Origin of the sequence: Streptosporangium canum (genome assembly GCF_900113865.1) — a bacterium.
GTDB classification, from domain to species: domain Bacteria; phylum Actinomycetota; class Actinomycetes; order Streptosporangiales; family Streptosporangiaceae; genus Streptosporangium; species Streptosporangium canum.
Map to the genome: position 1 here is coordinate 1 of NZ_FOQY01000002.1, position 57,538 is coordinate 57,538.

48 protein-coding genes and 2 pseudogenes (1 of these 50 cut by a window edge) are annotated in these 57,538 nt (G+C 73.0%); 29 read left to right on the forward strand and 21 right to left on the reverse strand.

What is annotated here, in order from left to right; genetic code table 11:
* A partial coding sequence (locus tag BM085_RS02320; RefSeq protein ID WP_245789072.1) for a transposase occupies positions 1–315 on the forward strand: 315 nt, incomplete at its 5' end.
* 136 nt (positions 316–451) lie between these two features.
* The gene (locus BM085_RS02325; protein WP_093885378.1) at positions 452–1,051 is read left to right on the forward strand and encodes a TetR/AcrR family transcriptional regulator; all 600 of its coding nucleotides are present in this window, start codon (positions 452–454) and stop codon (positions 1,049–1,051) included.
* Positions 1,052–1,187: 136 nt separating this feature from the next.
* Here the strand turns inward: BM085_RS02325 and BM085_RS02330 are convergent, their stop codons facing one another.
* Positions 1,188–1,847, reverse strand: coding sequence for a class I SAM-dependent methyltransferase (locus tag BM085_RS02330; RefSeq protein ID WP_093885379.1), 660 nt, complete (start codon positions 1,845–1,847; stop codon positions 1,188–1,190).
* Between the two features lie 73 nt (positions 1,848–1,920).
* Between BM085_RS02330 and BM085_RS02335 the strand changes: the two genes are divergently transcribed.
* Positions 1,921–2,121, forward strand: a complete 201-nt coding sequence (locus BM085_RS02335; protein ID WP_093885380.1) for a hypothetical protein — start codon at positions 1,921–1,923, stop codon at positions 2,119–2,121.
* Between the two features lie 36 nt (positions 2,122–2,157).
* Here the strand turns inward: BM085_RS02335 and BM085_RS02340 are convergent, their stop codons facing one another.
* Complete coding sequence (locus BM085_RS02340; RefSeq protein ID WP_093885381.1) at positions 2,158–2,817, reverse strand: DUF998 domain-containing protein; 660 nt, start codon at positions 2,815–2,817, stop codon at positions 2,158–2,160.
* 251 nt (positions 2,818–3,068) lie between these two features.
* On the opposite strand from BM085_RS02340, the gene BM085_RS02345 reads away from it, so the two are divergent.
* Complete coding sequence (locus tag BM085_RS02345; RefSeq protein ID WP_342742852.1) at positions 3,069–3,329, forward strand: SbtR family transcriptional regulator; 261 nt, start codon at positions 3,069–3,071, stop codon at positions 3,327–3,329.
* A gap of 17 nt (positions 3,330–3,346) precedes the next feature.
* Here BM085_RS02345 and BM085_RS02350 read toward each other — a convergent pair whose 3' ends face one another.
* Positions 3,347–3,964: a hypothetical protein gene (locus BM085_RS02350; RefSeq protein ID WP_218158573.1), complete on the reverse strand. Its 618-nt coding sequence runs from the start codon at positions 3,962–3,964 to the stop codon at positions 3,347–3,349.
* Positions 3,965–4,123: 159 nt separating this feature from the next.
* On the reverse strand, positions 4,124–4,978 hold the full coding sequence (locus BM085_RS02355) for a MarR family winged helix-turn-helix transcriptional regulator (RefSeq protein WP_245789073.1): 855 nt from the start codon (positions 4,976–4,978) through the stop codon (positions 4,124–4,126).
* A gap of 93 nt (positions 4,979–5,071) precedes the next feature.
* Between BM085_RS02355 and BM085_RS02360 the strand changes: the two genes are divergently transcribed.
* The 3 genes from BM085_RS02360 to BM085_RS02370 all read left to right on the forward strand — a co-directional run bounded on the left by BM085_RS02360 (position 5,072) and on the right by BM085_RS02370 (position 9,200).
* On the forward strand, positions 5,072–6,007 hold the full coding sequence (locus BM085_RS02360; RefSeq protein WP_342742841.1) for a haloalkane dehalogenase: 936 nt from the start codon (positions 5,072–5,074) through the stop codon (positions 6,005–6,007).
* A gap of 178 nt (positions 6,008–6,185) precedes the next feature.
* A complete protein-coding gene (locus BM085_RS02365; protein ID WP_425443253.1) occupies positions 6,186–7,316 on the forward strand; it encodes an epoxide hydrolase family protein in 1,131 nt (376 codons plus the stop codon).
* A 183-nt stretch (positions 7,317–7,499) separates the two neighbouring features.
* On the forward strand, positions 7,500–9,200 hold the full coding sequence (locus tag BM085_RS02370; RefSeq protein WP_093885386.1) for a hypothetical protein: 1,701 nt from the start codon (positions 7,500–7,502) through the stop codon (positions 9,198–9,200).
* Between the two features lie 131 nt (positions 9,201–9,331).
* Here the strand turns inward: BM085_RS02370 and BM085_RS02375 are convergent, their stop codons facing one another.
* A complete protein-coding gene (locus tag BM085_RS02375; protein WP_093885387.1) occupies positions 9,332–9,934 on the reverse strand; it encodes a response regulator transcription factor in 603 nt (200 codons plus the stop codon).
* Positions 9,931–11,313 (reverse strand): sensor histidine kinase, encoded by a 1,383-nt coding sequence (locus BM085_RS02380; RefSeq protein ID WP_093885388.1) that lies wholly within the window; start codon positions 11,311–11,313, stop codon positions 9,931–9,933. The genes BM085_RS02375 and BM085_RS02380 overlap by 4 nt, the downstream gene beginning before the upstream one ends.
* 172 nt (positions 11,314–11,485) lie before the next feature.
* Between BM085_RS02380 and BM085_RS02385 the strand changes: the two genes are divergently transcribed.
* The 5 genes from BM085_RS02385 (at position 11,486) to BM085_RS02405 (ending at position 15,026) form a co-directional block, all read left to right on the forward strand.
* A complete protein-coding gene (locus BM085_RS02385; protein WP_093885389.1) occupies positions 11,486–11,899 on the forward strand; it encodes a hypothetical protein in 414 nt (137 codons plus the stop codon).
* Between the two features lie 10 nt (positions 11,900–11,909).
* Positions 11,910–12,494: a hypothetical protein gene (locus tag BM085_RS02390; RefSeq protein WP_245789074.1), complete on the forward strand. Its 585-nt coding sequence runs from the start codon at positions 11,910–11,912 to the stop codon at positions 12,492–12,494.
* Between the two features lie 129 nt (positions 12,495–12,623).
* Complete coding sequence (locus BM085_RS02395; RefSeq protein ID WP_093885391.1) at positions 12,624–13,229, forward strand: helix-turn-helix domain-containing protein; 606 nt, start codon at positions 12,624–12,626, stop codon at positions 13,227–13,229.
* Complete coding sequence (locus BM085_RS02400) at positions 13,226–14,545, forward strand: MFS transporter (RefSeq protein ID WP_093885392.1); 1,320 nt, start codon at positions 13,226–13,228, stop codon at positions 14,543–14,545. The genes BM085_RS02395 and BM085_RS02400 overlap by 4 nt, the downstream gene beginning before the upstream one ends.
* 94 nt (positions 14,546–14,639) lie before the next feature.
* On the forward strand, positions 14,640–15,026 hold the full coding sequence (locus BM085_RS02405; protein WP_093885745.1) for a VOC family protein: 387 nt from the start codon (positions 14,640–14,642) through the stop codon (positions 15,024–15,026).
* A gap of 153 nt (positions 15,027–15,179) precedes the next feature.
* On the opposite strand, the gene BM085_RS02410 is transcribed toward BM085_RS02405, so the two are convergent.
* Positions 15,180–17,192: a HelD family protein gene (locus BM085_RS02410; protein WP_093885393.1), complete on the reverse strand. Its 2,013-nt coding sequence runs from the start codon at positions 17,190–17,192 to the stop codon at positions 15,180–15,182.
* A gap of 66 nt (positions 17,193–17,258) precedes the next feature.
* Between BM085_RS02410 and BM085_RS02415 the strand changes: the two genes are divergently transcribed.
* Positions 17,259–17,900 (forward strand): TetR family transcriptional regulator, encoded by a 642-nt coding sequence (locus BM085_RS02415; protein ID WP_093885394.1) that lies wholly within the window; start codon positions 17,259–17,261, stop codon positions 17,898–17,900.
* A gap of 114 nt (positions 17,901–18,014) precedes the next feature.
* Here BM085_RS02415 and BM085_RS02420 read toward each other — a convergent pair whose 3' ends face one another.
* The gene (locus BM085_RS02420; protein WP_093885395.1) at positions 18,015–19,184 is read right to left on the reverse strand and encodes a winged helix DNA-binding domain-containing protein; all 1,170 of its coding nucleotides are present in this window, start codon (positions 19,182–19,184) and stop codon (positions 18,015–18,017) included.
* 168 nt (positions 19,185–19,352) lie between these two features.
* On the opposite strand from BM085_RS02420, the gene BM085_RS02425 reads away from it, so the two are divergent.
* Positions 19,353–20,372 carry a helix-turn-helix transcriptional regulator gene (locus BM085_RS02425; protein ID WP_093885396.1) on the forward strand — a complete coding sequence of 340 codons (1,020 nt, stop codon included), beginning with the start codon at positions 19,353–19,355 and terminating at the stop codon, positions 20,370–20,372.
* 107 nt (positions 20,373–20,479) lie between these two features.
* Here the strand turns inward: BM085_RS02425 and BM085_RS02430 are convergent, their stop codons facing one another.
* Both BM085_RS02430 and BM085_RS02435 read right to left on the reverse strand, forming a co-directional pair.
* Positions 20,480–20,878, reverse strand: coding sequence for an alpha/beta hydrolase (locus tag BM085_RS02430; protein WP_245789075.1), 399 nt, complete (start codon positions 20,876–20,878; stop codon positions 20,480–20,482).
* 124 nt (positions 20,879–21,002) lie between these two features.
* Positions 21,003–21,581 (reverse strand): dihydrofolate reductase family protein, encoded by a 579-nt coding sequence (locus tag BM085_RS02435; protein WP_093885397.1) that lies wholly within the window; start codon positions 21,579–21,581, stop codon positions 21,003–21,005.
* A 70-nt stretch (positions 21,582–21,651) separates the two neighbouring features.
* Between BM085_RS02435 and BM085_RS02440 the strand changes: the two genes are divergently transcribed.
* The gene (locus BM085_RS02440; protein WP_093885398.1) at positions 21,652–22,275 is read left to right on the forward strand and encodes a TetR/AcrR family transcriptional regulator; all 624 of its coding nucleotides are present in this window, start codon (positions 21,652–21,654) and stop codon (positions 22,273–22,275) included.
* Here the strand turns inward: BM085_RS02440 and BM085_RS02445 are convergent.
* A complete protein-coding gene (locus BM085_RS02445) occupies positions 22,220–23,179 on the reverse strand; it encodes a DUF5996 family protein (RefSeq protein ID WP_093885399.1) in 960 nt (319 codons plus the stop codon). The genes BM085_RS02440 and BM085_RS02445 overlap by 56 nt on opposite strands.
* A 331-nt stretch (positions 23,180–23,510) precedes the next feature.
* Here BM085_RS02445 and BM085_RS02450 point away from each other — a divergent pair, with 331 nt between their 5' ends.
* Positions 23,511–25,556, forward strand: a complete 2,046-nt coding sequence (locus BM085_RS02450) for a right-handed parallel beta-helix repeat-containing protein (protein WP_093885400.1) — start codon at positions 23,511–23,513, stop codon at positions 25,554–25,556.
* Positions 25,557–25,626: 70 nt separating this feature from the next.
* On the opposite strand, the gene BM085_RS02455 is transcribed toward BM085_RS02450, so the two are convergent.
* A complete protein-coding gene (locus BM085_RS02455) occupies positions 25,627–26,103 on the reverse strand; it encodes a universal stress protein (RefSeq protein WP_093885401.1) in 477 nt (158 codons plus the stop codon).
* 429 nt (positions 26,104–26,532) lie between these two features.
* Here BM085_RS02455 and BM085_RS02460 point away from each other — a divergent pair, with 429 nt between their 5' ends.
* Positions 26,533–27,111, forward strand: coding sequence for an Rv1733c family protein (locus BM085_RS02460; protein ID WP_143120771.1), 579 nt, complete (start codon positions 26,533–26,535; stop codon positions 27,109–27,111).
* A 67-nt stretch (positions 27,112–27,178) separates the two neighbouring features.
* Positions 27,179–27,412 (forward strand): DUF1918 domain-containing protein, encoded by a 234-nt coding sequence (locus tag BM085_RS02465; protein ID WP_093885403.1) that lies wholly within the window; start codon positions 27,179–27,181, stop codon positions 27,410–27,412.
* Positions 27,413–27,427: 15 nt separating this feature from the next.
* On the opposite strand, the gene BM085_RS02470 is transcribed toward BM085_RS02465, so the two are convergent.
* Positions 27,428–28,426 carry a zinc-dependent alcohol dehydrogenase family protein gene (locus BM085_RS02470; RefSeq protein ID WP_093885746.1) on the reverse strand — a complete coding sequence of 333 codons (999 nt, stop codon included), beginning with the start codon at positions 28,424–28,426 and terminating at the stop codon, positions 27,428–27,430.
* A gap of 283 nt (positions 28,427–28,709) precedes the next feature.
* Positions 28,710–29,117: a pyridoxamine 5'-phosphate oxidase family protein gene (locus BM085_RS02475; protein ID WP_093885404.1), complete on the reverse strand. Its 408-nt coding sequence runs from the start codon at positions 29,115–29,117 to the stop codon at positions 28,710–28,712.
* A 317-nt stretch (positions 29,118–29,434) separates the two neighbouring features.
* Here BM085_RS02475 and BM085_RS02480 point away from each other — a divergent pair, with 317 nt between their 5' ends.
* The 3 genes from BM085_RS02480 (at position 29,435) to BM085_RS02490 (ending at position 33,021) form a co-directional block, all read left to right on the forward strand.
* On the forward strand, positions 29,435–30,190 hold the full coding sequence (locus BM085_RS02480; protein WP_093885405.1) for an rRNA methyltransferase: 756 nt from the start codon (positions 29,435–29,437) through the stop codon (positions 30,188–30,190).
* Between the two features lie 237 nt (positions 30,191–30,427).
* Positions 30,428–32,080 (forward strand): TlrC/CarA/OleB/SrmB family ABC-F type ribosomal protection protein, encoded by a 1,653-nt coding sequence (locus BM085_RS02485; protein ID WP_093885406.1) that lies wholly within the window; start codon positions 30,428–30,430, stop codon positions 32,078–32,080.
* A 290-nt stretch (positions 32,081–32,370) separates the two neighbouring features.
* Positions 32,371–33,021, forward strand: coding sequence for a PepSY domain-containing protein (locus tag BM085_RS02490; RefSeq protein WP_143120772.1), 651 nt, complete (start codon positions 32,371–32,373; stop codon positions 33,019–33,021).
* Positions 33,022–33,239: 218 nt separating this feature from the next.
* Here the strand turns inward: BM085_RS02490 and BM085_RS02495 are convergent, their stop codons facing one another.
* On the reverse strand, positions 33,240–33,932 hold the full coding sequence (locus BM085_RS02495; protein ID WP_093885408.1) for a hypothetical protein: 693 nt from the start codon (positions 33,930–33,932) through the stop codon (positions 33,240–33,242).
* Positions 33,933–34,408: 476 nt separating this feature from the next.
* Here BM085_RS02495 and BM085_RS02505 point away from each other — a divergent pair, with 476 nt between their 5' ends.
* On the forward strand, positions 34,409–35,962 hold the full coding sequence (locus tag BM085_RS02505; protein WP_143120773.1) for an MptA/MptB family glycosyltransferase: 1,554 nt from the start codon (positions 34,409–34,411) through the stop codon (positions 35,960–35,962).
* Between the two features lie 227 nt (positions 35,963–36,189).
* Here BM085_RS02505 and BM085_RS02510 read toward each other — a convergent pair whose 3' ends face one another.
* The 6 genes and pseudogenes from BM085_RS02510 to BM085_RS02525 form a co-directional block, all read right to left on the reverse strand.
* Positions 36,190–37,095: a slipin family protein gene (locus tag BM085_RS02510; RefSeq protein WP_093885411.1), complete on the reverse strand. Its 906-nt coding sequence runs from the start codon at positions 37,093–37,095 to the stop codon at positions 36,190–36,192.
* 220 nt (positions 37,096–37,315) lie between these two features.
* Positions 37,316–38,275 carry a threonine ammonia-lyase gene (locus BM085_RS02515; protein WP_093885412.1) on the reverse strand — a complete coding sequence of 320 codons (960 nt, stop codon included), beginning with the start codon at positions 38,273–38,275 and terminating at the stop codon, positions 37,316–37,318.
* Positions 38,272–43,698: an amino acid adenylation domain-containing protein gene (locus BM085_RS02520; protein ID WP_425443257.1), complete on the reverse strand. Its 5,427-nt coding sequence runs from the start codon at positions 43,696–43,698 to the stop codon at positions 38,272–38,274. Before BM085_RS02520 ends, BM085_RS02515 begins: the two co-directional genes overlap by 4 nt.
* A 12-nt stretch (positions 43,699–43,710) precedes the next feature.
* Positions 43,711–45,123, reverse strand: a pseudogene (locus tag BM085_RS47300) (amino acid adenylation domain-containing protein); the annotation flags it as partial.
* Positions 45,106–46,434: pseudogene (locus tag BM085_RS47305) on the reverse strand (condensation domain-containing protein); the annotation flags it as partial. The pseudogenes BM085_RS47300 and BM085_RS47305, both read right to left, overlap by 18 nt.
* Positions 46,431–51,182: a non-ribosomal peptide synthetase gene (locus tag BM085_RS02525; protein WP_143120774.1), complete on the reverse strand. Its 4,752-nt coding sequence runs from the start codon at positions 51,180–51,182 to the stop codon at positions 46,431–46,433. The gene BM085_RS02525 and the pseudogene BM085_RS47305, both read right to left, overlap by 4 nt.
* Positions 51,183–51,440: 258 nt before the next feature.
* On the opposite strand from BM085_RS02525, the gene BM085_RS02530 reads away from it, so the two are divergent.
* The 7 genes from BM085_RS02530 to BM085_RS02560 all read left to right on the forward strand — a co-directional run.
* A complete protein-coding gene (locus BM085_RS02530) occupies positions 51,441–51,968 on the forward strand; it encodes a MarR family winged helix-turn-helix transcriptional regulator (protein ID WP_093885415.1) in 528 nt (175 codons plus the stop codon).
* Positions 51,969–52,356: 388 nt separating this feature from the next.
* Positions 52,357–53,526 carry a globin domain-containing protein gene (locus BM085_RS02535; RefSeq protein ID WP_093885416.1) on the forward strand — a complete coding sequence of 390 codons (1,170 nt, stop codon included), beginning with the start codon at positions 52,357–52,359 and terminating at the stop codon, positions 53,524–53,526.
* A gap of 413 nt (positions 53,527–53,939) precedes the next feature.
* Positions 53,940–54,086, forward strand: coding sequence for an SPASM domain-containing protein (locus BM085_RS44150; protein ID WP_177244924.1), 147 nt, complete (start codon positions 53,940–53,942; stop codon positions 54,084–54,086).
* Between the two features lie 152 nt (positions 54,087–54,238).
* On the forward strand, positions 54,239–54,451 hold the full coding sequence (locus BM085_RS02545) for a hypothetical protein (RefSeq protein WP_218158575.1): 213 nt from the start codon (positions 54,239–54,241) through the stop codon (positions 54,449–54,451).
* A 240-nt stretch (positions 54,452–54,691) separates the two neighbouring features.
* Positions 54,692–55,129, forward strand: coding sequence for a hypothetical protein (locus tag BM085_RS02550; protein ID WP_093885417.1), 438 nt, complete (start codon positions 54,692–54,694; stop codon positions 55,127–55,129).
* Between the two features lie 154 nt (positions 55,130–55,283).
* The gene (locus BM085_RS02555) at positions 55,284–56,315 is read left to right on the forward strand and encodes an Acg family FMN-binding oxidoreductase (protein WP_245789076.1); all 1,032 of its coding nucleotides are present in this window, start codon (positions 55,284–55,286) and stop codon (positions 56,313–56,315) included.
* Positions 56,316–56,562: 247 nt separating this feature from the next.
* Positions 56,563–57,538, forward strand: partial view of a multicopper oxidase domain-containing protein gene (locus BM085_RS02560; protein ID WP_093885418.1) — the 5' end (the start) only. Its footprint extends 1,673 nt past the window's final position; the window shows 976 of its 2,649 coding nt (coding positions 1–976); it begins with the start codon at positions 56,563–56,565; the stop codon falls past the right edge of the window.

The following is a 57,538-nucleotide window of genomic DNA, read 5'->3' on the forward strand; positions in this document are numbered from 1 at the left end:
GACCTCCAGGGCATCCGCGAGCGGGTACGGCTCCGCAAGCCCCAGCGGGTCACGCTGCATTCGTGGAGCTTCGCCCAACTGGGCGGCTTCATCGCCTACAAGGCCCGACGGGCCGGGATCGCCGTTATCCATGTCGATCCGGCCTACACCAGCCGGCAATGCTCGGCCTGCGGGCATACCGATCGGGCCAACCGGCCGGAGCAGGCCGTCTTTTCCTGTACGTCGTGCGGTTTCGCTGAGCATGCCGACGTCAACGCAGCCCGTAACATCGCCGCGCGCGGTGTAGCGGGCTGGGCAGTGAGTCACGCTGCCTGACGCGGACCAGACCGTCGAAGCCATCGACGGCGAGGAACTGCAAGCTCGGTCGTTTACGGCCGAGAAGTTGACGGCATGGGTTTCCGTTGAAACTCGCCGGCCTTCCAGCGGGGGAGGCCGGTGTTACGGTTCGATCATGAGCAGCACCGCAACGCCCGAGCCCGGGGCTCGGGGCCGCACGCGCCGCGCCATCCTGAGCGCGGCCGCCTCAGTGCTCGCCCGTGACCGCACCGCGACGCTCACGGACATCGCCGAGGCCGCGGGCGTCGGCCGTGCGGTCCTGGACGATTGCTTCTCCGACCGCGAGGAGCTCGTCAGAGCGGTCGTCGAAGACTCCTTCGAGGCGGTCGACCGGTCGCTGAACGGTGCGGCGCTCGACCAGGGCCCACCGCTGGAGGCCATGCGCAGGCTCGTCGCCGCGCTGGTGGACGTCGGCGACCGGCTGCGATTCCTGCACGGCGATCCGCACATCCCGCCGGGGTTCCAGACGGACGGCGGGCCGGTCTCCACGGGCCGGCCGGTGATCGACCTCATCGAGCGGGGACAGGCCGAGGGGGTGTTCGACCCGGAGGTCGGTGCCGCCTGGATCGAGCACGTGATGTGGGCGCTGGTCTACACCGGATGCGAGGAGGCCGCCAGGGGGAGGCGGCCACGCCACGGCGTCGCCTCTGCCGTGTTCCGCACGCTGGAGAACGGCATCCGTCTCCGGCGGTCGCCCGCTCTCCAGACGTATTGACCACGAGCGTCGTCGGCGGTGAAGCCGCCGGGGACGGCCTGGCGTAGCGGGGGCGGTCCGACGATCAGCCGCCGGCGGCCAGTAGGACACTAGCAGGTCGTAGAGGTAGGTGGGGGCCGGCATGAGAAGCAGATCGCTACGTGAAGGCGACGACGGCATATCGCTCATCCTGGATGGGGCGCCCCCATAAAGCGGGATCGAGAAGTGGCTCGACATGCAAGGTCTTCACCAGCGGTCGCAGTGCCTGGGCAAGCCGCTCGGCCTCGACCCCGCCCATCCACGGCATCGCCTCGGATTCGACCTCGTAGGACTGGTCTTCAGCCGGTTCGGCACTCGCCCAGCGTCCCTCGATGAGGACCAAACGCCCGCCGGGACGCAGCAGGCCGATCCATCGGCGCAGCGCCTCCTGCGGGGCAGGCAAGGTCCACAACAGGTGACGGGAGAGGATCACGTCGAAGGACGTCCCCGCCTCCGCAGGCGGGTTACTCGCGTCGCCCACCAGCATCACGGCATCGAAGCCGGCCGCGGTGAGCTTGCGCCGGGCCTGCTCGATCATCAGCGGCGCCAGATCCACCCCGACCGGCCGGTGTCCCTGCTCGGCAAGCACCAACGACAACGAGCCGGTGCCGCACCCCAGGTCCAAGACGTCGGCAGGAAAGGAAGGCATCCACGCGTGCAAACGCTCTGCCCACGCGACCCTGACTTCGGGATCACGAAGGCCGTGATCGGCCTCCTCGTCGAAGGAAGCGGCGAAGGCATCCCAGAAGGACGCGATTGAAGCACTGGTTTCCGGCATCGACAGATCATGCCACCCGGCACCGACAAGAACGCGGGCTCTGCTGAAACGCCCCTGCGCTGGTTCAGAGAAGGTGCCCGAGGTCGATTCGCCGACCGAGCTGCACCAAATGATGGAGCGCTGGGACGAAGAGGACGAGCAGCGGCGGATCCGGTCGCGTCCTCGCACGAGCGGCGAGCTGTTCGCCGTCGAGCGTCCGCCGCTGCGGTCGTTGCCGGACGAGCCGTGGGCTCGGGCGCTCGTCATCTTTCGTTTCCGGGGCGAGTCGCGATGAGACTCCCCGTGCTCTGAGGGGTGCGGCGGCCGATGGTCATGCCGGCGTTTTGGGCGAGGTTGTCAGCAGGTGGACGGCCAGAAGGGTGATCCAAGCGAAACCGGCTGTGATCGCGATCCGCTGGAAGAGGCCCCCGAGGTCGACCAGGGCCTCGACTTGGGTGAATCCCATGCTGGCCAGCACGAACGCGCCGGCGAATATCAAGCCGGTGGCTGCTGAATAGATCGCCCAGCCGGACTTCCCCTTTCGGAGGAAATGTATGGCCGACACGATGCAGGCGATCGGCCATGCCAGGAAGGTGGGCATGGAGAACAGGTCGTGCAGGATGCCGTGGGTGCTGTGTCGGAGGATCGCGTCGGGGGTTCCGGGCGGGTAGCCGCTGACGGGGTCGGTGACAAAAAGCCCGGCGCCGAGGAGCCCGAGCGAGATGGCGCCGATGAGCACGGGCACCAGGGTCGCGCCGCCGAGGGGTCGCGGCGCCGACCGCAGGCCGACGGCGAAGGCCAGCGTCAACAGACCGGCGACGATGAAGTTGGCGGTTTGGATCCATCCGAAGCCGCCGAGTGCGAGGGAGCTGACCGGATGGCGCAGCGGGTTGTAGGCGGTGCGAGTTGCGCCCTGGATGAGGAACGTGACAACGAAGAGCGGACCGGCGACCGCGCCGCAGACGAGGAGTTTTCTCGTCGCCGCGGTCATCCGATCCGATGTCGGTGAGCCTTCAGGGGACGGGGAGCTGGGATACGAGAGGTCTCTCACGAATGTCAATTTAGGTTGACATCAAATTGCTGTCAACCCGCGTTGACATCTTGGAGGGGGGACGGGGCTTTGGGTCAGCCGTCGAGGAGCGCGGCGATGGCGGCGGCGCCGCCTTGATTCAGCCAGGTGGGGAAGTCGAGCAGGTCGGGGTGGCGGCTCCGCCCTGCCGGCCGGTGGCGCCGATGACAAGTATGGGCTTGCCGCCCTTGATCGCGGCGGTTGCGGACGAGAGTGAACGCTCCAGAGGGGAGGGGCTGGTGGCGCGGGCCCGGGCAGCCGGTGAAGTGCGGCCGGACGTCACCGCCCCGGACCTGTACGCGCTGGTCAACGCGGCAGCGTGGGCGGGCGAGCAGAGCTCGGTGCTCCAGGCTGAGCGACTGCTGGGCTTCGGGTTGACCGGTTTCCGGGCATCAACCGCAGGCGCGGATGATCACATGCCCGGCCGGCGGTGACGGCGAAGATCTCGGCGTCAGGACAGGCGGACATCGGTCCGCCCGTCGTGTCGATGATCACGGATGACGACGGATCCCGGCCCGTCCGCCGCGACGCAGTCCGGGCCATGCGCGTCGAGGCTGCGAAGGTCGGCTGGAAAGGCGGCGCCGCGCAGGAGACCGCGCGCGTCGAGGGCGAAGGTGATGCGGGTACCGCTTGCGGCGGGTGGAGCGAACCGCTGCACCGCGGCGATGGGTCGGAGGCCGGCGAGTTCCTGGCTGAAGCCCCGGCCGTCGCACCACATTTCGACGGTTGTCGTTTCGCACAGCGTCGCGATCGCCGCCAGGAGCCACCACTCGGAGCCGATCAGGGAGTCGTGGTAGCCGAGGGCCGGGGAGTCCGGCCAGGCATGGCGCTGGTCGATCGTCACCCTGAAGCTGAGATCGCCGAGGATTTCGATCACGGTGGACAGCGAGTGTTCTTCCGCGACCCGTGTCGCCGGGTGAAGCCCGTGCCGAGCCGCGGCGGACAGCAGCATGGCCGGCAGTCCCGGGTCGTCCAGTCCTCCACCGAAGTACATGCCGGGCCGCTTGCGGACGGCGGCGTCGAACTCGAGCACATCGATGTCGGCCGCGCTGTACTCACGCTTCGCCACGGGCCACACGCTACCTGTCCCACCTGGTCTACCGCCGCAAGATCTCCCGGCAGCCCGACAAGGGCGAGAGCCCGCACGCGATCCGCCGATTGACTCTGTGCTGACGGCAGCGGCGCCGGCCCTGCTGCCGGCGGATATGGTGGGCGTGCCGATCTCGTCCTACGGCAGGAGCTTGGTGAGCAGGGTGCGGAGCTCTTGGGCGCCGTCCGGGCCGAGGATGTCGTCGATGTCGCTCTCCATGCTCTCCAGGGCCTCGCGCACCGCGGGGATGCGGGCGCGGCCGAGGTCGGTGAGCCGCAGGGCATAGCGGCGCCGGTCGTGCGGGTCCTGGCCGCGGGACACGATGCCGGCCTTCGCCAGTTCCTCGATGAGTGAGGCGGTGGCCGGTTCGGTGAGGTGCAGGTATCGGGCCAGGTGCTCCTGCGGGCAGGGGCCGAGCCGGTCCAGGGCGGGCAGCAGGGCGAAGTGGCGGGTGCGCAGGCCGTACGCCGCGAGCCGGTGATCCCCGAGGCGGCGCAGCCGGTAGTGGGCCTGGGCGATCAGGTGCTCGACGCTGTGGATGGCCGGCTGCCCGTCGTCGGCGACGAGCCTGGTCAGCAGCGCGCCGAGGCGGCGCCGTTCGGGCGCGGTGAGCGCGCCGGTGAGCCGGGCGTCGCGGTCGGCGACGGCATGGCGCATGCCGTCCAGGGCGGTACGGCCCGCCTCGGTCAGCGACAGCACGTAGGTGCGGCGGTTGGCCGGGTTGCGGGTGCGGACGACATGGCCCGCCTCCTGGAGCCGGTCGAGCAGCCTGACCATGATCGTGCGGTTGACGCCGAGCCGGTGGGCGAGGTCCTGCTGTGAGGGGGCGTCCTCGTCGGCGAGGATGTCGAGCACCACGAACTCACGCGACTGCGGCCCGCCCTGCACGGCCTGGGCGGTGACGGCGGTGAACACGCGGCGCAGCAGGTGGCCGGTGGTCGCACGCAGCGGCCCGGACACGTCGTCGACGGCGTCGCTTGCCTGGTCGGGCACGAGCCTCACCTCCTGGGGTGATGCTAGCAGTCTGATGGTTCCGCCGATGACGGTTGCGATGCAATTAGTTGGGATGTTGACAGTTGTAAGAGTGTGAATCTAGAGTCCAGGCACGCCTCACCGAAGGACTCAACGATCATGCGTACCGTCGCCGTCATCGACTCCTACCTCGCCCACACCGAGACCGGAGAGGGGGAGACGCCGGTGGTGTTCCTGCACGGCAGCCCCACCTCGTCCCACATCTGGCGCAACGTCATCCCGCACGTCGCCGATCGCGCCAGGGTCCTGGCCCCGGACCTGATCGGGATGGGCGCCTCCGGAAAGCCCGACATCGGCTACCGCTTCGCCGACCACGCCCGCTACCTGGACGCGTGGTTCGAGGCCATGGGGCTGGAGGAAGCCGTCCTGGTCGGCCACGACTGGGGCGGCGCACTGGCCCTGGACCGCGCCGCCCGCCACCCCGGCCAGGTGCGCGGCGTCGCCCTCCTGGAGACGTTCCTGCGGCCGCAGACGTGGGCCGAACTGCCGCAGGAGGTGATCGACCATTCCCGGGCGTTGCGCACCCCCGGGCTCGGCGAGCGGCTGCTGCTGGAGGAGAACGCCGCCATCGAGTACGCCCTGCCCCACCCCTTCGCCGTCAAGACCGGCCTCAGCCCGCAGGACCACGACGTCTACCGCGCGCCCTACCCCGACCCGGCCTCACGCCGTCCGCTCCTGCAGTGGCCGCGCGAGATCCCCTACGACCGCGAACCGGCCGACGTGGCCGAACGCATGGACGCCTACGGCGTATGGCTCGCCACCAGCCCCGAGGTGCCCAAACTGCTCCTCACGGTCGAGGACGGCGTCGGCATCGCCTCCCCGCAGATCGTGGATTGGGCCCGCCGGAACATCGCCGCCCTCGAAGTGGAGGACATCGGACCCGCCGGCCATCAGGCCCCCGAGGACCAGCCGCACGCCATCGGCCGGGCCGTCGCCGGCTGGCTGGACCGGCACCGCCTCCTCGCGCCGGCCTCGTCCTCCCGGACCTGACCCCCGGCCCGCACGTACCTCACGTGCACGATCCCTTCGGTTCGCATGAACGAGGAGCCCTGACACACCCCGCCGACCGGCCGGGACGTGTCCGCTCCGCCCCTGACCGGCGTTCTCGGAACCTCTCGCGAAACTGTCTTCCCGAAATGCCGGCCGCGTCCGAACAGGTGGCCGCCGAATGAATCCCCCTGGAGTCAAGACCATGATCAAGCCGTTCCGCATCGACGTCCCCCAGGCCGACCTCGACGACCTGACCGACCGGCTCTCCCGCACCCGTTGGCCCAACGAGGTCGCCGACGCCGGGTGGGACTACGGCTTCCCGCTGGCGCGGCTCAAGGAACTGGCCGAGTACTGGCGCACCGGCTACGACTGGCGCGAGCACGAGGCCAAGCTCAACGAGCTTGCGCACTTCACCACCGAGATCGACGGTCAGAACATCCACTTCGTCCACGTCCGTTCGTCGAAACCGGACGCGCTCGCGCTGATCCTCACCCACGGCTGGCCCGGTTCGTTCCTGGAGTTCCTCGACGTGATCGAGCCGCTGTCGCGCGACTTCCACCTGGTGATCCCGTCCATCCCGGGTTTCGGCTTCTCCGGGCCGACCCACGAGCGCGGCTGGGATGTCGTCCGGGTCGCGCGGGCCTGGGCTGAGCTGATGCGCCGTCTGGGGTACGAGCGCTATGGCGCGCAGGGCGGCGACTTCGGCTCGGGCATCTCAACGGCGCTCGGCGCGGTGGCATCCGAGCAGGTCGTCGGGGTGCACGTCAACTACCTGCCGACCCGGCCGGTCCCGGACGCCGGCATCGAACTGTCCGAAACGGATGAAGCCCGGCTGGACAAGGTCAGGCAGCTGATGGCGAACCGTCCGCCGTACCAGGCTCTGCAGGCCACCACCCCGCAGACCATCGGCTACGCGCTGACCGACTCGCCGGTCGGCCAGCTGGCCTGGATCGCCGAGCGCTTCGCACAGTGGACCGACCCTCGCTCGCCGATCAGTGACGAGCGGATGCTCACCGACATCTCGCTGTACTGGCTGACCGCCACCGCGGCTTCCTCGGCGCGGCTGTCCCGCGAGGCTCCGCGGCGGACCGAGCCGTGCCCGGTACCGGTTGGCGTGGCGGTGTTCGCGCACGACATCACGCAGTCGGTGCGACCGCTGGCCGAGCGGCTGTACGACATCAGGCACTGGTCGGAGTTCGAGCGCGGCGGCCACTTCGCCGCAATGGAGGTGCCGGAGCTGCTCGCCGAGGACGTCCGGGACTTCTTCCTTACCCGCATCAAGGAGGACTACCGGGTCGCCGCCCGCTAGGTGTATCGACTCGCAGGGTTGTCGACACGGCTGACCGGGGGCCTCCGGGTGCGGTGGGGCAACGACTGTGTCCGCCCGTACGGCGGTGCCGCGCTAAGATCGCGTCCCGTGCTTCCAGATGGTTTCTGGCGGATTATCAGGATTGGATTAGTAGGCCTGGTCCTTGCGGCGGCGGTCGCGGGCTTGGTGCTCGGCGACGCCTGGCTCTGGGCGGCCGTCGAATGGTCGCCGCCGGTCTATGCGGGGTTCTACGCGCCCGGCGGGTTCGACGCCCCGACGGTTGTGGCGCTGCTCGTGGCCGCCCCGGTGAAGGCCGCGCTCCTGTGGCTGATCCTGCGTGCCCCCGCGCCGGGACCGCTGGACCGCCGGGCGAAGGCGCTGCGCCGGCTGCTGTATCTGGCGGTGGCGTACACCCTCGTGCTGTGGTATCCGGTCGCGCTGCTCCCCGACGCGGTCGACGCGGCATTTCAGCTCGCGCTGTGGACCGCGATCGACGTCCTCTACCTGCTCGTCATCCGCTGGCGGTCCCGCATGCTGCGCGCGGCGGCCGGAGCGATGTTCGCGGTCGAGCTGGCCGGGATGGCCAACGAACTGCTCGACGAACTCGACCTCCTGGAGCTTGGATCGGGCGGCATCGTCGGCCTGGGCTTGATGCTGGGCGGAGCGGCGGCGACCGTCATCACGGTCGTCGGGCAGTGGCGCGACGGCCGGTGGAGCCACGGCACGCTGGTCGCCGGGTGGTTGTCGGTGGGCGTCTACGCGCTGGTGATCCCGCTCAACATTCTCTTCGAAGGGATCTTCAACGGCAATTTGGTGATGCCGGTCATGATGGACGCGGTGGGGCTCGTCAGCACCGTGTGGATCGCGGCGACCGCCCGTGAACTGCCCACTGAGAATTGCCCGGCGGACCTTCCATCCGGGCGGCGGCGCATGATGCGCGTCGGGGTGGCGGCCGTGGCCGTACTGCCGATCATCTCGCAGATCCATCCGGAGCAGACCCCGCACCTCACCTACACCGGCTGGTCGATGGGCTGCTATGACCGGCCTGGTTTCGGCGACCTGAAACCCGCGGAACGCAATGCCGCGTTCCTGTGCCGGGCGCGGAGCGCGGAGGGCGGAGTCCCGCCCATGTTCCCGGAGGACCTGTCGGACCAGGCGGTCCTCGCGTACGGGAAGGCGTTGTGCCGGGCGAAGGACCGCGACGAGCAGGAGGCGATTCTGACGCGGGCCGGGAGTGCGCGGCCCGCCTGGGGCGCGGACCTGTGGGACCTCGTCTACGTCTGCCCGGAGATCATCGGCGCGACCCATCCCGAGCTGCTGCGGTCGACCACGGAGACGGAGGCGGCGAACACCGCCTACATCGCCGAGCAGAACGCGAAGTGCCGCGACCCGTGGCCCCGGACGAAGGGGGTCGTCCAGGCCACGGTCAGATACTTCCTGTTCGCCGACGGTGATCACGGCTATCTGGTCCACGACCCCGAGGACGAAGCGGTCGACGAGGCGGCGGAGCAGGCGATGGACAAGGTCTACGACGACAGCGCCCTCATCGGGGTGGCCGGCAGCGCGGTGCTCGTCGGGCACGTCGCGGACGTCGTCGATCTGTGCCTTACCGTGAAGGCATTCCGTAGCGCGCCGCCACCGCGGACGGCCGGGTGGGACCAGGTCAACGAGGTGCCGGTCGTCAGCCGTGGCGGCCGGCTCACCGTGCCGGAGATGGGCGAGGGAGACGTGGGCGCGGGTGCCCCGATGCCGAACCTGGCGATCGCGGGGAAGGGCCGCTACCGGCTCCGTGTCTACGTGCGGGTCGACGACGCAGGGGAGGAGCAGCACCTGGTGGTCGTGTTCCCGGGTGCGTCGAGGAAGAGGCTTGAGCTGAAGCCGTGAGCGGTGGCGGGGCGCGCACTCTCCTCCGTCGCCCTTCTACGGGCGGCCGGAGACAGCCATCAGGACAGGGCCTGCTCGGTCAGGTCGAGGGCCGCACCGCCCGGACGCACGGCGACCACCTGGACCCGTTTTCAGATCCAGCCCTCCTCCCAGGCGCGGTGCGCGGCGGCGTGGCGGGAGCCGGCGCCGAGCTTGGCCATGGCCGCCGACAGGTAGTTCCGCACTGTGCCGGGGGCGAGGTGGACCTGCGCCGCGATCTCGTTGATCGAGGCGCCGGTCCGAGACGCGCGCAGCACCTCCAGCTCCCGTTCGGACAGCGGGCAGTCGTCCTCCGACAGCGCTGAGGCGGCGATGTCCGGGTCCACGTAGCGCCGCCCGGCGGCGACGTCGCGGATGATCTCAGCCAGCCGGGTGGCGGGCGTGGTCTTGGGCACGAATCCGCTCACCCCCGCGGCCAGGGCACGGCGCAGCACGCCGGGCCGGGCGTGCCGGGTGACGAGGACGATCCGGGTGGGCAGCTCGGCGCGGATCGCCTGCGCGGCGCGCAGCCCGTCGGCGGGCGGCATCTCCAGGTCGAGCACGGCGATGTCCGGCCGCCGCTCGCGTGCCAGCCGTACCGCGTCGGTGGTGGTGGCCGCCTCGGCGACGACCTCCAGGTCATCCTCCAGCGCGAGCAGCGCCGCCAGGGCTCCTCTGATGAGGTCCTCGTCGTCGGCGATCAGCAACCGGATCACCGCGCGCCCGCCTCGGCCGGGTACGCGCGCGCATCGGCGGGCAGCGAGACCACCACCTCGAACCGGTCACCGTCGCACCGCCAGTCCAGCGTGCCGGCGACCCGCTCCAGCCGCTCGGCCAGGGAGCGCAGCCCGGTGCCGGTGCCCGTCCCCGCCCGGGACCGCTCGCCGTCGCCGTCGCCACCGGCTCCCAGTTGGGTACGGCCGGCCATGACACTTCCGTCATCGGCTCCCAGCCGGGTACGGCCGGCCACGACACCCTCGTCATCGGTTCCCAGCCGGGCATGACCGTCCTCGACGCCGTCGTTGCCGATCCGGAGCCGGGCACGACCGTCTTCGACGTCGTAGGCGATGTGCGCCCGGCGGGCTCGGCTGTGGCGCAGCACGTTGGTGGTGGCCTCGCGCATCACCAGGCCCAGGATGTGGCGGGCGGGCTCCGGCAGCGTGCCCGTCCCGGTGGCCCGGCCATGGTCCACGGCCGCGTCGATGCCGGCGGCGGCCAGCACCTTCGCGGCGTTGGCGATCTCGTCCTCCAGGGTCGTGCGCCGGTATCCCTGCACCACGGCCCGGGTGTCGCGGAGTGCGTCGGCCGCCAGCCGCCGCACCTCGCGCATCTCCGCGGCGGCCCGGACCGGGGCGGCCTCGGCGAGCCTCTCGGCCAGCTCGCTCTTGAGCGCGATCACCTGCAGGTGGTGTCCCTGGATGTCGTGCAGGTCGGCGGCGAACCGCAGCCGCTCGTCCTTGACCGCCAGCTCGGCGGCCAGGCGCCGCGCCTGGTCCAGCCGGTCGGCGACGTCCCAGGCCCACAGCATGCCCAGCGCCATCCAGGCGACGGAGGCGACCATGCCGGCCGGGAAGGCCCCCGCGAGGAGCCAGTCGGTGTCCCCTGAGGCGAGGGCCACGGACCCGCCGAGCGCCGCCGCGACGACCACCGCGCCGGCGATGAGGGTACGCCGGTGCGCCGGCCGCAGGAAAGTCGCCGTGATCGACACCATCACCGCCGGGGCCATCGCCCACAGCCCGTCATCGCGCAGGGCGAGCGGGACCGCGCCCAACACGGCCGCCGCCAGGCCCCCCGCCGCCAACCAGCCCACCGGCGGCCCGCCGGCCCGTTCACGCGCACCCGAGGCGCCGGCCCGGTCCCGGGCGTCGCCGGGTAAGCGCGGCAGCCGGCGGCCGAGCAGCACGACGACGGCCACGACCAGCACGGCCAGGGCCAGGCCGGTTACGCCCCTGACCCAGGACGCCACGTCCTCGTCCATGGCCCAGGGCCTGACGAGGAGCATCAGGGAGACCGTAGTGCTCCCGGCGAGGCTCCACCACGTGTAGCGGCGGAAACCGCTCAGTCCTGTCCCGCGCTCGCTCGACCCGTCACGCACGCGGCCATTGTCCCTTGCGTGACAGGGGGTATGGAGCGCCCCGATGACAAATGTCACGAGATTTCGTGACATGCCCATGCCGGGACGTGCCAGTTCGGCACTACTGACGGCTCCCGCTCTCCCGCAGTCTGGGTCTCGCACACCCCAACCCCCTATACCGGAGGAGTACGAGATGAGAGCGAGAGCCGCCCACGGCCACGGCTGGTGGCCCTTCTTCCGTCACTACCTGGAGATGATCGCGGCGATGTTCGTCGGCATGGCGGTGCTCGGCGCCGCGGTGCGTGCCGGCCTGGCGCTCGCGGGCCTGGAGTTCCCGGCGCGACCGGAGGTGGCCGCCCTGGAGATGGCCGTCGACATGTCCGCCGGGATGATCGTCTGGATGCGCTACCGGGGCCACGGCTGGGCCGCGACGCTGGAGATGGCCGGGTCCATGATCGTCCCGGCCCTCGCGCTGCTCCCGCTGCTGTGGACGGGCGTGATCACGGGCGGCGCGCTGCTCGTGCTGGAGCACGTCGTGATGCTCCCGCTCATGCTCCTGGTGATGCTCCGCCGCCGCGACGAGTACGGAGGTCCCGCCCGTGTCTGAGGTCCCGCCCGTGTCTGAGGCCATGCCGCTGTCTGAGGTCACGCCACGCCGCTCCCGCTGGACGGCCGTGCTGCGGCGATGGCCGGCCGTCCTGGCCGTCGGGTTGTTGGCGGCGAGGACGGCCGGAGGCTCCTCGGCGGGTGAGGTCACCTCGCTCGCCGAGGTCCTGATGCTGCTGCCCCTGCTCTACCTCGTGGTGGCCAAGATCCAGCGGCGGGAGGCGTCGTGGCCGGTGCTCCTGGTCTTCGTCGTCCTCTACCTGCTCCTGCGGGTGCTGGACGTGGTCGCCGTACCGGCCGTGTTGGCCGCCGTGGCGCTGGCCGTCATGGTGTGGGGCGCCGTCGCCGGTGACCTGCGCCGCTCGGGCGCGTTCCAGGCGCAGGCCCTGGGGATGATCGGGTTCGGGGCGCTGGCACTGGCCGCGCTGGTGGTGGAACCCGACCTGGGCCGCTATCTGGTGGCGGCGGGCTGGTTCCTGCACGGCCTCTGGGACTTCGTCCACCTCAGGAGGGACACGGTCGTGTCGCGCTCGTACGCGGAGTGGTGCGGCGTCTTCGACGTCCTCATCGCCGCACAGCTCGTGTTCCTCGCATGAGCGGCGCGCACGGGTCCGGACGTCGCCGGGGAAGGGCGGGGACCTGGCCGGAGGGGGCGCTCTGTTTGCAGAGGACCGTCTGCAGAGGTCTCTATGCAGAGAGTCCTCTGCATCTGTATCCTGGCGGGCATGATCGACGCTCCCGAGCCCGCGGCCGGATCCGGCAGGCCCATCCGTGTCATCGACGCCCGCGGCCTGCGCGGACTGGCGCACCCGCTCCGCCTGCGCCTGCTGGACCTGCTGAAGCTCGATGGTCCGGCGACCTCCGCGGGGCTTTCCGAGCGCCTGGGGGAGAAGACCGGCACCGTCAGCTGGCACCTGCGCCATCTCGCCGAGCACGGCTTCATCGAGGAGGAGATCGGCCGCGGCACCCGGCGTGAGCGCTGGTGGCGGGTGGCCAGGAGCAGGACGGTCCTCAACACCGCCGACTTCCGTGAGGATCCCGACATCCAAGGCGCGCTCTCGCTCTACCTGAACGAGCTGGTGCAGCGGAACTTCAGGCGGGTCGCCGAGTCCGTCGGCGAGGAATGGGACGACCGCTGGCGCGGCGCGCGGGCCGTCTCCGAATGGACCGAGATGCGGATGACGCCGGCCCAGCTCCACGCGCTGAACGAGGAACTGACGGCCGTCGTCGAGCGCCACGTCCCGGCCCCGGACGCCGAGCCCGACCCGGAGGCGCTCCCCGTCATCGTGCAGATCCAGTCGTTTCCCCGGAAGGAACGTGGCGGCGAGTGACCGGGGACACGCGCGGTGGCCTGCTGCGCCGTCACCGCGACTTCCGGCTGCTGTGGTGCGGTGAGGTCGCGGGCAAGTTCGGCGCCTCCGTCACCGGTGTGGCGATGCCGCTGATCGCCGTCTCCACCCTGCACGCCGGCACCTTCGAGGTCAGCCTCCTCTCCGCCGCGACCTGGCTGCCCTGGCTCCTCATCGCCCTGCCGGCCGGTGTCTGGGTGGACCGGCTGCGCCGCCGGCCGATCATGCTGGCCGCCGCGGCCGTCTCCCTCCTGCTGTTCGCCGGCGTCCCGGCCGCCGCCTGGGGCGGTCTTCTGAGCATCGGCCTGCTGCTGGCCGTCGCCCTGCTGGCGGGCACGGCGGCGGTGTTCTTCCAGACCGCCTACAGCGCCTATCTCCCCTCCATCCTGGAACCCGCCGATCAGCCCGAGGGCAACGCCAAGCTGCACGGAAGCGCCTCCGCCGCGCAGATCGCCGGGATCGGCTCCGGTGGTCTGATCGCGCAGCTGGCCGGAGCGGTGAACGGGATGTACGCCAACGCCGCGACGTTCCTGGTGTCGCTGCTGTGCCTGGCCGGCATCCGGCATCGCGAGCCGCGTCCCGCCGGGGCCGAACGCCCGCCCAGGGCGCTGGTCAAGGAGATCGGCGAGGGCCTGCGGCTGGTCGCCGGCGATCCGTGGTTCCGTACGCTGACGGCCTTCGGGGCCACCTCCAACGTCGCCCTGGTCGGTTACCAGTCGATCCTGGTGGTCTTCCTGGTCCGCGACGTCGGCCTGGCTCCCGGGGCCGTCGGCGGGCTGATCGCGGCCGCGAGCACCGGAGGCGTCGCGGGGGCCTTCGCCGCCCGCCGGGTCGCCGCGAGGATCGGCACCGCCCGCGCGACGCTGCTGTTCGAGCTGGGGCTGGCTCTCTTCGCCGTGCTCATCCCGCTCACCTTCGCCGGCGCGGGGCTGCTGCTGTACGTCGCGGGCGGTTTCTGCGTCTCCGCCGGCGTGGTGGCCGGCAACGTCATCAAGGCGAGCTTCCAGCAGAGCTACTGTCCGCCCGGGCTGCTCGGCCGGCTCACCGCGAGCACCGCGTTCCTCAACTACGGGACCATCCCGCTCGGCGCGCTGCTCGGCGGAGCGCTGGGCACCGCTCTGGGGGTCCGCCCGGCGATGTGGATCATGACGGCGGGCGTCCCGCTGGCCGCGCTGATCCTGTGGTTCTCGCCGATCCGCCGATGCCGTGACCTGCCGGCATCGCCGTCCCCGGGCGCGCGGCAGACCGGCGACGACGAACCGGCCGCCGGGCCGGTGACGTCTTCCCCGCTCCCATAAATTTCAGGTTTGACTTATATAAGTAGATGCTGAAAAACTGTCGTCCACGTGTTCGACAACCCGCGAACGGGCGGGAGGATCAGGAGGAAACGTGATCAAAATCGCGGTGGCCAGCGTCTTCGTCGAAGATCAGAGCAAGGCTCTCACCTTCTACACCGAGGTCCTGGGTTTCGAGAAGCGGCAGGACATCCCGCTCGGGGGCGCCCGGTGGCTGACGGTGGCCTCGCCCGCCGGGCCGGACGGTGTGGAGCTGCTCCTCGAACCCAACGGCAACCCGATCGCCAAGACCTATCAGCAGGGGCTCTTCGAGGCGGGTATCCCCGCCGCGACGTTCGCCGCCGACGACATCCATGCCGAGTACGCCCGGATGACACGCCTGGGCGTGGTGTTCACCGCCGAACCGGTGCAGGCCGGGTCGGTGACCAGCGCCGTGTTCGACGACACCTGCGGCAACCTCATCGGCCTGCACCAGGTGGGCTGATCGTTGCGGGGCTCGCTGGGGGTTTGTCGCGGCCGGACCGGGTAGCCGACCCGACGTCACCGCCGGATCTGAGCGCGAGTCCAAGGCGGGGCCGTCCCGGTGAGGGGCGGCCCTTTTCCCGTCCCGGCCGCCTCTCCCGCGCCGCCGGTCGCCTCACGCGCCGGCCATCTGCGGCGGCAGGGGGCGGCAGTGCAGCACGTCCAGCCGGGAGACGGCGCGGGTGAGCACCACGTACAGCCGGTTGAGGCCCCGTTCCCCGGCTCCGACGATCTCCGCCGGCTCGGCCACCACCACGTGGTCGTACTCCAGGCCCTTGGCCATCGTCGCGGGCACCACGGTCACCCGCGCGCCGCCGCCGGTCTCGCCGGCCTCGGCGATCGTGACGCCCGCGTTCCACAGAGCCGCCGCCAGCCTTTCCACGGCGGCGTCGGCGGCGACGACGGCGATCGAGCCGTCATGGCGCAGGGCGTCGCGCACCGCGGCGACGGTGGCCTGCGGCAGGTCGGACACCTCCTCGACGCGGAGCCGGCCGTCGGTCCGGAAGGAGCGCGTCGGCGGCACGTCCACCTCGAGCGCCCCGAGCAGGCGGTTGGCGAGCGCGACCACGTCCGAGGGCACGCGGAAACCCGTCGTCAACGCGATCACCTGGGCTTCCGGCTTGCCCAGATGCGCCAGCCGTTCCCGCCAGTCGCGAGCGGCCCACGGCGTCGTGCCCTGCGCCAGGTCGCCCAGCACGGTGATCGAGCCGTGCTCGCTCCTGCGGGCGACGGCCCGGCACTGCATCGCCGACAGGTCCTGGGCCTCGTCGATGATCACGTGACCGTAGCTCCGCGGGCGTTCCAGCAGGCCGGCGACCTCGTCGATGAGCACGGTGTCGGCCGCCGACCACCTGGCGCTCTTGAACGTCCGCGGTGGCCTGCCCCATGTGATCGCCGCCTGCTCCCGTGGCGTCAGCGTCCCGTCCGCGGCGCGTGCGAGCGCGGCGGGGTCGCCGAGCAGCTCCGCGACGACCTCGTGCGGTCGTACGGCGGGCCACACCGCGTCCAGGAACGGCGTGACGGCCCTGCCCATCTTGCGTGTCCAGGCGGCGCCGGCGGTCTGCCCGCGCGCCTCGGCCTGCCGTCGCAGCGCGGCCACGGTACGGGAGAGCACGCGCTCGCGTCCGACGGCGTAGGGCGGAGCCTCGCGCCGGGTGTCGTCCACGATGCGGCGGAGATCCTCCTGCGACACGCGCCAGCGATAGGAGCCGTCGGGGACGGTGAGCGGCTCGGCGGGCCTGCGCACCCGCCCGTAAAGGGCCCGGCGCAGCACGTCCGCCATGCGGGCGTCGTGCTTGACGGCCGCGGCGGCGTCGCCGTCCACCTGCTGGATCGGGGCGTGGGCCAGCAGCCGGTCCACGGTCGTCTGCTCGACGTCGACCTCGCCCAACGCCGGCAGCACCGCCGAGATGTAGCCGAGGAAGGCGTGGTTGGGGCCGAGGACCAGCACGCCCCCGCGTTCGAGCCGCTGCCGGTGGGCGTAGAGCAGGTAGGCGGCCCGGTGCAGGCCGACGGCGGTCTTGCCCGTCCCCGGGGCTCCCTGGACGCAGATCGACTCCTCCAGGCCGGCGCGGACCAGCTCGTCCTGCTCGGGTTGGATGGTGGCGACGATGTCCCGCATCGGGCCGACGCGGGGACGTTCGATCTCGGCGGTCACGATCCGGCTCGCGGCTCCCAGGTCCTCGCCGAGGTCGAGCCGTTCGTCCTCGAATCCGGTCAGCGTCCTGCCCGCCCAGCCGAAGCGCCGGCGTACGGCGACGCCCTGGGAGTCGCGGGCGCCGGCCCGGTAGAACGCCCGGGAGACGGGGGCGCGCCAGTCGATCACCATCGGCTGCTGTCCCACGTCGCCGGAGACGTGCCGGCGGCCGATGTAGTAGCGCTGGGCGCGGTGGTCGCCGGCCGAGGGGTCCGAGCCGAAGTCGAGGCGGCCGAAGAACGGCGGGCCGTCGGGCTCCTCGTCCAGCTCCTTGGCGAGGCTCTTGAGGTGCCGTCCGAGCCGCTCGGCGCTGTAGCGGTCGCCCGCCACCTGCTCGCCGATGACCACGTTCAGGCGGGCGCCGTCGAGCATCCTGCGCAGTGCCGTCTCGCAGCGTGCGAGGTAGGCCTTCTCGTCGTCCAGCAGGGTCATCCCACACCGCCAAGTCTTAACTCGGTTAATTTATTAACCAGGTTAACAGTCTTGTAGGATGAACGCGTGACAGGACTTCGGCACATCAAGCGGCAGCGGATCCACGAGGCGATCTCCACGGCGGCGATCACGCTGTTCCTGGAACGGGGCTTCGGCGCGGTGTCCGTCGCCGAGGTGGCGGCGGCCGCGGAGGTCTCCAAGCCGACCCTGTTCAAATACTTCGCCACCAAGGAGGACCTGGTCCTGCACCGGATCGCCGACCACCAGGGCGAGGCCGCGCGCGTCGTGCGGCGGCGCGGGCCGCAGGAGGGGCCGCTGGACGCGCTGGAGCGCCACTTCCTGGCCGGGCTGGAACGGCGTGACCCCGTCACCGGCCTCAACGACCACGCGGAGGTGCTCGCCTATCACCACATGGTCTTCTCCACCCCCACTCTGGCGGCCCGCCTGTTCCACTACATGGCCATGGACGAGGAGGCGCTCGCCGAGGCGCTCGCCGAGGGCGCCGACGACCTGACCGCGCCCCTCCTGGCCGGTGAGGTGCTCGCCGTGCAGCGCGTGCTGGCCCGCCGGAACTGGCGCAGGCTCGCCGCGGGGGAGACGGCCGCGCGGGTCCACCCCGAGGCCGTCCGTGCCGCCAGGCACGCCTTCGCCCTGGTACGGAACGGCCTGGGCGCGGCCTGGGCGCCCGGGGACATGGAGCCCCGTTAGAGCCCGGGAGCACGGAGCCCCGTTGGAGCCCGGAGCCCCGTTGGGGAACGTCGCCGTCCCGGGCGAAGACCCGCGGCCGCGGGTCGGGGAAGACGTCCCCAGGCGGGCGCCGGCCTATGCGTGGGCGCCCACGGTCACGGTGCCGACCGTCAGCCGGGGGACGCCTTCGAGGAACTCCCCGACCCGCTCAACCTGCTCGTCGAGCTCCTGGAGCCGAGCCGCGGCCAGAGGGGTGAACGGCTCCACCGTGATGTCGAGCCTGCGGCCGGAGCGGCGCAGGTGCCAGACTCCGGCCACCGTCCCGTCGACGAGCAGCACGGGGAAGTTCCCGGCCTGGCCGCCGGCCAGGGCGCGTTCGGCGGCCCGGCCGGGAAACAGCCGCTCGCGCGGATGGCAGCCGACGCTGTAGGCGTCGAAGTAGGGCAGCAGCCGCACTCCCCGGGGCGGCGTGGAGGGCATCGCGGTGTCTCCGGCGGCCAGCCACGCCGTATCGCCGTCGACCTCCACCCGCTGGAGCTCACCGGCCAGGGAGGCGAACAGCTCCGACGACCACCGCCGCGGCGCGCCCAGCCACTGCGCGAACTGGGCCGGCGTGGCAGGGCCGTAGGCGTGCAGGTAGTGCCGGACGACGCCGGCGAGGGCGTCGGCCTCGCCGGCGGGCCGGAAGCCGGGCAGCCACCGCTGCGGGCTGGTGTAGGTGGTCTTCCGGCCCCGGTTGGGCCCGAAACACAGCGCGCCCCGGTTCGCCGCCGTGGCCAGGGCCTGACGCCAGCGCGGCCACATGCCCTGGAACGCCGGCATGACCAGGTCCCCGGCCCAGGGGCCGGTGGCCGCGACGACCGCCTCGCTCAGCTCGTCGGCGGTCAGCTCGGCGTCCCGCAGCGCGACCGCGATCGCCGCCACGACCTCGTCGGTCTGCTCGGGCGTCATCCGCGCGTTCTTGGTGTGGCCGCCGGCGGAGGGGAGCGAGGACAGCGCGCCGGTCCACATGGGCAGGTCACCGGCGGGCAGCAGGTGCACGGTGCCGCGGGGCCCGAACGTCTTCACCAGGCTGCGCTCACTCCACAGGGCCTGCTGGACGTCCGTGCGGGTGAGGCCGGAGATCCGGAGCCCGATGGACAGCTCCGCGGCGGACAGCACCTGGGCGTGCGCGCCGCACATGACGGCGACGACGTCGGCCGGCCGGGCGTCCCGCACGGGGGCCGACAGCGCGTGCCGCTCCAGGCGCCTGGCGCTGACCTCGCTCCATGACAGGCGTGTCTCCTGGCGCGTGGGGATGCTCATCGGGCACAACTCCTTCGGTGGTCGCGCCCGGCCGCCGCACCGCCGGACGCGACGTCGGGTACGGCCGGCGGGACCGTGGTCCCTTCCGGGCCGCGATGCGGCGTCGTGTCCGACCCTAGAGCTCAGCTAGGACAGCTACTGTCCTAGACGGATGGCATCCTGGAAACCATGAGCGACACTCCGGCGCGGCTGCTGAGCCTTCTCTCCCTGCTCCAGACCCCGCGTGAATGGCCCGGCAGCGAGCTGGCCGAGCGGCTGCGGGTCAGCCCGCGCACCATCCGCCGTGACATCGACCGCCTGCGCGAGCTGGGCTACCCGGTACAGGCGAGCATGGGCGCGGTGGGCGGCTACCGCCTGGTCGCGGGCGCGGCCATGCCGCCGCTGCTGCTCGACGACGAGGAGGCGGTGGCCATCGCGGTCGGCCTGCGCACGGCCGCCGGGCATCCCGTGGACGGCATCGAGGAGGCCTCCGTACGGGCTCTGGCCAAGCTCGAACAGGTGCTGCCCTCCCGGTTGCGGCACCGGGTCGGCGCCCTGAACACCGCCACCGTCCCGCTGCCGTCCGGGGGCGGGCCGACCGTCGATCCCGAGGATCTGACCGTGCTGGCCGCGGCGATCGCCAACCGTGAGCGGCTGCGCTTCGGCTACCGGTCGGGGGAGGGGGCCGAGAGCAACCGGCTGGCCGAGCCGCACCGCCTCGTGGCGGCCGGACGCCGCTGGTATCTGGTCGCCTACGACAACGACCGCGACGACTGGCGGATCTTCCGTGTCGACCGCATCCGGCAGCCGCGGCCGACCGGCGCGCGGATCACCCCGCGCGAGCTGCCCGCCGACGACGCGGCCGCCTACGTCACCGGCAAGCTCAACAGCTTGACCCCCACCTACCGGGCGGTGGCGACCCTGCACGCGCCGGTCGAGGAGGTCGCGAGGCGCCTGGGCGGCTCTCCGGGCGATCTGGAGCCGATCGACGAGGGCAGCTGCCGGCTGCGCGGCCGTCCCGAGGCCCTGGAGTGGGCGGCGTTCCGGCTGGCCATGCTCGGTTGCGAGTTCGAGGTCCACGAGCCGCCGGAGCTCGTCGAATACCTGCGCGGGCTGGGCGCCCGGGTCACCCGCGCGGCGGACGGGCCCTCCCGGCGCCCCGCCGGGGACGACGGCCCGCGCGACGCGGACGGCCCGCTACCACGGTGAGGCCGAGCGTCCCGGTGTGGCGGGGGCGCCGGCCGGAGGCCCCGGATCGCCGTGGATCTCCGGTGCCGGCAGCCCGGGCACGCCACTGAGGGCGTCCTGGCGCGGCGTCAGCCCGCGAAGCCGTCCAGGGCGGCGGGAACCGCCTTCGCCATGGTGGGGCTGCCGGTGTGCCCCGAGTCGTCCACCACGACGAGCCGCGCGTCGGGCCAGGCCTGGGCCAGCTGCCAGGCGTTCTCCAGCGGGCTGCCCAGGTCGAAGCGGCCGTGGATGAGCACCCCGGGGATGCCCGCCAGTCTGTGCGCCTCGCGCAGCAGGACGCCCTCCTCCAGCCAGGCGGCGTTGGAGAAGTAGTGGCTGCAGATGCGGACGAGGGCCATCAGGGCGGCGGGGGGCCGGTCGCTGTAGGCGTTCGGCTTGCCGTTGACCTCCAGGGAGATCACCGCGTCCTCCCACGCCGTCCAGTCGTGAGCGGCCCGATCCCGCACGGCGGGATCGGGGTCGGACACGAGCCGCGCGTAGGCGGCCAGCAGGTCACCGTCGCGCTCGGCCTCGGGGACGCCCTCCCGGAAGCGCTGCCACTGCTCCCGCCCCAGGCGCTCTGCGCGCGAGTGGCGGGGCCCCGTGGCGGGGTCATGAGCGGGTGAACCAGGTGACCCGGGCGCCGTTGCTGAAAGTCTCGGTCTGGGTGGGTGAGAACAGGGTGGGACGGAACTCGCCGGAGAAGGCGGAGATGCCCGCGCCCGCCACCACCGGGTAGCTCTTGATGATCAATTCGTCGATCTCCGGCAGGAGGGCGGCGGCCAGCGTGCCACCGCCGGCCAGCCAGACGTCCATGCCCGTCTCCTCGGCCTTGAGCTTCCTGACCAGGTCGACCGGGTCGCCGGTGGCCTGCTCGACCGACGGGTCGGTGATCTCGCCGAGGGTGGTGGACACGACGTACTGGCGCATGTGGGCGTAGGGGCTGGTCACGTTGGCGGCCAGCGCGGGCTCGTAGGTGCCGCGGCCCATCACGACCGTGTCGAAGGACTTGTTGGGCTCCTCGACCGGCATGCCCGCGTGGGGGCGGACATGGGTGGGGACGGTCTCCGGGTAGCGCGCGTTTATCCACGCGATCATGTCGGCGGCGAGCGGGTAGAAGTCCCACTCGCCGCCGGGGCCGGCGATGTAGCCGTCGATGGAGACGCCGACGTAGTAGACAAGCTTTCGCATACCAAAAACTCCGTATGTAGTACTATGAGTGAAGTGATTTGACTGTAGTACTACAGATGGAGTGGTGTCAATGCGGAAGAACCCTGAAAGGCGTACGGCGCTGGTCGACGCGGCCATCGAGGTGCTGGCGCGGGAGGGCGCGCGGGGGCTGACCTTCCGTGCCGTCGACGTGGAGGCGGGGGTGCCTGCGGGCACCGCGTCCAACTACTTCGCCAGCCGCGACGACCTGTTCACCCAGGCGGGCGGCCGGATCTACGAGCGGCTGCAGCCCGACGCGCCGACGATGGCCAAGGCCGCCGACGGAGCGTACGACCGGGCCACGCTCACCGAGCTCATGTACGAGCTGGTGGGGCGGATCGCCGCGTTCCGCACCGGCTACCTGGCCCTGCTGGAACTGCGTCTGGAGGCGACCAGGCGGCCGGAGCTACGTGCCGTGCTGACCGAGCGGGTGCGCGCGGACATCGACGCCAACCTGAGCAACCACGGGGAGTCCCGCATGCCCGGCGACGCCACCTCGGTGCTGCTGCTCTACCTCGCGCTGAACTGGCTGATCGTGGAGCAGCTCACGCTGCCGGAGATCTTCACCGAGCGGGAGGTCCGCGACCTGGTGGCGGCGGCCGTGGAGCGGGCTCTCCCGGCTACGCCCTGCCCGCCGGCGCCTGCGGGGGTTCCCGCTCCAGGACCGGGTCGGTGACCCCGGGCGGGCTGACGCGCAGCTCCGCATCCCAGTGGGCCCGCCGGACGCCCGCCTGGTAGGCGCTTTCGAGGAAGTCCAGCACGGTGGCGACGGGGTCGTCGTGGGCGCGCGCGTCGTCGTAGCGCAGGACGGCCAGGTGGCTGCCCCGCTGTGGCAGCCAGGCGGCCTGGGCGGGACGGAGCGGCTCCTCGGCCAGGCCCGCCGGTTCGGGCGCGGTGTAGGAGTAGAACGCCGGCCAGGGCATCGCGTCGTCACCGAACCAGAACCCGCTGCTGATGACCTCCCGGGAGTAGGCCTCCCTGGTGACGGGGTCGGCCTGGGGCTCCGGGCCGGCCGAGCGGCCGGAGAAGCGGGTGACGGCGATGTCGAAGGTGTGCCAGAAATGGTGCACCGGGCTGATCTTTCCGCAGAACTCCGCGGAGAAGCGCTCCAGCACCAGGTTGACCTGGGACAGAATCTGCCAGTACCGGGTGACCAGCGCCGGATCGTAGTCGGCGTGCCCGGTGTCGCGGGCGAACGGCGTGCCGTCGGTGAGCCCGAAAGGCACGGCCTCGATCTCGACCTCGACGCCCAGGTCCTCCAGGGCTTCGAACAGGTTCCGATGGAAGGAGGCGACTGACTGGCCGATCAGGCTGAAGCTCACGCCGTGCCCGTCCAGCCGGTTGACGATCAGCCGGTGGCCGACGAAGTCGAAGTCGACGGTGAAGACCGGCATGCCGCCGAAGCCCCCTGACGGGCGGGTGGTGATGCCCCGCCCGGTCAGATGGAAGGGGACGTTCCACCAGTGGTTGCGGCGGGCGCTGGCGGCGAGCCGTACTTTGCCGACGATCTGCGTGAACCGGTGCACGGTCTCCTTCGTGCCGATCCAGTCCTCCAGTGGCATCGCGGGAAACCACTCCATCGCCGCCCCCTCACTTCTCCGCTCGGCGTTCACCGCCTCCGGCGCACTCCCGACGGGAGTGCAGGTGCGCATGCCTCCATATTTCTCCGCTAAAAGTAGTCATATCATGACTCAAAGTGATCAATCGCTCCGGCTCCCCCGCTGATCTGCGCTTACTCCATGCCAAAGGAGGGAACGGAGACCATGACCGGACGGCCCGGGCCGGCCGGTCCCTGGGATGGGTGACGCCGAGGACTGTCGCCCACCGGCATCGCCGTAGCCGGCACACCGGCCCGCCGTTCTCGCCTCCCACGCCGCCCGGCGCGCCCAGCTTCGCCGAGAGGAGACCGGGATGTCTCTGCCCGGAGGCCTGCAGACCGTCGTCGTGACCGGACAGTATCTGACCCCCGACGGCGAGCCCCGCCGGGGCAGCGTGCTCATCGAGCCGGAGCCCGACGCCCTCACCAGCGCCGAGCACGGCCTCATCGTCCTCGGCGGGATCGAGGCGCGGCTCGACGACTCCGGCCGCTTCAGCCTCGAACTGCTGGCCACGGACGCCGCCGGTGTCACCCCCTCCAGCTGGGCCTATCGCGTCACCGAGCGGTGGCCCGACGCCCCCGGCCGCAGTTACCTCCTGGAACTCCCCGCCGCCGAACCGGCCGTCTCCCTGCCCGGGGCCGCCCTCGCCGGCAGGACGCGCGCCGCCGGCGACGACCCTCCCGGAGACCGTCCGGCGGGTGCGGACGGCTCCCGGAGGCACGCGGCCGGCGCGGTGGACTCCCTCGTCTACGACGCCCGCGAGCACGGCCTCACCGGTGACGGTGTCACGAACGACCAGCCGGCCCTGGCGGAGCTGGTCGACATGGCGGGCGCGGCCTGCGCCGCCGACGGCCGGCCGCGCGTCATCCACTGCCCGCCCGGCGTCTACTCCATCCGTGACTCCGGCACCGTGTGGCGGAGCGGGCTGTCCCTCATCGGCGCGGGTCCGGGCGCGACCCGGTTCGTCCTGTCGAACTCCGGAAATCCCGCCGACCCGACACCGCTGGCCTTCTTCACCGCCATCCAGCACGGCGCCGGCCCCGACAACCATCTCGCCGACTGCACCTTCGCCGACTTCGAGATCGACGGCTCCGGCGTGGCGCTCGCGGAGTACGACGTGCTCGCCAAGGGGCTGGGCATGCAGTACGTGCTCCGGGGGCGGTTCCGCAACCTGTACATCCATCACACCGCCGCCTCGGGCTTCGGCTGCGACTTCCTGCAGGACACGGTGGTGGAGAGCATCGTCGCCATCGGCTGCGGACGGCTGGACAGCGGCAAGCAGTTGGGCGGGGCCGGTCTCGGCATCGGGATCGGCGGCTGGGGCGCGGTCGAACGGCTCACCATCACCGGCTGCACCGCCGTCGGCAACGGGACCAACGGCGTCTTCCTGGAACTCCAGGACCGGGACTGGACCCCGCCCCGCGGCATCCGCATCACCAACTGCCACGCCGAGGGCAACAGGTACGGCATCTCCGACTGGGGCGCCGACGGGCTGATCGTCGCCGCCTGCACCATGATCGGCAACCAGGTGGCCGGTTACGACGTCTCCGGCCTGGGCAGCACCTCCGTCGCCGGGCGGGGAGGCATCGTCGTCGGCTGCGTCGTCGACGGCAACGTCCGCGACGGCATCAGCATCGGCAACACACCCGGCCGCTACACCGTCGAGGGCAACCGCATCAGCCGTAACGGCCGCCACGGCTACCGGCAGCACAACCTGCCCGGCGGTCCCGCGCACGCCTCCACCGAGATGGTCCTCGACGGCAACGACATCTGGGGCAACGCCCTCGACGGCATCCGGGTCGACGGCACCCTCGTCGACGCCGCCCTGCTCGACAACCGGATCCGCGACAACGGGGGCCGGGCGGCACCCGCGGCGTCCGGCGGGGGCGCCGGCGTCACCTACACCGCCACGTCCCTGACCGACGCCGCGGCCGCCTGGCCGGCCGACGGGCACCGCGGCAAGTTGCTCACCGTCGGCGCCCGCACGGCGGTCGTCGCCGCGAACACCGCCACCGAACTCGTCCTCGCCCCCTTCCGCCCCGGCGTGACGACGGCCTGGAGCGGCGATCCCCCCGCGCCGGGCACCCCGTACAGCCTGCCGGGCACTCCCGCGATCCGGGCCGGCATCAGCCTGAACGCGCCGGTCCTCAGCCCCACGATCCGCGGCAACCGCGTCTGGGACAACCAGGATCCCAAGACGCAGACCCACGGGCTGTGGATCACCACCGACGGCAGTTGCGTGGCGGGCGCGGTGGAGGACAACGACCTGGCGGGCAACGCCGTCGCCGCGGCCCGTTTCGACACCGCCCCCTCCGGCGGCCGCTGGGAACGCGACCACGGTCTCGACGGCCACCCCTGACCGTCGCCCGCGACGATCGTCCGGTGCAGACCCAGCCGCGCCGTCGCGGGAGGCGCCGGCGACCCGCGGGTCAGGACAGCGGCCGGCCGTGGGAGCGCGCGGGCAGCCGGACCGTCCACGACATCCTGTCCGCCGTGTCCGAGGACGAGCAGACCAGGATGGGGCACGTGCCGTCCTGGAGGACGGGGTCGAGCGTCGAGCCGTTCAGGGCTGTCCCGTCGCCCCCGGCACCGACCAGCAGCAGGTCGGCGTGCCTGGCGTGGTGGGTGATCACCCGGGCGGGGTCGCCGTAGGCGACGACCGTGCGCGCCCTCGCGGCGGGCCCGCCCCGGAGGGTGGCGGCGATGAGCGCCTCCGTCTCCCTCTCGCTCGCGCTGAGGCGCTCCCGCTCGCCGGCGGGACCCTCGGGCCCGTCCCGCAGGACGTGGACGACCACCAGCTGCGCGTCCGTTCTGTCCGCCTCGGCCGCGCCGCGGCGGAGTGCGGCGATGGAACACGGTGAGCCGTCGAGGGCGACGACGACGTGGCGTGACGCGGGGAGAGACATCTCGGTCGGGCTCCGTTTCTCGGACGTTCCTTGAGCGAAGGGGGTGCGCAGACACTCTGACGGCCTCGGGCGGACTCTCCCAGAGGCGCACGACCCCTATTCGGCCAGCCCTTGGTCCCTATCGGGGTACGGCTATGCATAACGCTTAACAAGCGCAAGCCGTACAGGGGTGGGACAGAGGGGATCCGGGACCCGCCCGGCGGACTTTTCGGCGGCCGGAAGCCGTGCCGGCCGGCACGGTGAACCTACCGGCGGACACGTCCGCACCGCCGTACGGTGTCGTGCGGGCGGGCGGGGGAAGAATAGAAGGTACCGGCCGGCAAGCGGTGAGGCCGAAGGTCCCGGATGGCCACGTCCAAAGACCCTGGCGACGCCGGGCGCGCGGGCCGGAGCGTGAGAGTGTGCATATCGGTGGCAGGAGGGGGCCCGATGCGTACCCATGCCCATTGGGCGATGCGCTGCCTGCGTCTTCACCGCTTCGACGGCAATCCGCTGCGCAGGTGCTCGGACCGGATCGACACGGTGATCGTGCTGGTGAGCTTGATGATCTTCATGGCCTTCCTGTGGCCGGCGGCCGGACTCGGACGGCAGGTCTACGCGAAGGGCCTCCAGGCCGAGCTCGCCGGTCCCGGTCACCGGCAGGCGGTCGTCGCCGTGGTCGTGGACCCGGCGCACGGCCTGGGATGGCGGCCGCGGACGGTGCGGTGGACCGCTCCGGAGGGGAGCCCGCGGACGGGCCAGGTGGTGCTCCCGCCGAGCACGCCCGCCGGTTCCCGCACCCAGGTCTGGATCGACGGGAGCGGCAGGCTCACGGCGCCCCCGCAGCGTCACATGAAGACGGTCGCCGACAGCGCCGTCGCCGCGATCGCGGTGGCCGGTGGGGCCGGAACGGTCCTGCTGCTCTGCCTCGCCGGTGCGCGGGGGCTGCTGAACCGGCGCCGTGACGCCGAGTGGGAGCGGGCCTGGGCCCTCGCCGACCAGCGGTGGCGCCGGCCACGGCAGGCCTGAGCGCGGGGCCCTCCCGGGAGGGCGGCGGCGACTGCCGCGTGGATGACAACGTCGGAAGGAGAGCACGATGAAGGCGTCGGTAGGAGACAAGCTGGTCGTCGAGGGCACCCGGCACGGCGAGGTCCGGCGGGTCGGCGTGATCCTGGAACTGCGCCACCCGGACGGCTCCCCGCCCTACGTGGTGCGGTGGACGGGCGCCGATCATGAGAGCCTCGTGTTCCCCGGTCCCGACGCGCACGTGATGACCGGCGGGAACACGTTGGACGAGGAGCGGAACCGGGCGCCGATCACGACGCCGTGACCGGCGAGGTCCGGGCTACCTGACGAGCACGGCGGCGCCTTCGAAGCGATCGGCGGCCAGGTCGTCCAGCGCCCGGTCCGCCGCGTCGAAGGGGTAGGCGACGGTCGCGACACGCGGGGGATACGCCGTGGCGAGCTCCAGGTACCCCCGGCCGTCGGCGCGGGTGTTGGCGGTGACGCTGCGCAGCGTCCGCTCCTGGAACAGGTGGCGCCGGTAGTCCAGCGCCGGGATGTCACTGAGGTGGATGCCCGCCACGGCGAGGGTGCCGCCCCGGTCCAGTGCGGCCAGCGCGACGGGCACCAGCTCGCCGGCCGGTGCGAACAGGATCGCGGCGTCCAGCGGTTCGGGCGGGGAGTCGGCCGCGCCGCCGGCGGAGGCCGCTCCCAGGGTCATGGCCAGCTCACGCGCTCCGGCCGACCGGGTGAGGACATGCACGGTCGCGCCCTGGGCGATGGCGATCTGGGCGGTCAGGTGGGCCGAGGCGCCGAAGCCGTAGATGCCCAGCCGGCCGCCGGCGGGCAGGTCGCAGCGGAGCAGGGCGCGGTATCCGATGATCCCGGCGCACAGCAGGGGAGCGAGCTTCTCGGCCGGCGCGTCCTCGGGGAGCGGGTAGACGTAGTCCTCGGGGGCGGTGAGATATCCGGCGTAGCCGCCGTCGGCGTCCCAGCCGGTGTAGGTGGAGGCGGGGCAGAGGTTCTCCATGCCCCGGCGGCAGTAGCGGCAGCGACCGCACGTCGAGCGGAGCCAGGCCACACCCACCCGGGTGCCGGGTGCGAACCGTACCGTGTCCGGGCCGGCCGCCGCCACGCGGCCGACGACCTCGTGGCCGGGCACGGTCCTGGGACGGCGCGGGGGCAGGTCGCCCTCGGCGAGATGGAGGTCGGTGCGGCACACCGCGCACGCCTCGACCTCGACGAGCACCTCGCCGGGCCCCGGCGCGGGGACCGGGAGCCGGGCCCGTTCCAGGGGATGTGAGGTGATCGGGCCGGGCCGGGCGACCACCCAGGCGTCCATCTCGCGCGTCCCGGTGGCCGCGGGGCCTGCCGGATGCGGCGGCCGGTGATCGCCTGTCCTGCCGGATCCTCCCATACCCGCATTCCATCACGATGGCGGCCCCGGGAGCCGCAGACCCCCGGAGACCGGCCGGCACGGTGGCGGCCCCGGGAGCCGGAGAGGGGGAAGGAGAGGAGCCCGCCGTCGTGCCGTTCCGCGCAGATGTACGGGCCGGGGCGGACGATCGCGAGGAGATCGTGGGCGTCAGCGCCGCGAGCCCACCGGACGCGGGTGGGCGATCGGATTACCGCCGGATGCGACGGCCGGAGACCTGTTCGGTCCGTACGGTGATGAAATGCCCCTGGTCGCCGGGTGCCCATGTCGTCAGCGGCAGCGCCGACAGCCGGGCGATCTCCGAAGGGTCGCACACGGCTCGCGCGCGGCCCACGGCGGTCACCGACCAGCCGGTGTGCGCCTGCGGGTCGAAGTCGTCGGCCTCGAAGGCCACCACGGCGTCACGGGTGGCGGCGGCGAGTTTGGAGCCCGCACCGGTGTGGATGACGATGTCCTCCCCGTCGATGCAGAAGCCGACCGGCTGCACCGCGGGAAGGGCCCGGTCGGTGAAGACGATCCGTCCGATCGGCGTCGAGGCCAGCAGATCGATGCACTCCTGCCTGGAGAGCACGTGCAGTCCGGCCGAATCACGGTTCATACCCTCCAGGCTGGCCGGGCGACCCGCCTGCGGGCAGGGCCGAAGGTCCCCTCATTCCGGGCGATCGGCCTTCGGCCGCGCGAGGTTGCCGGCGGCCCGCGGTCACCGCCGCGCGCCGTCCCGGCCGGCGGCTCGTGCCGTACCGGGCGGCCTCGCGGAACGGCTTCCCCGCCGCGTCCCCGCGGTCCGCGCCACCCGGTTGACCGGCAGGCGGAACCGGTAGGGTCACAGCTGGTGGCGCGTGCTCGCGCCGCATCCGGTCTCCGGCGGGCTCAGCCGCGTCGGCGGTCCTCTCGGTGAGCGGAGGGAGAGCCAGGTTGGTGTATCGCCATGCGACCGTCCGGGGAGACTACGAAGACCTCGCGAGCGGGGCGGTGCTTCACTCGGCGCCCGGATTCCCCGCCTTCCCGGTACGGCTGGCCTCCGAGGCGTTCCAGCGTGCCCTGGCCCTGCGCGGCGGCGATGGACCGGCGACGGTATGGGATCCGTGCTGCGGCAGCGGATACCTGCTGACCGTGATCGGGCTTCTCCATCGTGACCGGATCCAGGCGCTGCTGGCCTCGGATGTCTCCGACGACGCCCTGCGCATCGCGCGCGCCAACCTCGACCTGCTCGGCCAGGCCGGTCTGTCGGCGCGGGCGGGCGTCCTGCGGGAGAGGGCCGAGCGGTTCGCCAAGCCCTCCTACGCCGCCGCCGCCGAGGCGGCCGGGCGGATCGGCCGGATGCTCGCCGCCGGGGGAGGGGACGTCCCGCACGACGTGCGCCGCGCGGACGTCTTCGACCGGGGCGAGCTGCTGGAGGCCGCCGCCGGGTACGCGCCCGACATCGTCATCACCGACGTGCCCTACGGCGAGCAGACCGCGTGGCAGGGGAGTGGCGGCGACACCGGCGTGCCGGGCATGCTGGCGGCGCTGGCTCCGGTGCTCACCGAGCGGGCGGTGGTCGTCGTGACCGCGCGCGGGCGGAAGGTCCCGCTCGGCGGGCGCATCCGTGCCAGCGAGTCCTTCAAGGTGGGCACCCGGGCGGTCGCGCTCCTCACCGCCGATCAACTCGGCGATCACCTCACGGACTGACCGGACAAGTGACGAGCCGCGCGGCGACGCGCGGCGTTTCCGGCTCTCGCCGCGTCCGCCGGGGGATCGAACCCGCCACAGCACAAGACGAGACGGATCGTCTTGACGAGACGGTTGCGAACGGGCATAGTTGGCATCGCTTGCCGAGACGACTCGTCTCGGCAAGCGGCGGAGGGGCCCCGCGCTCCGGTCCGCCGCCCGTTCAGGCCGGCCACGCCGGCAGTGAGGAGGACGCCTGTGCGCACCGCCCATCCGTCACCCGGCACCCAGCTCGTCCTGTCCGACGTGACCAGGAGATATGACGACCACATCGTCCTCGACCGGGTCTTCCTCACCGTCAAGCCCGGGGAGAGGGTCGGTGTGATCGGCGACAACGGCTCCGGCAAGTCCACGCTGCTGCGCCTCATCGCCGGCCGCGAGCAACCCGACAACGGAGCCGTCACCGTCATGGCGCCCGGTGGCATCGGATACCTCGCCCAGACCCTCGACCTTCCCGGCGACGCCACCGTGGGCGATGCCATCGATCTGGCACTCGCCGACCTGCGGGACCTGGAGGTCCGGATGCGCCGGGCCGAGACCGGGCTGGGGGAGGCGACACCGGCCGGACTGGCCGCCTACGGCGAGCTGGTGGCGCGGTTCGAGGCGCGCGGCGGCTATGAGGCCGACACGCGGGTCGAGATCGCGCTGCACGGGCTCGGCCAGCCCGGCCTGGACCGGGATCGCCCGATCGGCACGCTGTCGGGCGGGCAGCGGTCACGGCTCGCGCTCGCCGCGACCCTGGCCGCGGCGCCCGAGCTGCTGCTGCTGGACGAGCCCACCAACGACCTCGACGACGAGGCCGTGGCCTGGCTGGAGGACCACCTGCGCGGCTACCGGGGCACCGTGGTCGCGGTCACCCACGACCGGGTCTTCCTCGACCGGGTCACCTCGGCCATCCTGGAGGTCGACCATGACTCGCGCACCGTCCGCCGCTACGGGAACGGCTACGGCGGGTTCCTCGCGGCGAAGGCGGCCGCCAGGGCGCGCTGGGCGTACGAGCACGAGGCCTGGCGGGCCGACCTGGCCCGCCAGGCGGCGCTGGCCGAGTCCAACATCGGGAGGCTGGCCGCCATCCCGCGGAAGGCTCCGGCCGCCTTCAGCGGCGCCGGCGCGTTCCGCGCGAGGTCGCGGACGCACGGGGCGATGAGCAGGATCCGCAACGCCCGCGAACGCCTGCGGCGGCTCACCGGCGACCCGGTCCCCCCGCCGCCCCGGCCCCTGCGCTTCACCGCCCGCCCCGCCACGGGCGAGGCCGTCCCCGCCGGTCCGCTCGCGGAGCTGACCGGCGTACGGGTGGACGGCCGCCTGCACGTGGAGTCGTTGCGGATCCAGCCGGGCGAGCGGCTGCTCGTCACCGGGCCCAACGGAGCGGGCAAGAGCACGCTCATGCAGGTCCTGGCCGGGGAGCTCACACCCGGTGCCGGCTCGCTCCGCCGCCCCGCGCGCGTCGGCCACCTGCGCCAGCGGGACCTCGCCGGGTACGGCGGGCGCACGGTGCTGGGGGCCTTCGCGGCAGGGCGTCCGGGGAGCCCGGAGCGGCACGCCGAGGAGCTGCTGGCGCTGGGGCTCTTCCGCGCGGCCGACCTCGGCAGGCCGGTCGGGGCGCTCTCCGTGGGCCAGCGCCGCAGGATCGAACTGGCCCGGCTGGTGAGCGATCCAGCCGACCTGCTGCTGCTGGACGAGCCGACCAACCACCTGTCGCCGGCGCTGGTGGAGGACCTGGAGCAGGCGCTGAGTCACTACGAGGGCGCGCTCGTCATCGTCACGCACGACCGGCGCATGCGGGCCGCGTTCACAGGCTCACGGCTGGAGCTGCGGAACGGCACAATGGCCGGGGCGCGGGCCGCGTAGCCGGAGGGCGGCCACAGCCGGAGACCGGCCCGTCCTCCTGGCAGGGGCGGTCCGGGAGGGATGCGGCCTTCGGAGAGGGATGGTCCGGGAGGGATATGGCCTCCTGGCAGGGATGGTCGGGGAAAGGTACGGCCTCAGCGCACGGGCCGGCCGATGCCGAGGAGGTTCCCCTCGCCGACGCGGAACCTCGCCTGCTTGCCGTACCGCCAGGTCAGCCCTGTTTGACGGCTCTTCCCGGAGGGAATCTTGACCGCACGATCGGGGGGATCATGTCGAAGACCGTTGCAGGGATGAAGACCGTTTCGGTGAGGACGTCACGACGGTGGGCCGGCACGGGGGCGCTGGCGCTCGGTGCGATGCTGGCGACGACCGGGTGCGGAGGCGGCGCCCAGCCGCCGCCCGCGGCGGCACCGGCGGCCGTCGCGCCGGTGGCGGCCACCACCGGCCCGCAGACCACGCGGGCGCCGGGTGAGCCGGAGGACAGCGGGAGCCCGGCCGCTCCGGGCGGCACCGTCGGTACGGAGGACCTGCGGCGGGCGGGCGAGGCGGCGCTGAAGGCGGTGCCGGACTCCAAGCTGATCTCGATCGAGTCGGAGGAGAACGGCCGGCTCTGGGAGGTGCAGGTGGTCGCCGCCGACGGCACCGAGCACAAGCTGGACGTCGAGGCAGGGACCGGCAAGGTCATCGGGAAGCCGCGCGTGGAGGCCGAGGACGCGGGCGACAAGGCCAAGCACAGGAGGCGGGTCGAGGAGGCGAAGATCGGCTACCTCCAGGCCGCCGAGAAGATCGAGGCCCAGGTGCCGGGTGGGCGGATCACCGAGCTCAGCCTCAACGGCCACAACGGCAAGACCGTGTGGGAGGGCGATGTCATCGACAGCAGTAGGACCAAGCGCTTCATAATGATCGACGCCGGTGACGGAAAGATTCTCGTCGGCAGGTGACGGTCCCCGTCTCGCGGGGGCCGGCCCGAGGCGCCCGGCCCCCTGACCCGCGAGTTCACGGTGAGAACGCCTGTCACCGGATTCCGTCCGGCCGTCCGCGAAGCAGCGGGCCGTCCTCGTCGCGGGTCACGCCCCGGCGGCGAGGACGGTGGCGTGCTCGCGCCTGCCGCACGTTCCCGCCCGGTGGAGCCGGTCACCGCGCGGAACACGGAGACGCTCTAGCACTGGAAGGCGTATGTGATTCCCCCCGTGCTCACCCTGCCGCTGCCCTGGTCGAGCACGACAATGGTCGCGGGTCCGTTCTGCTGCGCCCGGCAGCTTATGGTGGCGACATAGTTCCAGTTACTCAAAGCGCCTTGGGAATTGGCCACGAGAAAGCCCAGCGAATACGGGCCAACGGTATTGATGCCGACCGCGTAGAAGCGGACGGTGTTGTTCGGGCTCAGCCCTGTTCCCGTGGCGTACAGGTAGTTGCCGCTGGTGGTGATCTGCACGCCGCCCCGTGGGGTCGCTCCCGGATCGACCAGCCGGAAGGGCGCGTTGGCGTTGTCGGATCTGGCCTGGTCGCGGCTCGACGGGACGACACAGACGAGATCCGAGGGCCGGGTCTCCCGCCAGACGAAGCCCTGCCTGCAGAACACGCTGCCGGGCTGCTGGTTCGACGGGCCCGCCGCGTTCTCGGCTCTCGTCTGCGTGCGGATCGCCGGCGTCACGCACACCAGGTCGTCGGCGAACGCCTCCCGCCAGACGAAGCCCTGCTTGCAGGTGTGCGGCGACTGCCGCTGAACGGCGGCGTCGGCGGGAAAGGCGAGAGCCTGCGCACCCGCGGCCAGCGCCAGTACGGCGAGTGAAACGCTCAGCCGGCGTGACGGAATTCCCCGCCCCGTTTCGCCCGTCGCCTTCCTTCGCATTTTACTCTCCCTCCATGCCGACTTGACACGCGCAAGTCGACATCGAAAGAGTGGTCCTTCGGGAGGCTCCGGTCAAGATGCGATTTGTCGGGAGTCTTCTATGGGCCGGTGGAGGTGTTCACGCGAGTGGGCCGATTACGCGCCCGAAGGTTCCGGGAAGATAATTCGGTTCGATGTGAACGGGATTTCCCGTCGTTTCCACATGGCGCTCGCCCCGGCGGCCGGCCAGGCCGTGTCCGTGGACGTGCGCGTGGATCAACGTCCTGGACGATCTATGCTTGGGGCAGACATCGCGTCAACGCCTGCGCCGGGCCGCCTACGCCCCGGCTGTCCCACCATGAGGCCGGCGATCCGGCCGCGTCCCGGTGGAAGCCGATCACGGAGCGGGTCCGGTGACCGCGCCGGCCCGCGCTCCGGCCGCCGCGATGCCGTGACCGTCCTGGTGGTTCCCCTTGGAGGTTTGGCAGGTGCCGACGTTGGTCCGACCTGTCCCGCGCCCCCCGGCGACGGAGCCGGCCCGTGCCACCGAGCCGCTCCGGCGCGCGCGGCTCGCCGGACGCGCGGGGCTCATCATGATCGGGGTCGCCGTCGCGACCATGCTGGCCGTCGCCCTCCTGGGGCCGTCGGCGGCGGTGCCCGACCTCGGCGGCGGCGATCCGCCCTGGTCCTTCCGGGCCGCCCCCTCCGACACGCTGGTGATCCAGCTGAGCTGGGCGGCCGTCATAGCCGGCGGGCTGGGCGTGGGCGCCGGGCTGTACGGGCTGCGCCGGGGATGGCGTCCGGCACGAGGAGTCCTTCTCGCCGGCACGGTGATCGCCGTCCTCACCCTCGCGCTCGTACCGCCCGCCGGGTCGACGGACGTGCTCAACTACGCGGTCTACGGGCGCATCGCCGCCCTCGGGCACGACCCGTACGTGCTGACCCCGGCATGGCTGCACAAGATGGCGGACCCGGTCGGTGAGCTGGCCCCCCTGGCGTGGCGGAACACACCGTCGGTGTACGGGCCGCTGGCGACCTGGGCGCAGATGGCCGGCTCGCGGCTCGGCGGCGGGTCGATGGCCGGCACCGTGCTCGCCCTCAAGGTCATGATTGGCCTGGCGTTCCTGCTGTCCGCCTACATGCTCGACCGGCTGGCGGGACCGGACCGCGACCGGCGCGTCCGCGTCCACCTGCTGTGGAGCCTCAACCCGCTGATGCTGTGGCACGTGGTGCTGGGCGGCCACATCGACGGTCTGGGAGCGTTCTTCCTCGTCGCCGCCTTCCTCGCCCTGCGCCGGGGCGGCGTGGTCGCGGGCCTGGCGGCGGGGGCGCTGCTGGGCGCGGCGGCCGCCGTCAAGGCTCCGTTCATCCTCGCCGGAGCCGGCCTGGCCTGGGCGGCCCGCCGGTCGATGACCACTTTCCTGGCGATGGTGATGGGCGCGGGCACGGCGCTGGTCGTGGCGTACGCGACGCAGGGCCCGGAGGCCTTCGGGAACCTGGTCGGCAAGATCGGTGCCCGCTCGCTGGCCGATCCGTGGCGTGTGATCACCGACGCGCTGGGCCTGGGAGCGCGGTCGTCCACCCTGGAGGGGCAGCTCGCCCTCGGCGCCGCCCTCCTCATCGGTCTCCTGCTGTGCCGGCGGCTCCCTCCGGGGCCGTCCGGCCTGGCCTCCGTACGCCCGGCGCTGGCGTGGTGCCTGTGCTGGCTGCTCACCTCTCCGGTGCAGCACCCGTGGTACGACGCCCTGCTGTTCCCCCTGCTGGCCCTCATGCCGGCCGGCCGTCTCGACGGGTTGCTGATCACCCGTGGCGTCGTGACGAGCCTCATCTACCTGCCCGGCGCCCTCGGCCTCCTCCAGCTCCAGCCCACCGCGCTGACCCGGTGGATCGCCGAGACCTACCGCCCGTGGGTCGCCCCGCTGGCCGCCGACCTCCTCATCCTCTGCGTCGTCGTGCTGAGCTTCGCCGGCGCCCTCCGTCCCCGGGCGCTGCCGCCCGCCGCCGGCGGCTACTACGATCACGCGGATGGACAGCCACCACCTGGCCGATGAGAGCCGATGAGATCGGCCAGGTGTCTCAGGACGGACATGACGGCCGGCGGGTCGAGCAGCTGACGAGGTGCCCCGGGGCGTCCGGACCTGTGGCCCGGCGACGTGCCGGCACGCGGCGACGACGTTCCTCGCCGGACGGGCCCGCGAGGCACGCCTGCCACGGCGACCACTCCGTCGTCCAAAAGATGACGGGCGGTCCGGGTGCCCGCGCCGAACGTGCCTGCGGCCTACCGGTCGGCTCCCACCCCGTTGGGCGCGGCCCGGTCCATGACGGCGGTGTCCGGGAGGCACTGGTCGGCCGAGGCCGGCAGGCCGGCGGAGAGCGCCGGGACGGACTGCGAGGTGGCCGGGCCGGCGGGCGGCTCGGCCTCGGGGGGTGTCGCCCGTTCCAGGAAGCGGAGCAGCTCGACGGGGAAGGGCAGCACGAGGGTGGAGTTCTTCTCGGCGGCGACCTCGACGACGGTCTGGAGCAGGCGCAGCTGCAGCGCGGCGGGGTGCAGGGCCATCGTCTCGGCGGCTTGGGCCAGCTTCTGCGAGGCCTGCAGCTCACCTTCGGCGGTGATGACGCGGGAGCGCCGTTCGCGTTCCGCCTCGGCCTGCCGCGACATGGACCGCTTCATCGAGTCCGGCAGCGCCACGTCCTTGATCTCGACGCGGTCGATGTGCACGCCCCAGCCCACGGCCGGGCTGTCGATCATCAGTTCCAGGCCCTGGTTGAGCCGTTCCCGGTTGGAGAGCAGGTCGTCCAGCTCGCTCTTGCCGATGATCGAGCGCAGCGAGGCCAGCGCGACCTGGCGGATGGCGGCTTCGTAGTCCTGGACGTCGACGACCACGCGCATCGGGTCGACGACCCGGAAGTAGATGACGGCGTCCACGTGAACCGTCACGTTGTCACGGGTTATGCCGTCCTGGGCGGGCACCGGCATGGTGACGATCTGCATGTTGACCTTCTGCAGACGGTCGGCGACCGGCATGATCACGGCGAGCCCGGGACCGCGGACCTCGGAGCGGACCTGCCCGAACCGGAAGACGACGCCCCGCTCGAACTGCTTGACGATCCGGACACTCGTCCCGAGCAATATCGCGCCCAGGGTCAGGATCGCGATCAGTGCGGAGGTGATGACGGTGATCATTTCATCCTCCCTTGTCCCCCTCGGTCCCGCCGCCCCGGCTCTCCCGGCGGACCGGAGGCGTCTTGGGCCGGTGACCGGTTCCGGGTAGGCCGGCCGATCACAGGGCGGCGGGGAACCGAACATTTCCATCGTAACGCGGCACAAAGCACCTGATATGCCGCTTTTGGTCGAAATGACGGCAGGGGGAGTGCGGGCGCCGCCGACACCGGCGCCCGGCCGGTCACAGACCCCGGATGAGTGAACGCTCCCTCCTATCGCCGGCATCGGGATGGACCGCCACGTTGCCGCCGGAGAGGACGGCCACCACGGGCCCGGCCGGCAGCGCGTCCCGGTGGGCGAGGTAGGCCGCGGTGGTCACCGCGCCGCTGGGCTCGGCGCGTTCCCCCAGCTCCTGCCAGAGGAGGTCGGCGGCGGCCCCGATGCCGTCCTCGCTCACGGTCACCATGTCGTCCACGTACCGGTGGATGTGCTCCCAGGCCAGGGCACCCAGGACCGGGGCGCGCAGGCCGTCGGCCCGGGTGCGGTAGGTCTGCCGCACCGGCCACGCGGTGCGCCGGCCGGAGCGGAAGCTGGCCACGCCGTCGGCGGCCAGCTCGGGCTCGACGCCGATCACCCTGATCGCCGGGTCGACCGCCTTGGCCGCGACCGCGACCCCGGCCAGCAGGCCCCCGTTGCAGACCGGCACCAGGATCGTGCCCGCGCGGGACAGATCCCGGCCGATCTCGGTCCCGGCGCTGCCGTGCCCGGCGATGACGTCGAGATCGTCGGAGCGGACCACGGTGGCCGCGAGCCGGTCGGCCAGCGCCAGGCAGGTGACCTCCCGCAGGGCCGGCGGCACGATCACCACCTCGGCGCCGAGCCCGCGGGCGGCCGCCACCTTCAGCTCCGGCGCGGTGTCGGGCAGGACCACGGTCGCCCGCAGGCCGTGTTTCCCGGCGGCGTACGCGATGGCCTGGGCGTGGTTGCCGGAGGACTGGGCGATGACGTGCCGGACGCCCCGCTCGGCCAGCCGTCCCACGGCGTTCACCGCGCCCCGCACCTTGAACGAGCCGGTGGGCTGCCGGTTCTCGGGTTTGACCCAGAGCCGCTCGCCGGGCAGGCGCAGCAGCGGTGTGCGCCGTACGAACGGCGCGATGCGGGCCGTGGCGGCGATCACGTCGTCCACCGTCACCAGGCTCATGCGCTCAGCACCTTGTCCTGGATGGCGTCCAGGTCGGCCGCGGCCTCCGGCGGCGGCGCGGCGTCGGGGACCAGGTCCTCCAGGTGGTGCAGCGGGCGGTGACGCAACCCGATCAGGCCCCAGATCACCAGGAACACGCCGCTGGCCAGCAGCACCGCCGCCGCGCCCCGGCCGGGGCCGGAGGTGTACGGCTGGGCCCAGTCGGCCAGCGGGCCGGCGGCCAGGAAGCCCAGCGGCTGCATGGCCGTGGCCAGCATGACGTTGACGGCCAGCACCCGGCCCTGCAGTTCCGGCCCCACCTTCACCTGGATGATGGACAGCCAGTGCGCGTTGCCGATGCTCATGCAGGCCAGCCGGAGGAACAAGCCGGCCGCGACCAGCCACACCGCCGGCCACACGCCCATCAGCACCACGCCGATCCCGGACCCGACCACGAAGCCGATCATGCCGGTGGCCCGCCGCCGGGTACCGCCCCACACCAGCACCACCCCGGTGCCCACGGCCGCGCCGAGGCCGCCGACCGCGGTCACCGCGCCCAGGGCGGCCGAGGAGCCGAGAGCCAGCACGACCGGGGTGATCAGCACCCACATCAGCGCGGTGCAGAAGTTGACGACCGCGAAGTAGAGCGCCATCACCAGCAGCGGCCGGCGCCGGCGGAGGAACCGCCAGCCGCCGGTCAGCGCCGCCTGGAACGTCTCCTCCTGCCGGTGGAACAGCCGGTCGGGGAACCGGACCGCCAGCAGGGTCGCCACCCCCACCCCGAACGAGGCCACGTCGATGGCCACCACCGCGGACAGCCCGAACATGCCGATCAACGCGCCACCGGCGAGCGGGGCCACCACGTTACCGACCCCGAAACCCAGGTTGGCCACGGCGTTGGCCTGCGGCAGGTACGGCTTGGGCACCAGCTGCGCGATCGCGGCCAGATAGGCGGGCTGCTGGAACGCGGTGGCCATCGAGGTGACGCCGACGATGAGACAGACGTTCCACAACGCCAGCCGGTCGGTGACCAGCAGCAGGACCAGCGCCGCCATGGCCAGCCCGGAGACCGCGTCGCTGACCAGCATGATCCGGCGCCGGTCCACCCGGTCGGCCAGCGTGCCGCCCAGCGGGGTGAGCAGCACGGCCGGGATCTGGGACAGCATGACGATCAGGGCCAGGTCCAGGATCCGGCCGCTGTCCTGGTAGGCCCAGACACCGAGGGCGAACGAGCTCAGCGCCGTGCCCACCGCCGACATGAACTGTCCACCCGCGACGGTGTAGAAGGGGCGCAGGCCGGTCCGGTCGGGCGGGCGCACCGGGTCGGGCAGCCGCCCGGACGCCCAGCTCCGCAGGTGCTCCATGACCAGGGCGGCCAGCGGCTCGGCCTGGTGCCGCAGGAAGTAGTGGCCGGCATGGGGGAGTACGGCCAGCTCCACCCCGGGCGCGAAGGCCGCCCACTCGGCGTACCGCTCCTGGTACAGCTCGGTGGCCCGGTCCCGTTCCCCCACCACGCACAGGATCGGGGCGCGCAGCACCGGTCTCCCACCGGTCAGCTCGCGTTCGAACCACGCCTGCGCCTGGTCGGCGTCGTGGCGCATCGCCCGCACCGCGACCTGTTTGGCGGCCTCGTCCATGTCGTCCAGCAGCCCGCCCGTGGCCCGCAGCGCGTCCTGGAACATCCGGTCGGAGACCCAGCGGTCACCGCGGAAGAACCGCCGGGCCAGGCCGGGCAGCCGGGCACTGGGGAAGCTGCCGGCCGCGATCACGCCCAGCACGGGGACCCCGTCCGCCTCCAGCCTGCGGGCCAGGGCCACCGCGGGCGCGGAGCCCACGCAGTGACCGTAGATCGCGATCGGGCCGGACGCGGACGCGGCCACCTCCGCGGCCAGGGCCTCCACCAGCTCCTCCAGCGGCAGCGGCAACTCGTCGGGCCGGGCCGGGTCGTGGCCGGGCAGCTCCGCCGCGAGCACCTCCACCTGCTCGCCCAGGGCCCAGGCCAGCGGCTGGTACACCGCCGCCGACCCGCCGCCGTACGGCACGCACACCAGGGTGAACTCGCTGACGCCGCCACCGCCCAGGCGGTGCAGCAGCCCGCCGCCGTCCCGGCGGTCCAGGAACGCGGCCAGCTCGGCGACCGTGGGCCGGGTGAACAGGTCGATCACCCGCAGGCCGCAGCCGATCTCCTTGACCGCGCGCACCGCGGCGAAGGAGTCCCCGCCCAGGGCGAAGAAGTCGTCGTGCGCCCCGACCCTGGCCACGCCGAGCACCTGGGCCCATGCCCGGGCGACCAGCTCCTCGCCGGCCGTGGACGGCGGCACGAACTCGGCGGTCTCCGGCCGCGGTTCGGGCAGGGCGGCCCGGTCCACCTTCCCGTTCGGGTTGAGCGGGATCCGGTCGAGTGCGACGAACCGGGCCGGGACCATGTAGTCGGGCAGCCGCTCCCGCAGCGCGGACCGGACCGCCGAGATGTCCGCGGTGGACGGCGTCACCCAGGCGGCGAGCTGCCGGGCCTTCCCCTCACCCACCGGCAGCACCACGGCGTCGGCGATCTGCGGCAGGGCGCGCAGCGCGGTGGTGGCCTCGCCCAGCTCGACCCGGTAGCCGCGCACCTTGACCTGGTCGTCCACCCGGCCGCGGAACTCCACCCGCCCGTCGGCCGTGACCCGCAGCAGGTCGCCGCTGCGGTAGCAGCGCCCCTGCCCGGTCAGCGGATCGGGCACGAACCGCTCCGCGGTCAGCTCGGGCAGGCCGATGTAGCCGCGGGTGATCCCCGGGCCGCCGACCACCAGCTCGCCCGGCACCCCGGCAGGCACCGGCCGCGTGCTCGCGTCCACCAGGTGCCCGTACACCCCCGGCAGGGGCCGGCCCAGCGGCACGATCCCGGTCCGGTGCTCGGCCGCGACCTCCTCGGTGTCGCAGACCAGGCAGATCATCGTGGACTCGGTGTGCCCGTAGTGGCTCTGGATCCGCAGTCCCGGCCGCGCGGCCCTGGCCCGCTCCACCAGGTCCCACGGGCACGCCTCCCCGGCCAGGATCAGCAGCCTGTCCGGCAGCACCGCGGCCAGGTCCCCGCCGGAGGCCAGCAGCTCCAGGTGGCTGGGCACGCACTTGACCACGTCGATGTGGTGCGCGCCCAGGTAGCCGGCGAACGCGGCGGGATCCATCGCGGTCTCCCGGGGCACCAGGTGCACCGTCCCGCCCGTGGTCAGGGCGCCGAACACGCAGGTCAGCCCGAAGTCGGCGGCCGGCGTGGACACCACCGCGTACGACCCGCCGGGCACGCCGATCCGCGGCAGCATGCCGTTCAGGTAGCTCGCCACGCCGCGGTGCTCGGCGGCCACGGCCTTGGGCGTACCGGTGGATCCGGAGGTGAAGATCACGTGATGCAGGTGCTCGGGCCGGACGTCGACCTCCGGCCGGACCCGCGGCAGGGACGGGAGCCGGTCCAGCGCCAGCACCCGGCGGTCCGCCCCGATCAGGCCGGCGAACTCGGCCGTGGTGACCACGGCCCGCACCCCGGCGGCGTCGAGCATGGTGGCGATCCTCGCGGCCGGATAGGCCGGATCCATGGGCAGGTAGCCGCCCCCCGACTTCTCGATCCCGAACAGGGCGCAGGCCAGGTCGGCCCCCGGCTCCAGAAGCACGCCGACCGGCTCGTCGGCGCCCACCCCGGCGGCCAGCAGCCAGTGGGCGATCCGGTTGGCGGCCGTCTCCAGCTCGGCGTAGCTCAGGCTGCGGTCCGCGCCCACCACGGCCGGCGCGTCGGGGGTGGTGTCCACCCAGCGCTCGATCAGCCGGTGCACCGGGGTGTCCGCCGTGGACGGCAGCGGCTCGCCGGCGAGGATCGGGCCCGTCACCGGCTCCAGCGGTTGCGCGCCCACGGGTGCTTCCAGGTCGGACAGCATCCCGTCCAGCAGCGCCAGGTACCACCGGGTGAACCGGGCCGCGGTGGCCGCGTCGAACAGGTCGGTGCGGTAGCCGAGCCCGCCGCTCAGCGGCCGGCCGGGCCCGCTGTCGATCACGTACCAGTTCAGGTCGAACTTCGCGGTCCGCTCGGGCAGGTGGATCTCGGCCGCCTCCAGGCCGGCCAGCTCCGCCCGGCCCGTGCCGGGGAAGTAGTTCAGCATCACCTGGAACAGCGGGGTCGCGGCCAGGTTCCGCTCGGGCCGCAGCCGGTCCACCACCCGGTCGAACGGCGCGCTCGCGTGGGCGAAGGCACCCAACGAGGCCTCCCGGACCCGGGCCAGCAGTTCGTGGCCGGTCGGTTCGCCGCCCACATCGGTCCGCACCACCACCGTGTTGAGGAAACAGCCCACCACGCCCTCGGAGTCGGGGTGGTCCCGGCCGGCGACCGGCACGCCGACCGCGATGTCGGTGCCCGCCGACAGCCGCGCCAGCAGGGCCTGCAGGCCGGCCAGCAGCACGATGAACGGCGTCGCCCGGTAGGCGGTGGCCACCGCCCGGACCCGCTCGCTCAGCTCGGCCGGCAGCTCCAGGTCCACCGAGGCGCCGCCCGGGTCGGCCACGGCGGGGCGCGGCCGGTCGGTGGGCAGGTCCAGCACCGGCGGCAGGCCGCGCAACTGCTCGGCCCACCAGTCCAGGTCGGCCAGGTCGGGGACCGGGGCCACCTCGGCGTACTGGGCCGGCGGCGGCTCCGGCGGCGGGCGCAGGCCGGTCCGGGCGGCGTACAGCGCGGACAGCTCGGACAGCAGCAGCCCACGGGTCCAGGCGTCGGTGGCGATGTGGTGGAAGGTGAGCGAGAGCACGTGTTCCCGCTCGCCGACCGTGAACAGCACCGCCCTCATCGGCGGTTCCCGGTCCAGCGCGAACGGTGTGGCCAGCTGCGCGGCCACCGCCTCCTCGACCCGTGACCGGTCGACGTCCGCGGTGGACACCGGCACCTCCCCGGCCGGCCGTACCACCAGAACCGGTTCGGCGCCTGAGTCGTCGATCACGCTGCGCAGCACGTGGTGCCGCTCGGCCAGGTCGTGTACCGCACCCAGCAGCGCCTCCACCTGAAGCGGCCCGTGCAGCCGCAGCGCCACCGGCACGTTGTAGGCCGTGCTCTCCGGCTCCAGCTGCGCCAGGAACCACAGCCTGGCCTGCACTCCGGACAGCGCGGCCGGCCCGTCGGCCCGCTCCCGCCGCGTCCTGGCCGCCGGAACCGGCCGGGGCAGGGCGGCGGCCAGGTCGGCGAGCACCGGATGCTCGAACAGCAGCCGCACCGGAACCGGGGCGCCGAGCCGTTCCCGCAGCCGGCCGACCGCCCGGGTCGCGGCGAAGGAGTGGCCGCCCAGGGCGAAGAAGTCGTCGTCCGCCCACACCTGCGGCAGCTCCAGCACCTCCGCCCAGACCTCGGCGACCAGGTGCTCCTGCGGCGTGCCCAGCGGCACCCGCACCGCCGGGCCGGCCTCGGGAACCGGCAGCGCCGCCCGGTCCACCTTGCCGTTCGGGGTGAGCGGCAACGCCTCCAGCGCGGCGATCGCGGGCGGCACCATGTAGTCGGGCAGCCGCTCCCGCAGCGCGGCCCGTACCTGGGCCGTGTCCACGGTGGAGGGCGTCACCCAGGCGGCCAGCCGCCGTTGCGCCCCGGCGCCGACCGGCTGCACGAAAGCCTCCGCCACCTGCGGAAGGGCCCGCAGCGCCGCGGCGACCTCACCGAGTTCCACCCGGAACCCGCGTACCTTCACCTGGTCGTCGATCCGGCCCAGGAACTCCACCAGCCCGGCCGGGTTCACCCGCACCCGGTCCCCGGTGCGGTACCAGCCGTCCACGAACCGCTGCGCGGTCAGGTCCGGCCGGCCCAGATAGCCGCGGGCCAGGCTGGGGCCGCCGATCCACAGCTCTCCCGGCACGCCGGCCGGCAGCGGCCGCCCGGCGGAGTCCACCACCCGGCACCTCACATCGGACAGCGGCCGGCCCAGCGGGGCCACGCCGGGCGCCGCCTCGGTCGCGTCGCAGGCCAGCACCGACACCGTGGTCTCGGTGGGCCCGTAGTGGATCTGCACCGCCAGGGCCGGCCGCGCCGCCCGTACCCGCTCCACCAGATCCGACGGCACGGCCTCACCGGCCAGGATCAGCAGTTTCCGGGGCAGGGCGTCCACGCCCAGCAGCTCCAGCTGGCTGGGCACCATCTTGACCACGTCCACCGGATGCGCGGCCAGGTAGGCGGCGTACGCGACCGGGTCGGTGGCCGTCTCGTGGTCGATCAGGTGCAGGGTGGCGCCCGAGGTCAGCGCGCACAGCACGTTGGTCAGCCCCAGGTCGGCCGCGGCGGTGGACACCAGCGCGAAGGAGGCCGACCCGGCGGGGATCCGTCCGGCCACCGCGCCCAGGTAGTGGGTGATCTGCCGGTGTTCGACCGCGACCCCCTTGGGCTGCCCGGTGGAGCCGGAGGTGTAGATCACGTACGCCAGGTGGCCGGGCGGCACGGCCACGTCCGGGCGATGCCCGGATTCGCCGGCGGCGGCGGCGATCTCGGACTCGGTGAGCACGATCCGGGCGCCGGCGTCGGCCAGGACGGCCTCGGTCCGCCGCGCCGGGTACACCGGATCCAGCGGCAGGTAGGCCGCACCGGCCTTGAGCACCCCCAGCAGGGCGACCACCAGCTCCGGCCGCCGCTCCAGCAGCACCCCGACCGGCTCCTGCGGGCGCACCCCGCGGGCCAGCAGCCAGTGCGCCACCTGGTTGGCACGCCGGTCCAGCTCCGCGTAGCTGAGCGAGGCGACCGCGGTCACGTCGGGGCCGGCGTCGGCCATCCGCTCGACCAGCGCGTGCAGCGGCACGTCCGTCGGCAGGTCCCCGGCCGGGCCGCACAGGTCGGTGCCGGCGGGCAGCCGGACCGGTGCGTCCGGATCGGTGAGCATCCCGTCCAGCAGCGCCAGATACCACTCCACCAGCCGCCGGACGGTGGACTCCTCGAACAGGTCGGCACGGTAGCGCAGCTCGCCGGCGAACCGGTCCCCGTCGTCGCCGAGCGCCAGGTTCAGGTCGAACTTGGCTGTCGGCACGTGCAGCGGTTCGGCTCGGACCTCCACCCCGGGCAGGCTCACCGGCGCGGCGGCGTCGTACACGTTCAACATCACCTGGAACAGCGGGGTGACCGACAGGTTCCGCTCCGGTTGCAGCCGCTCCACGATCCGCTCGAACGGTGTACGGGCGTGGGTGAACGCGTCCAGCGCGGCCGCACGGGCCCTGGCCAGCAGCTCGGCGCCGCTGGGGTCGCCGGAGGTGTCGGTGCGCACCACCAGGGTGTTGATGAAACAGCCCACCACCCGTTCGGCGTCCAGGTGGTGCCGGCCGGCGTGCGGTACCCCGACGGCGATGTCGTCGCTGCCGGACAGGCGCGACAGCAGCGCCTGCAGGCCGGCCAGGAACACCATGAACGGCGTCGTGCCCGCCACCGCGCGTACCTTGGCGGCCAGGGACTCCGGCACCTCGAAGCCGACCGCGGCCCCCCGCCAGGTGGGGACGGCCGGGCGGGGACCGGCGATGGGCAGGTCCAGCATCGGCGGCAGGCCGGCCAGGCGCTCCGTCCACCAGTCCAGGTCGGCCTCGGGCTGCGCGGCCTCCCACGCGGCCACGTCGGCGTACTGCAGGGCCGGGGGCTCCGGCTGCGGCGCCAGGCCGAGCCGGGCGGCGTACAGGGCCGAGAGGTCCTGCAACAGCACCTGTTCCGACCAGGCGTCGGTGGCGATGTGGTGCAGGGTCAGCGCGAGCACGTACTCGTCCCCGCCGAGCCGGAACACCGTGGCCCGCATGGGCGGCTCGGCGTCCAGCCGGAACGGGCGCCAGGCATGGTCGGCCAGCTCCCGCTCCAGCGCCACGGGGTCCACGTCCACCACGGAGACGGGCACGCCGTCGGCCGGCCGTACCCTCGTGCCGTCGATGACGCCGCGCAGGATCCAGTGCCGGTCGGCCAGCTCGGTCACCGCGGCGGCAAGGGCGGCGACGTCCACCGGCCCGCTCAGCCGCAGTGCCCGCGGCACGTTGTAGGCGGGGGTGTCCTGCTCCAGCTGGGCCAGGAACCACAGCCGCTCCTGGGCCGGCGACAACGGCATGTCGTCCGTGGACAGTGCCGGAATGACCGGGGCGCTGGGGGTTTCGGCCGCGGCCCGGGCAGCGGCGAACCGGGACCGGACCATCTCGGCGATCCGGTCCTGATGAACCTCGGTCATGCGTCGCTCCCGCCCATCAGTTTGGCGATCAACAGTTCTTCCAGTCCGGCGGCGAAGTCGGCGAGTACCGGCCGCTCGAACAGCAGCCGCACCGGAACGGCCAGATCCAACGTCTCCCGCAGCCGGCCGACCACGCGGGTCGCGGCGAAGGAGTGCCCGCCCAGGGCGAAGAAGTCGTCGTCGGCCCAGACGGCGGCGCGCTCCAGCACGGCGGCCCACACGGTGGCCACCAGGCGTTCGGGATCGGTGCCGGGCGCGACCCGTCCGGCCTCCGGGTCGTCGACCGGCTCGGGCAGGGCTTCCCGGTCCACCTTGCCGCTGGACAGGGTGGGCAGGGCGGGCAGCGCGACCCACCGCCGGGGCACCATGTGGCCGGGCAGCCGCGACCGGACGTGCCGCTCGACCGCGGCCAGGTCGGCCGTCTCCGGCGTCACGTAGCCGACCAGGTGCGCCTGCGCGCCCGAGCCGGCCACGGTCACCGCCCCGTGGGCCACCTCGTTCAGCACCGTCTCGATCTCGCCCAGCTCGATCCGGTAGCCGCGCACCTTCACCTGGTGGTCCCTGCGGCCGTGGAACTCCAGCGTCCCGTCCGGCCGCCACCGCACCAGGTCCCCGGTCCGGTAACACCGGCCGCCGGGGACGAACGGGTCGTCGACGAACGCGGTCGCGGTCAGCTCGGGCCGGCCCCGGTAGCCCCTGGCCACACCGGCGCCGCCCAGCAGCAGCTCGCCCACCGCGCCCGGCGGCGCCAGCCGCAGCTCGGAGTCGACCACGTAGGCCCGCTCCCCGGGCATCGGCAGCCCGATCGGCACGGGTCCCGCCCCGTGCGCGCCGAGCCGGTGCTGGATCGAGGCGACAGTGGCCTCGGTGGGGCCGTAGGTGTTCCACAGCTCGCGCACCCGGGGCAGGATCTGCCCGGCCAGGGCGGGATCGAGGGTCTCCCCGCCGCTGACGGCCAGCAGTTCCGGGTCGCCGGCCCAGCCTGCGGCCAGCAGCATCCGGTACGTGGTGGGCACCAGGTCGACCACCGTGGCCTTACTGGTCGCGATCCGCTCGGCCAGCGCGTGCCCGTCCACGGCCGTGGCCCGGTCCACCACCACGCAGGTGCCGCCGACGCTCAGCAGGCTCCACAGCTCGGACGCGGAGGTGTCGAAGGTCAGGGGCGCCACGACCGGCTGGACGTCCCGGGGGCCCAGCCGCAGCTCGGACGCCAGCCCGGCCACGTAGGCGGCCAGGTTGCCGTGGGTGACCTCCACGCCCTTGGGCGTCCCGGTGGAGCCGGAGGTGTAGAGCACGTACGCCAGATCCCCGGCTCGCACCTCCGGCAGCTCCGCCGGGCCGCCGCCGGCAGCGGCCAGGTCATCCGCGTCCAGCGTGGTGACGCCGGGTACGGCGGCCACCCCGCCCCGGGTGAGCACCACGTGCGCCCCGGCGTCCTCGGCCAGCCATCGCAGCCGCTCGGCCGGGTGCTCCGGATCCAGCGGCAGATACGCCGCGCCGGCCCGCCACACCGCCAGCAGGGCCGCCGGCATCAGCTGGTCCCGCGGCAGGCAGACCCCGACCACCTGGCCCGGCGCCACCCCGTGTGCCAGCAGCGCGGCCGCCACCCGGCCGGACCAGTCGTCCAGTTCGGCATAGCTGAGCGAGGTGCCGTCCGGGCCGACCACGGCCGTCCCGCCGGTGCGGATCGCCAGCGCCCGCGGCACCGTCTCCGGGGCCGCCGGCAGCTCGGGCCCGGCGGCGGCGGCCAGCAGGGCGGCGCGTTCGTCCGGGGTGACCAGCTCGAACGCCGACAGCGGCCGGTCCGGATCGGCCAGCGCGCACCGCAGCAGCCACATCAGCCGGTCCAGGTACGCCTCGGCCCGCACCGTGTCGAGGTGGGCGGTGCCGTACTCCAGTTGCAGCTCCGCGCCGGCCACGGTCCGGTTGACGAGCACGCTGAGCTCGTGGACCGAGGAGCCCGAGCCCAGTTCGGTGAGCAGTTCCAGGTCGCCCAGGCGCACCGGAACCTCGGCGTGCTGCATGGCCAGCAGCACCGGGGCGCGGGGCAGGTCGGCGGCCGGGACCTCCTGGTGGACCAGTGCCCGCGTGGTCGCGGCGGCGGCCTGCCGGACCAGGTCCCGGAAGGTCAGCGCGCCGGTCGGCCGCAGCCGCACCGGCACCATGTCCACCAGCGGGCCGATGACCCCGGTCAGCTCCGGCCGGGCCCGCCGTGCCGCGACCACCCCGACCAGCGTGTCGGGCTCGCCGCCGGCCAGGGCCAGACCGGCCAGGTACACCGCGAACGGGGTGGCGCCGCAGTCACGGGCCAGCGCGCCCACGCCCGTCACGAACTCCTCGGGCAGCGGCCGGATCACCCTGCCCGCCGTCAGGTCCGCGGGTGCCGGGTCCGCCACCGGCGCGCCGGCCAGCTCGGCCCGCCAGAACTCCCGCAGCCGGGTCGGATCCGGCTGCTCCCGCTGCCGCACGGCCACGTCGCTGACCTGGACCGCCGGTCCGGGAACCGGCTCACCGGCCAGCTCGGCGGCCAGTTCCTCCATCAGAATCCCGACCGAGCCGCCGTCGAAGGCGATGTGGTCCACCACGACCACCAGCTCGGCCTCCGCCTCGTCCAGCCGGCACAGCGCCGCCCGGAGCAGCGGCACCTCACCCGTCAGGTCGAACACGTGCGCCGCGGCGGCCCTGGCCACCTTCTCCGGGTCCTCTCCCGCGGCGTGCTCGACCAGGGGCACGGCGGCCGGCGGGTGCACCACGGCGTACGGCACGCCGTCCTCGTCGACGGCGATCGTGCTGCGCAGCACCTCGTGCCGGCGGACGACCGCGTCCAGGGCCGACCTCAGCGGCGCGGTTTCGCGCAGGTCGCGCACGCGCAGCCGGATTCCCAGCGTGGTGACCGGGCTGTGCGGGTGGAGCCGGCTCAGGGTCCAGAACTGGCGCTGCGCGTCGGTGAGCGGATGCCGGGTCCGGCCGCCCTGCCGGACCGGCTCCGGTCCGGCCTGGCGTAACCGGGTGGCCAGGCCGGCCGCGGTGGGGGAGGTCAGGAAAGCCGCCAGGGGCACGGTGTGCCCCACCCGGCGGGACAGCTCGGTGACCACTCTGGCCGCGGCCAGGGAATGCCCGCCCAGGTCGGTGAATCGATCGTGTACGCCGACCTGCGACAGGCCCAGCACGCCGGCGATCACCTCGGCCACCAGGCGTTCGTCGCCGGTGCGGGGCGCGACCGGTGCCGCACCGGCGGACCGGAAGGCGCCGAGCCTGGGCAGGGCCGCACGGTCCACCTTGCCGGTGGGGGCGAGCGGAAGCTCCTCGGCCACGCCGATCCGGGTCGGCACCAGATGATCGGGCAGCCGGGCGCCCAGCCAGTCCCGCAGCTCCGGCTCGCTCACTCCGGAGGCCGCCACGTGACCGGCCAGGTAGGCGATCCCGTCGTCGTCGGTGGCGGCCAGCACGGTGGCCCGGCGTACCGCGGGATGGCGGGACAGCGCGGCCTCCACCTCGCCCAGCTCCACCCGGTAGCCGCGGATCTTGACCTGGTCGTCGGCCCGGCCGGCGAAGCGCAGCTCACCGTCCACCCAGCGGACCAGATCCCCGCTGCGGTAGACCCGGCCGCCGTCCGGCTCGGTGCGGAACGCGGGCGCCTCACGCCCCAGGTAGCCGCGGGTCACCCCCGGCCCGCCGATCCACAGCTCGCCCGCCTCCCCGTCCGGGACGGGGTCTCCGGCCGCGTCCCGCACCGAGAACACCGCGCCGGCGATCGGTCCGCCCAGGGGCGGCTCGCCCTCGTAGTCCCGGCCCACCTCGACGCCGGCGCAGGCGGTGGTGCACTCGGTCGGGCCGTACAGATTCAGCACCCGGCGCACTCCGGGGTTGGCGTAGATCCGCCGCAGCAGGGCGCCGGTCAGCGGCTCGCCGCCGGAGAACACCGCGCGCACCCCGCCGGGCAGCGGCTCACGCAGCAACACCGACAGCGCGGAGGGGACCCCGTAGACCGTGGTCACCTCCTCCCTGGCCGGCAGGCTCGGCAGCGCCAGCAGGTTGTCGGCCAGGATCACCGTCCCGCCGGCGACCAACGGCGTGAAGAGCTGGCTGATCGACGCGTCGAAACAGACCGAGGAGCCGGCCAGCATGCCGCTCAGCTCCTCGGCGGTGTACGCCGCGGCCTCCCAGCGCAGCAGGTTCAGGGTGTTGCGGTGCTCCACCACCACGCCCTTGGGCGTTCCGGTGGAGCCGGAGGTGTAGATGACGTACGCCGCGTCGCCGGGGTCTCCGGCCACGGGGGGCGCCCCGTCGCCCGGCACCACGTCGTCGACGAGGACGGTCTCGGCCCCGGTCAGGACGGCGGTCCGGCGCAGTGAGGCCGAGGTGAGCACCGCGGACACGGCGGCGTCCTCGGCCATGAACCGTAACCGCTCAGCCGGGTAGGCGGGGTCCAGCGGCACGTAGGCCGCCCCCGCCTTCCACACCCCCACCAGCGCGGGGACCAGCCACTCGTCGCGATTCAGGCAGACTCCGACCAGCCGGCCGCGCCCGATGCCCCGTGCGGCCAGGGCGCGTGCGATGTCGTTGGCTCTGCGGTCCAATTCGGCGTAGCCGAGTCGCCTGGTGCCCACCACGACGGCGGTGCGGTCCGGGGTACGCCGGCTCTGGGCCTCTATCGCCTCGTGGACGCAACCCGGTGCGTCGACCGTCCGGGCCGCCGCTGCGGGAAGGCGGCCTGCGGGATCGACACGCGTCACATCAACGGTCACTTCGTCCTCTTTCCCAGCCAAGATCACGTCTGGTGACGGGAAGTCGTTCAGATCGCCTAATTGATCAACCTCTACGATCAAGAGCGTGGGCCACGCACCTTGCAGCCGCCTTGGAAGCGAGTTGCACGTGCATCAGGGAACGCCGGACCGCGGGTCTCCCCGGGCAGGCCGGTCCTGACGGCCGCACCTCAGGGCCCGCCGGCAGGGCGGACGGCGCCCGGTGCGGCCCGAATGTAACAGAGCTGTTATAATGTGGCCATGGACGGGTCACTGAGAGAGATGGCGCTGGGAACCCAGCTCAGGCATCTCCTGGAGCTGATGGACGGCGATGTCGCCAAGGCCTGCGCCGACCTCGGGCTGCGGGACTACCGGCCCCGGTTCTCGCCGATCGTGCGGGCGCTCGTCGAGCTGGGTCCCTGCCCCATCCGCGACCTGGCGCGCGCGGTGGCGGTCACGCATTCCGCGGCGAGCCAGACGGTGGCGCAGATGAGCCGGCAGGGCCTTGTCGCGCTCGAACCCGGCGACGACGCTCGCCAGCACATCGTGCGCCTGACCGCGAAGGCGGAGGCGCTGCTCCCCGCGATCCAGGCCGAGTGGGCGGCGACGACCGCGGCCGCCGCCGCCCTGGACACCGAGCTGCCCTTCCCGCTCAGCGAGCTGCTCGTGGCGCTGTCTGACGCGCTGCGGCGGCGCCCCTTCCGGCAACGCATCGCCGACGCCGCGCTGACACTCGGCGACGAGTCCTTCGTGCCGTTCCGTGAGGCGCTGGCCGACCGGTCCGACTGAGCGGTTCCCGCCCGCGCCCCGTGCCGGCGACACCTCGGTGCGCGAGAGACGACCGGCGCCGTCCGGCCGCCGCCTACCCGGCGATCACGCCGGCTGCCGGCGGACATGAGCAGTGCCGTGTGCACGCTCCGCCGGTCATAGCCCGGGTGAACGGGCATGCCTCCAGGGCGTCGTCCCGATGCGGCAGCACGGTATTTCTCGACGCTGTCCGGCCGGTGGCCGGGCTCGGTGGGGACCGAAGTCCCAACCGGAGAAGATCTTGTGTCGTGTTGAGGACTTTCGGCCCCATAAGTGCGGACGTTCGCCCCGGTGAACGGCCTACCGGGTCCTTCTAGCCTGGTCCGGGCCTGCAGTCGCGGGTCCCCGCACCGTGTTCTCTGGAGGCCGTATGTTGTCCGTGGAATCAGCCGCGATCGTCCGCGCCACGCTGCCGGTGGTCGGGGCCTCTCTCGACGCCATCACCGCGCGGTTCTACGAGACGATGTTCAGCGAGCGGCCGGAGCTGCTCGACGGCCTGTTCAACCGCGGCAACCAGGCCAACGGTGAACAGCGCAGGGCGCTGGCCGGCTCCGTCGCCTCGTTCGCCACCATGCTCCTGGACCACCCCGACGAGCGGCCCGACGCCCTGCTCGCCCGCATCGCCCACAAGCACACCGCCGTGGGCGTCACCGACGACCAGTACGTGATCGTTCACAAGTACCTGTTCGGCGCCATCGCCGAGGTGCTGGGCGAGGCCGTCACCGCGGAGGTCGCCGCGGCCTGGGACGAGGTGTACTGGCTGATGGCCGGCGCGCTCATCGCGATGGAGGCCCGCATCTACGCCGAGGCCGGTGCGTGCGACGGCGACACGTGGCGGCGGTGGCGGGTCGTCGCCCGCCGGGACGAGACCCCGGACACGGTCTCGTTCCTGCTGCGCCCGGCCGACGGCGCCCCGGTCCCGCCCGCGCGCCCCGGCCAGTACGTCAGCGTCCGCGTCCGTATGCCCGACGGCGTGCACCAGCTGCGCCAGTACACGCTGTCGAACGCGGGCGAGGACGGGTTGCGCAGGATCACGGTCAAGCGCGTGGACGGCGACCCCGCCGGCGAGGTGTCCACGTTGCTGCACGCCACTGTGCGGCCGGGTGACGAGCTCATCCTGTCGGCGCCGTTCGGCGAGGTGACGCTGGAGGACGGCGACGCGCCGCTGCTGCTGGTGTCGGCGGGCATCGGCTGCACGCCCATGGTGGCGATGCTCGATCACCTGGTCACCACCGGCTCGCGCCGCCGGGTCCTGGTGTTGCACGCCGACCGCTCGCCGGCTGAGCACGCGCTGCGCGAGGACATGCTGCGACCGGCCGCCGAGCGGATCTTCTGGTACGAGAGCGGCGCGGCCGCCCCCGACCGCGAGGGCCTGATGAACCTGGACGGGATCGAGATCCCGGACGGCGCGGTCGCCTATCTCTGCGGTCCGGTGCCGTTCATGCGTGACGTGCGCGCCCAGCTGATACGGGCCGGGGTGGCGGCCCGCGACATCCACTACGAGGTCTTCGGCCCGGACCTGTGGCTGGGGGCCAACTAATGGCCCATCGGACCGGGCGGCGAGGGACCCCGGTCCCTGCCGCGGCTGGCGCATGTGCGTCTCGTCCTGCGCGTAACGGGTCCGGGACGGCGAACCCCTGCGAATTTCTCGACGGGCTGCCCGAGAACCGCTCGGCCGCCGACATCGTGCACCGAATCCTGTTGGGAGCATCCGCGTGACCGGCACCTCACACCACGCCCGGCCGCTTCGCCGGGTCCGGCGCGACGTCGCCGTCAGCCCGTTCATCGTGATCTGGGAGGCCACCCGGGCGTGCCCGCTGGCCTGCCTGCACTGCCGCGCCGAAGCGGTGCCCGACCGGCACCCGCTGGAGCTCACCACCGGCGAGGCGTACCGGCTCATCGACCAGGTGGCGGCCTTCGGTACACCCGCCCCGCTGTTCGTGATCACCGGCGGTGATCCCTTCGAGCGACCCGACGATCTGCGGCGGCTCCCGATCGCGCGCCTACGCCTGCAGCGGCGACGTCTTCGGCGAGGAGCCCTGGTGCGCCTACCAGCCGGGGAGCTTCCCCTACCAGCGAGAGCTCGCCCCCTATGTGTGAGCTCGCCCCGCCGTCCGATGCCGCGCCCGCCCTCTCGGGCCGGACCGGAGGTCATCCGGGATGAGGACTTTGGTCAGTACCCCGCGCCGGACCCCTGAGCTGGGATGTGACAGACAGCACGCGCTGGTGCGTGATGAAGGCGATGAGGAAAGATGACGATGACCGACAAGAAGGACCCGGCCGCCGTCGGCGGCAGACCCGCGCTCATGCTCGGCTTCGCGACCCTGGGATTCGCGCTGAACTTCTGGGCCTGGGCGCTGCTCAGCCCGCTGGGACCGCGCTTCAAGGACCTGCTCGGCCTGTCATCCGCCCAGCAGGCCCTGCTGGTCGCCGTCCCAGTGATCGTCGGCACCGCGGTGGCGTAGCCGTTCGGATACGTGGTCAGCCGTGCCCGTCGGACGTCGTGCTCGCCGCGCTCCTGTGCTCACGTTCGCCGGATGCGCGCTCATGTCGCGACAGGGAGGTCCAAAGGTGTTCCAAGTCCGGATACGCATCGACAAGCGCCCGTCGTCCACGGTGCCGCCACGCTCCCGCGCGTCCCGGCGCCTGCGAGCGACGCACCAGGCCGGACACGGCGCGCACAGCCCGCTCCAGGTGCGCGCGCGATGACGTGGTGGTCGGTGGTCCGCTTCCTGCACGTGCTGTCCGCGGCGCTGTGGGTCGGCGGACAGCTCACGGTGTCACTGGTGGTGCTGCCCTTGGCCCGCCGCCTCTTGGACGAGCAGCGGCGGGCCAAGATGATGAGCGCGGTCGGCCGCCGTTTCGGGATCGTCACCGCGGCGGTGTTCCTGCCCGTCCAGCTCGGCACCGGCGTGGCCCTCGCCTGGCGCAAGGGCGTCACCTGGGCCTCACTCGCCGACCCCGGCTACGGCCGGATCCTGGTCGCCAAACTGCTGCTCTTCTGCGCCGTCATGGCCGCCGCCGGCCTGCACGGCTGGGCCAGCGCCACGGCTCGGCCCGGGCTCGCCCGTGCGATGGCGGTGGCCGCGCTGGTGGGGTCGCTCGGCGTCGTCCTGCTCGCCACCGCCTTGCCCGCGACCTGACCCGGTCGCCGAGGTGGTGCGGACCTTCTCGATCGACCGGCCGCACCAGGTCCATCGGACGTGCGCAAAGGGACTTTGGTCCCTGCCGCGAGCACGGCCCGCCGCGAGATCTTGGGTACATGCCCGCTGTCACCTCCGTGCCAGGAACGCTCCGATGACCGAAACCGGTATCCCCGGTGTCCGGCCGTGGGAGAAGCCCTTCGCCACGCACGCCGGCGTACGCCGCCTGGTCGCCGCCGCCGTCGCGGCGCCTTCGGTGCACAACACCCAGCCGTGGCGCTTCCGCCGCGTCGACGACGCCACCCTGGACCTGTACGCCGACCTCGACCGGTTGCTCGCCGTCACCGACCCGCTGGGGCGCGGGCTCGGCATCAGCTGCGGTGCCGCGCTGCTCAACCTGCGACTGGCGATCCGGATGACCGGGCACGAACCCCGCGTTCTGGCGCTGCCCGACCCCGGCGACCGGCCCGATCTGCTGGCCACCGTGTACGCGGCGCCCGGCGCTCCGCCCGACCCGGACGAGTGCCTGCTGCACGACATGATCCCGCACCGGTGTACCAACCGCTTCCCCTTCGACGGCCGTCCGCTGCCCAAGGACGTCCTGGCCCACCTGATCGCCGCCGCTCATGCCGAGGGCGCCACGCTGCTCCTGGTCAAGGGGGAGACGGTACGGCGCGTGCTCGACATGGTGGCCGCGGCCGACGACACGCTGGCGGCGGACGCGGCCTACCGCGCCGAGTTGGCCCACTGGACCCGGCCGGGGACGGGTGCCGACGGCGTCCCCGGCGACGCCTTCGGGCCCCGCCCGAGACACGGCGGACTGCCCATGCGCGACTTCGGCCTGAGCGGCACACGGCGCGCGCACGGCAGGCGCGGAGACTTCGCGGACTTCGAGGCGGATCCGCAGCTCGCCGCCCTGTTCACCCGGGGCGACGGTCTGCGCGACTGGCTACGCGCCGGGCAGGCGCTGCAGCGGGTCCTGCTCACCGCGACCGCGCACGGCGTGGCGGCGTCGATGTTCAGCCAGCCGCTCGACCTGCGCCCGCCACCGCACCGCGGCGACCAGGCCGGGCCGTTCGGGCACCTGCAGATGCTGATCAGATTCGGGTACGGCCCTCCAGCTCCGCGCGTGCCCCGCCGTCCCGTGTTCGAGGTTCTCGACCGGTGGGAGGACCACTGTGTGTGAGCCGGTGCGACTCACGCTCCTCCAGGGCGGGACGGGCGTCCGGGCAGACGGGTGCGTTCCTGCCCATGGCCGTACTCGCAGGACTGTCCCCGCCGTGCGGCGAGGGGCGTGACAGACCGTGGCGGAACAGCAGCTCCCCGGCGCGAGGCCACAGACACCGCGACCGGGCCGGCCGGAGCGTTCGGGCGGTGTTCGACGGATGCGCGATCACGCTGACGCGCTCCGATCACGATAGGGAAGTATCCGAATGCCGACCTATGTCCAGATAGAAAAGGGCAGACCGTCCGACCTGCCACAGCCGCCGCCACGTCCTCGTGCGTCGTGGCACCTGCGGGCGAACGCGATCGTCGTCGGCTGGCTGAGCCTGACCGCAGCGGTGGCGCTGACAGGCGACATGCTCCCAGCGCCGCGCTGGCTGCTGATCCACGTGTTCCTGCTGGGCGCGGTCAGCACCGCCATCCTCATTTGGAGCGAGCACTTCGCCGTGGCGCTGATGCGCGTCCGCACCCCGCCGCAGCGAGGCAGCCTGACCAGGCTCGCCCTGCTCAACGCAGCGACAACGGCGGTGCTGGCCGGGGTGTCGGTGGGACCGTGGCAGCTGGCCGCCGCCGGCGCGGCGCTGGTGGTGGGGGTGGTCCTGTGGCACGGGGCGGTCCTCGTCCTGCTCGTTCGGCAGGCGCTGCCCGGCCGGTTCGGGCACGTCATCGGCTGGTACGTCTCCGCCGCCGGAGCACTCGCCGTCGGCGGCACCCTGGGCGCGCTGCTGGCCGCCCACGTCTGGCACGGCGCGGTCCACGAGCGGCTGCGCGCCGCGCACGCCGAGGTGAACCTGTTCGGCTGGGTCGGCCTGACCGTGCTCGGCACGCTGTTCACGCTGTGGCCGACGGTCCTGCGGACCCGTATGTCGGAGGCGACCCGGAAGGCGTCGCGTGCGGGGCTGTGGCTGGCCTCGCCAGGTCTGACGGTGGCCGTCGCCGGACTGCTGACGGGCTGGCGGTGGATGGCTCTGGCGGGGCTGACGGCGTACGCGGCCGGAGGGCTGGCGGTGCTTGCGCCGCTGGCCGACGCGCTACGGCGCAGACGGCCCCACACCGGCGCGGCGTGGATGCTGGGGGCGGCGATCATCTGGTTCGAGGTGGCGCTGGCTGTCGATCTGGTGGTCGTGGCCACGCGCCCGGCGCACGAGGTCGCCGCGGCGCTGGACCCGCTGCAACCGCTGGTGC

Coding starts and splice junctions, on each gene's coding strand:
- BM085_RS02510 (WP_093885411.1), bottom strand. CDS start 37,095: ATGATCACCGTCATCACCTCCGCACTGATCGCGATCCTGACCCTGGGC.
- BM085_RS02470 (WP_093885746.1), bottom strand. CDS start 28,426: ATGGACGCCTGGGTGGTCGCCCGGCCCGGCCCGATCACCTCACATCCC.
- BM085_RS02530 (WP_093885415.1), top strand. CDS start 51,441: ATGGACGGGTCACTGAGAGAGATGGCGCTGGGAACCCAGCTCAGGCAT.
- BM085_RS02555 (WP_245789076.1), top strand. CDS start 55,284: ATGACCGAAACCGGTATCCCCGGTGTCCGGCCGTGGGAGAAGCCCTTC.
- BM085_RS02495 (WP_093885408.1), bottom strand. CDS start 33,932: ATGCGAAGGAAGGCGACGGGCGAAACGGGGCGGGGAATTCCGTCACGC.
- BM085_RS02395 (WP_093885391.1), top strand. CDS start 12,624: ATGATCGACGCTCCCGAGCCCGCGGCCGGATCCGGCAGGCCCATCCGT.
- BM085_RS02550 (WP_093885417.1), top strand. CDS start 54,692: ATGACGTGGTGGTCGGTGGTCCGCTTCCTGCACGTGCTGTCCGCGGCG.
- BM085_RS02450 (WP_093885400.1), top strand. CDS start 23,511: ATGTCTCTGCCCGGAGGCCTGCAGACCGTCGTCGTGACCGGACAGTAT.
- BM085_RS02330 (WP_093885379.1), bottom strand. CDS start 1,847: ATGCCGGAAACCAGTGCTTCAATCGCGTCCTTCTGGGATGCCTTCGCC.
- BM085_RS02410 (WP_093885393.1), bottom strand. CDS start 17,192: ATGACCCTGCTGGACGACGAGAAGGCCTACCTCGCACGCTGCGAGACG.
- BM085_RS02465 (WP_093885403.1), top strand. CDS start 27,179: ATGAAGGCGTCGGTAGGAGACAAGCTGGTCGTCGAGGGCACCCGGCAC.
- BM085_RS02345 (WP_342742852.1), top strand. CDS start 3,069: ATGGGCTTGCCGCCCTTGATCGCGGCGGTTGCGGACGAGAGTGAACGC.
- BM085_RS02420 (WP_093885395.1), bottom strand. CDS start 19,184: ATGAGCATCCCCACGCGCCAGGAGACACGCCTGTCATGGAGCGAGGTC.
- BM085_RS02545 (WP_218158575.1), top strand. CDS start 54,239: ATGACGATGACCGACAAGAAGGACCCGGCCGCCGTCGGCGGCAGACCC.
- BM085_RS02490 (WP_143120772.1), top strand. CDS start 32,371: ATGAAGACCGTTTCGGTGAGGACGTCACGACGGTGGGCCGGCACGGGG.
- BM085_RS02535 (WP_093885416.1), top strand. CDS start 52,357: ATGTTGTCCGTGGAATCAGCCGCGATCGTCCGCGCCACGCTGCCGGTG.
- BM085_RS02385 (WP_093885389.1), top strand. CDS start 11,486: ATGAGAGCGAGAGCCGCCCACGGCCACGGCTGGTGGCCCTTCTTCCGT.
- BM085_RS02425 (WP_093885396.1), top strand. CDS start 19,353: ATGAGCGACACTCCGGCGCGGCTGCTGAGCCTTCTCTCCCTGCTCCAG.
- BM085_RS02455 (WP_093885401.1), bottom strand. CDS start 26,103: ATGTCTCTCCCCGCGTCACGCCACGTCGTCGTCGCCCTCGACGGCTCA.
- BM085_RS02475 (WP_093885404.1), bottom strand. CDS start 29,117: ATGAACCGTGATTCGGCCGGACTGCACGTGCTCTCCAGGCAGGAGTGC.
- BM085_RS02340 (WP_093885381.1), bottom strand. CDS start 2,817: ATGACCGCGGCGACGAGAAAACTCCTCGTCTGCGGCGCGGTCGCCGGT.
- BM085_RS02515 (WP_093885412.1), bottom strand. CDS start 38,275: ATGAGCCTGGTGACGGTGGACGACGTGATCGCCGCCACGGCCCGCATC.
- BM085_RS02460 (WP_143120771.1), top strand. CDS start 26,533: ATGCGTACCCATGCCCATTGGGCGATGCGCTGCCTGCGTCTTCACCGC.
- BM085_RS02440 (WP_093885398.1), top strand. CDS start 21,652: ATGCGGAAGAACCCTGAAAGGCGTACGGCGCTGGTCGACGCGGCCATC.
- BM085_RS02365 (WP_425443253.1), top strand. CDS start 6,186: ATGAATCCCCCTGGAGTCAAGACCATGATCAAGCCGTTCCGCATCGAC.
- BM085_RS02435 (WP_093885397.1), bottom strand. CDS start 21,581: ATGCGAAAGCTTGTCTACTACGTCGGCGTCTCCATCGACGGCTACATC.
- BM085_RS02445 (WP_093885399.1), bottom strand. CDS start 23,179: ATGGAGTGGTTTCCCGCGATGCCACTGGAGGACTGGATCGGCACGAAG.
- BM085_RS02325 (WP_093885378.1), top strand. CDS start 452: ATGAGCAGCACCGCAACGCCCGAGCCCGGGGCTCGGGGCCGCACGCGC.